General features: G+C 70.7%; 45 protein-coding genes, 1 pseudogene and 1 riboswitch. Of the genes and pseudogenes, 21 read left to right on the top strand and 25 right to left on the bottom strand.

The window, feature by feature from the left end:
* From AB0P24_RS36390 to AB0P24_RS36415, 6 genes are all read right to left on the bottom strand, one after another.
* A partial coding sequence (locus tag AB0P24_RS36390; RefSeq protein WP_365801635.1) for an aminotransferase class V-fold PLP-dependent enzyme occupies nt 1-1,215 on the bottom strand: 1,215 nt, incomplete at its 3' end.
* Nucleotides 1,216-1,473: 258 nt separating this feature from the next.
* Nucleotides 1,474-1,590: riboswitch (SAM riboswitch) on the bottom strand.
* Between the two features lie 306 nt (nt 1,591-1,896).
* The gene (gene trpD, locus AB0P24_RS36395) at nt 1,897-2,961 is read right to left on the bottom strand and encodes an anthranilate phosphoribosyltransferase (RefSeq protein WP_365801637.1); all 1,065 of its coding nucleotides are present in this window, start codon (nt 2,959-2,961) and stop codon (nt 1,897-1,899) included.
* 133 nt (nt 2,962-3,094) lie between these two features.
* Nucleotides 3,095-4,732 (bottom strand): cytochrome bc complex cytochrome b subunit, encoded by a 1,638-nt coding sequence (locus AB0P24_RS36400; protein ID WP_365801639.1) that lies wholly within the window; start codon nt 4,730-4,732, stop codon nt 3,095-3,097.
* Nucleotides 4,729-5,793, bottom strand: coding sequence for a Rieske 2Fe-2S domain-containing protein (locus tag AB0P24_RS36405; protein WP_234542625.1), 1,065 nt, complete (start codon nt 5,791-5,793; stop codon nt 4,729-4,731). The genes AB0P24_RS36400 and AB0P24_RS36405 overlap by 4 nt, the downstream gene beginning before the upstream one ends.
* Entirely contained in the window at nt 5,790-6,602 is an 813-nt protein-coding gene (locus AB0P24_RS36410) for a c-type cytochrome (protein WP_365801641.1), read from the bottom strand. The genes AB0P24_RS36405 and AB0P24_RS36410 overlap by 4 nt, the downstream gene beginning before the upstream one ends.
* A 77-nt stretch (nt 6,603-6,679) precedes the next feature.
* Nucleotides 6,680-7,300, bottom strand: coding sequence for a heme-copper oxidase subunit III (locus AB0P24_RS36415; RefSeq protein WP_365801643.1), 621 nt, complete (start codon nt 7,298-7,300; stop codon nt 6,680-6,682).
* 178 nt (nt 7,301-7,478) lie between these two features.
* On the opposite strand from AB0P24_RS36415, the gene AB0P24_RS36420 reads away from it, so the two are divergent.
* Nucleotides 7,479-7,880, top strand: coding sequence for a hypothetical protein (locus AB0P24_RS36420; RefSeq protein ID WP_365801645.1), 402 nt, complete (start codon nt 7,479-7,481; stop codon nt 7,878-7,880).
* 125 nt (nt 7,881-8,005) lie between these two features.
* Here the strand turns inward: AB0P24_RS36420 and AB0P24_RS36425 are convergent, their stop codons facing one another.
* The 4 genes from AB0P24_RS36425 to coxB all read right to left on the bottom strand — a co-directional run bounded on the left by AB0P24_RS36425 (nt 8,006) and on the right by coxB (nt 12,523).
* A complete protein-coding gene (locus tag AB0P24_RS36425) occupies nt 8,006-9,268 on the bottom strand; it encodes an Ig-like domain-containing protein (RefSeq protein ID WP_365801647.1) in 1,263 nt (420 codons plus the stop codon).
* 167 nt (nt 9,269-9,435) lie between these two features.
* A complete protein-coding gene (locus AB0P24_RS36430; protein WP_365801649.1) occupies nt 9,436-9,834 on the bottom strand; it encodes a cytochrome c oxidase subunit 4 in 399 nt (132 codons plus the stop codon).
* On the bottom strand, nt 9,831-11,564 hold the full coding sequence (ctaD, locus tag AB0P24_RS36435) for a cytochrome c oxidase subunit I (protein WP_365801651.1): 1,734 nt from the start codon (nt 11,562-11,564) through the stop codon (nt 9,831-9,833). Before ctaD ends, AB0P24_RS36430 begins: the two co-directional genes overlap by 4 nt.
* On the bottom strand, nt 11,561-12,523 hold the full coding sequence (gene coxB, locus AB0P24_RS36440) for a cytochrome c oxidase subunit II (RefSeq protein ID WP_365801653.1): 963 nt from the start codon (nt 12,521-12,523) through the stop codon (nt 11,561-11,563). Before coxB ends, ctaD begins: the two co-directional genes overlap by 4 nt.
* A gap of 329 nt (nt 12,524-12,852) precedes the next feature.
* On the opposite strand from coxB, the gene AB0P24_RS36445 reads away from it, so the two are divergent.
* Nucleotides 12,853-14,232: an aminotransferase class V-fold PLP-dependent enzyme gene (locus AB0P24_RS36445; RefSeq protein ID WP_365801655.1), complete on the top strand. Its 1,380-nt coding sequence runs from the start codon at nt 12,853-12,855 to the stop codon at nt 14,230-14,232.
* Between the two features lie 88 nt (nt 14,233-14,320).
* Here the strand turns inward: AB0P24_RS36445 and AB0P24_RS36450 are convergent, their stop codons facing one another.
* The gene (locus AB0P24_RS36450; protein WP_365801657.1) at nt 14,321-15,295 is read right to left on the bottom strand and encodes a carbohydrate kinase family protein; all 975 of its coding nucleotides are present in this window, start codon (nt 15,293-15,295) and stop codon (nt 14,321-14,323) included.
* 184 nt (nt 15,296-15,479) lie between these two features.
* On the opposite strand from AB0P24_RS36450, the gene AB0P24_RS36455 reads away from it, so the two are divergent.
* Together AB0P24_RS36455 and AB0P24_RS36460 are read left to right on the top strand one after the other, a co-directional pair.
* The gene (locus AB0P24_RS36455; protein WP_365801659.1) at nt 15,480-15,689 is read left to right on the top strand and encodes a hypothetical protein; all 210 of its coding nucleotides are present in this window, start codon (nt 15,480-15,482) and stop codon (nt 15,687-15,689) included.
* A gap of 105 nt (nt 15,690-15,794) precedes the next feature.
* Nucleotides 15,795-17,564 carry a hypothetical protein gene (locus tag AB0P24_RS36460; protein WP_365801661.1) on the top strand — a complete coding sequence of 590 codons (1,770 nt, stop codon included), beginning with the start codon at nt 15,795-15,797 and terminating at the stop codon, nt 17,562-17,564.
* Between the two features lie 69 nt (nt 17,565-17,633).
* Here AB0P24_RS36460 and AB0P24_RS36465 read toward each other — a convergent pair whose 3' ends face one another.
* Nucleotides 17,634-17,990 (bottom strand): iron-sulfur cluster assembly accessory protein, encoded by a 357-nt coding sequence (locus AB0P24_RS36465; RefSeq protein WP_030951236.1) that lies wholly within the window; start codon nt 17,988-17,990, stop codon nt 17,634-17,636.
* 319 nt (nt 17,991-18,309) lie between these two features.
* Here AB0P24_RS36465 and nadA point away from each other — a divergent pair, with 319 nt between their 5' ends.
* A complete protein-coding gene (nadA, locus tag AB0P24_RS36470; RefSeq protein WP_365801663.1) occupies nt 18,310-19,506 on the top strand; it encodes a quinolinate synthase NadA in 1,197 nt (398 codons plus the stop codon).
* 16 nt (nt 19,507-19,522) lie between these two features.
* Here nadA and AB0P24_RS36475 read toward each other — a convergent pair whose 3' ends face one another.
* From AB0P24_RS36475 to AB0P24_RS36515, 9 genes are all read right to left on the bottom strand, one after another.
* The gene (locus AB0P24_RS36475; RefSeq protein WP_365801665.1) at nt 19,523-21,775 is read right to left on the bottom strand and encodes a serine/threonine-protein kinase; all 2,253 of its coding nucleotides are present in this window, start codon (nt 21,773-21,775) and stop codon (nt 19,523-19,525) included.
* A 111-nt stretch (nt 21,776-21,886) separates the two neighbouring features.
* Nucleotides 21,887-24,994: an efflux RND transporter permease subunit gene (locus AB0P24_RS36480; RefSeq protein WP_365801667.1), complete on the bottom strand. Its 3,108-nt coding sequence runs from the start codon at nt 24,992-24,994 to the stop codon at nt 21,887-21,889.
* Nucleotides 24,995-25,165: 171 nt separating this feature from the next.
* On the bottom strand, nt 25,166-25,849 hold the full coding sequence (locus AB0P24_RS36485) for a response regulator transcription factor (protein ID WP_365801669.1): 684 nt from the start codon (nt 25,847-25,849) through the stop codon (nt 25,166-25,168).
* Nucleotides 25,846-27,102, bottom strand: a complete 1,257-nt coding sequence (locus tag AB0P24_RS36490) for a sensor histidine kinase (protein ID WP_365801671.1) — start codon at nt 27,100-27,102, stop codon at nt 25,846-25,848. The genes AB0P24_RS36485 and AB0P24_RS36490 overlap by 4 nt, the downstream gene beginning before the upstream one ends.
* A gap of 319 nt (nt 27,103-27,421) precedes the next feature.
* A complete protein-coding gene (locus AB0P24_RS36495) occupies nt 27,422-28,528 on the bottom strand; it encodes a winged helix DNA-binding domain-containing protein (protein ID WP_365801673.1) in 1,107 nt (368 codons plus the stop codon).
* A gap of 98 nt (nt 28,529-28,626) precedes the next feature.
* Nucleotides 28,627-29,649: an NADP-dependent oxidoreductase gene (locus tag AB0P24_RS36500; RefSeq protein WP_365801675.1), complete on the bottom strand. Its 1,023-nt coding sequence runs from the start codon at nt 29,647-29,649 to the stop codon at nt 28,627-28,629.
* Nucleotides 29,646-30,890 (bottom strand): cytochrome P450, encoded by a 1,245-nt coding sequence (locus AB0P24_RS36505; RefSeq protein WP_365801677.1) that lies wholly within the window; start codon nt 30,888-30,890, stop codon nt 29,646-29,648. The genes AB0P24_RS36500 and AB0P24_RS36505 overlap by 4 nt, the downstream gene beginning before the upstream one ends.
* 16 nt (nt 30,891-30,906) lie before the next feature.
* Complete coding sequence (locus AB0P24_RS36510) at nt 30,907-32,028, bottom strand: epoxide hydrolase family protein (protein WP_365801679.1); 1,122 nt, start codon at nt 32,026-32,028, stop codon at nt 30,907-30,909.
* 73 nt (nt 32,029-32,101) lie between these two features.
* The gene (locus tag AB0P24_RS36515; RefSeq protein ID WP_365801681.1) at nt 32,102-33,328 is read right to left on the bottom strand and encodes a cytochrome P450; all 1,227 of its coding nucleotides are present in this window, start codon (nt 33,326-33,328) and stop codon (nt 32,102-32,104) included.
* A 174-nt stretch (nt 33,329-33,502) separates the two neighbouring features.
* On the opposite strand from AB0P24_RS36515, the gene AB0P24_RS36520 reads away from it, so the two are divergent.
* From AB0P24_RS36520 to AB0P24_RS36570, 11 genes and pseudogenes are all read left to right on the top strand, one after another.
* Nucleotides 33,503-34,549, top strand: coding sequence for a CaiB/BaiF CoA-transferase family protein (locus AB0P24_RS36520; RefSeq protein ID WP_365801683.1), 1,047 nt, complete (start codon nt 33,503-33,505; stop codon nt 34,547-34,549).
* Nucleotides 34,550-34,649: 100 nt separating this feature from the next.
* A complete protein-coding gene (locus AB0P24_RS36525) occupies nt 34,650-36,422 on the top strand; it encodes an MFS transporter (protein WP_365801685.1) in 1,773 nt (590 codons plus the stop codon).
* A gap of 176 nt (nt 36,423-36,598) precedes the next feature.
* Nucleotides 36,599-38,230 carry a citramalate synthase gene (gene cimA, locus AB0P24_RS36530; RefSeq protein WP_365801687.1) on the top strand — a complete coding sequence of 544 codons (1,632 nt, stop codon included), beginning with the start codon at nt 36,599-36,601 and terminating at the stop codon, nt 38,228-38,230.
* A 32-nt stretch (nt 38,231-38,262) separates the two neighbouring features.
* Nucleotides 38,263-39,297 (top strand): ketoacyl-ACP synthase III family protein, encoded by a 1,035-nt coding sequence (locus tag AB0P24_RS36535; RefSeq protein WP_365801689.1) that lies wholly within the window; start codon nt 38,263-38,265, stop codon nt 39,295-39,297.
* 93 nt (nt 39,298-39,390) lie between these two features.
* Complete coding sequence (locus tag AB0P24_RS36540; protein ID WP_365801691.1) at nt 39,391-40,377, top strand: aromatase/cyclase; 987 nt, start codon at nt 39,391-39,393, stop codon at nt 40,375-40,377.
* 13 nt (nt 40,378-40,390) lie between these two features.
* Complete coding sequence (locus tag AB0P24_RS36545; protein ID WP_365801693.1) at nt 40,391-40,993, top strand: hypothetical protein; 603 nt, start codon at nt 40,391-40,393, stop codon at nt 40,991-40,993.
* Nucleotides 40,994-41,066: 73 nt separating this feature from the next.
* The gene (locus tag AB0P24_RS36550) at nt 41,067-41,267 is read left to right on the top strand and encodes an acyl-CoA carboxylase subunit epsilon (protein ID WP_365801695.1); all 201 of its coding nucleotides are present in this window, start codon (nt 41,067-41,069) and stop codon (nt 41,265-41,267) included.
* Nucleotides 41,268-41,394: 127 nt separating this feature from the next.
* Complete coding sequence (locus tag AB0P24_RS36555) at nt 41,395-43,152, top strand: fatty acyl-AMP ligase (protein ID WP_365801697.1); 1,758 nt, start codon at nt 41,395-41,397, stop codon at nt 43,150-43,152.
* Nucleotides 43,149-44,882: an acyl-CoA dehydrogenase gene (locus tag AB0P24_RS36560; RefSeq protein ID WP_365801699.1), complete on the top strand. Its 1,734-nt coding sequence runs from the start codon at nt 43,149-43,151 to the stop codon at nt 44,880-44,882. The genes AB0P24_RS36555 and AB0P24_RS36560 overlap by 4 nt, the downstream gene beginning before the upstream one ends.
* 102 nt (nt 44,883-44,984) lie before the next feature.
* Nucleotides 44,985-46,235, top strand: a complete 1,251-nt coding sequence (locus AB0P24_RS36565) for an acyltransferase domain-containing protein (RefSeq protein WP_365801701.1) — start codon at nt 44,985-44,987, stop codon at nt 46,233-46,235.
* A 370-nt stretch (nt 46,236-46,605) separates the two neighbouring features.
* Nucleotides 46,606-46,857 (top strand): annotated as a pseudogene (locus AB0P24_RS36570) (4'-phosphopantetheinyl transferase superfamily protein); the annotation flags it as partial.
* Nucleotides 46,858-47,082: 225 nt separating this feature from the next.
* Here AB0P24_RS36570 and AB0P24_RS36575 read toward each other — a convergent pair.
* From AB0P24_RS36575 to AB0P24_RS36590, 4 genes are all read right to left on the bottom strand, one after another.
* Nucleotides 47,083-47,697, bottom strand: coding sequence for a response regulator transcription factor (locus AB0P24_RS36575; RefSeq protein ID WP_365801703.1), 615 nt, complete (start codon nt 47,695-47,697; stop codon nt 47,083-47,085).
* 61 nt (nt 47,698-47,758) lie between these two features.
* Entirely contained in the window at nt 47,759-48,865 is a 1,107-nt protein-coding gene (locus AB0P24_RS36580) for a histidine kinase (protein ID WP_365801705.1), read from the bottom strand.
* A gap of 290 nt (nt 48,866-49,155) precedes the next feature.
* On the bottom strand, nt 49,156-51,429 hold the full coding sequence (locus AB0P24_RS36585; protein WP_365801707.1) for a TOMM precursor leader peptide-binding protein: 2,274 nt from the start codon (nt 51,427-51,429) through the stop codon (nt 49,156-49,158).
* Nucleotides 51,426-51,761: a hypothetical protein gene (locus AB0P24_RS36590; protein WP_365801709.1), complete on the bottom strand. Its 336-nt coding sequence runs from the start codon at nt 51,759-51,761 to the stop codon at nt 51,426-51,428. Before AB0P24_RS36590 ends, AB0P24_RS36585 begins: the two co-directional genes overlap by 4 nt.
* Before the next feature lie 252 nt (nt 51,762-52,013).
* On the opposite strand from AB0P24_RS36590, the gene AB0P24_RS36595 reads away from it, so the two are divergent.
* The 5 genes from AB0P24_RS36595 to AB0P24_RS36615 all read left to right on the top strand — a co-directional run bounded on the left by AB0P24_RS36595 (nt 52,014) and on the right by AB0P24_RS36615 (nt 57,607).
* Entirely contained in the window at nt 52,014-52,805 is a 792-nt protein-coding gene (locus AB0P24_RS36595) for an AfsR/SARP family transcriptional regulator (protein ID WP_365801711.1), read from the top strand.
* A gap of 53 nt (nt 52,806-52,858) precedes the next feature.
* Nucleotides 52,859-54,448, top strand: coding sequence for an acyl-CoA carboxylase subunit beta (locus AB0P24_RS36600; protein ID WP_365801714.1), 1,590 nt, complete (start codon nt 52,859-52,861; stop codon nt 54,446-54,448).
* 265 nt (nt 54,449-54,713) lie between these two features.
* Nucleotides 54,714-55,979 carry a beta-ketoacyl-[acyl-carrier-protein] synthase family protein gene (locus AB0P24_RS36605; RefSeq protein WP_365801716.1) on the top strand — a complete coding sequence of 422 codons (1,266 nt, stop codon included), beginning with the start codon at nt 54,714-54,716 and terminating at the stop codon, nt 55,977-55,979.
* Nucleotides 55,976-57,190: a ketosynthase chain-length factor gene (locus AB0P24_RS36610; protein ID WP_365801718.1), complete on the top strand. Its 1,215-nt coding sequence runs from the start codon at nt 55,976-55,978 to the stop codon at nt 57,188-57,190. Before AB0P24_RS36605 ends, AB0P24_RS36610 begins: the two co-directional genes overlap by 4 nt.
* Nucleotides 57,191-57,334: 144 nt before the next feature.
* Entirely contained in the window at nt 57,335-57,607 is a 273-nt protein-coding gene (locus tag AB0P24_RS36615; protein WP_181809550.1) for an acyl carrier protein, read from the top strand.
* The last annotated feature ends 64 nt before the right edge of the window (nt 57,608-57,671 follow it).

Here is a 57,671-nt window from a genome sequence, read left to right on the forward strand (position 1 = left end):
TCGAGCAACCCGACACCGACGCCGTGAAGGCTCAGATGCAGCACGTCCCGGACGCGGTGGAGGCCAAGCTCCCCAAGGCCGCAGCCCACTTGGACCGATGCCGTACTCGGCGGAGAGGGCGGCGGCGAAGTGGGAGCTGTTCCAGCCCTCCACCACGAAGCTGATCACGCCGACGCGCGGGGCGTCGTCGCCGAAGAGGGAGAGGACCCGGACCTCGGGGACCTCGGCAAGGCCCGCGCGGACCTTCGCGATCAGGCGTTCCTCACGGGCGACCAGGGTGTCCCAGCCCGTCTCGGCCAGCGCCTTGCAGGCGGAGGCGATGGCGTAGGCGCCGATGACGTTGGGCGACCCCGCCTCGTGGCGCGCGGCGCTCTCGTGCCACTCCACGGCCACTCCCCCGTCCTCGCGCCGGGTGACCTTGCGGCTGGCGCCGCCGCCCGCGAGGTAGGGCTCGGCGGCCCGCAGCCAGTCGGCGCGGCCGGCCAGGACGCCGGAGCCGAAGGGGGCGTACAGCTTGTGGCCGGAGAAGGCGACCCAGTCGACGTCCAGGTCCCGGACGGAGACGGGGTGGTGCGGGGCCAGCTGGGCCGCGTCCAGGACGATCCGGGCGCCGTGCGCGTGCGCGACGGCCGCGAGCTCCCGTACCGGCCACAGCTCGCCGGTGACGTTGGACGCTCCGGTGACGCAGACCAGGGCCGGGCCGTGCCCCTCTGGAACAGACGCGGCGCGGTCGGCGAGGGCGCGCTCCAGGGTCTCGACGGCCTGCCGCGGGGTGCGGGGCGCGTCGAGGCAGGTGACCCGGGCGTCCGGCCAGGGCAGCAGGCTCGCGTGGTGCTCGGTCTCGAAGACGAAGACCTGGCAGTCGGCGGGGAGGGTGCGGGCCAGCAGGTTGAGGGAGTCCGTCGTCGAGCGGGTGAAGATCAGCTGGTCGTCGGGGCGGCAGTCGAGGAACCCGGCGACGGTCCGACGGGCGTTCTCGAAGAGGTCCGTGGAGAGCTGGGAGAGGTAGCCGGCGCCGCGGTGGACGCTGCCGTAGTAGGGGGCGTACGCCGCCACGTCGTCCCAGACCCGCTGCAAGGCCGGGGCGCTGGCCGCGTAGTCGAGGGCGGCATAGGTGACCTCGCCGCCGGTGACGAGCGGGACGGTGACATCTCGCCCCAGGACGGACAGAGGGGCACAAACGGACGGGGCGGAGGCAGCGGTCGAGACGGACATGGCGGAACTCCCGTGAGAGGCAAGGCGGAATCACCGTGCGAGCACGCGGACGACCGCGGCGCCGGCCCGGCGAAACCGAAGGAACCCGAAGAAACCCGAAGAAACCGAAGGAACCCGAAGGAAAACGGAGAACCTCGGAGAATCTCGGAGAATCTCGGAGGAAAGGAAAAGGGGATGCGGAGGCGGGGCTCTGCGGCCCTATCGCATTCGCTTGCTCACGGAAGGCTCCTCGACGACCAGGACCCCTGGTGTACGAGGGGTCCGCGCTTGCCGTGGACCTCGCTGCCCACGACCTGGTCTTCACCCGGGGCACCCCGCCACGGACGGAGGGTTGCCGGACAGTCGGCCGGGGCCTCATGACTGTCACTCATGACCTTGGAAGAAACGTAGGCGAAGTGATCGCGGACGCGCAACTCCTGTCCGGATGACGGGACACCGCCAGGGGCCGACGCCGGTTCGGCACCGCCGGAGAGGCCGTGTGCGGTTGCGCGCCGTCGCGGCGGAAGAACGTGACCGACCAGCGGAACGGCCGCGTCGTGCGCGGCGGCGGTGCCCAGGGCGGATCAGGCACCGCCGCCTCAGGTTCTTCCCCGCCGCGACGGCGATCAGCCGTGACGGCGGATTCCGGCGGTGCCGAACAGCGCCTCAGCCCCGCCACCCAGCGTCCCCCTACGTGTCCGTCTACTTGTTCGTCGCCATCGCCCAGCGCTCCAGGACCTGCTTGGCCGAGCCCGAGTCGATCGACTCGGCCGCCCTGTCCATGCCTGCCCGGAGCTGTTCGGCCAGCGTCCCCGTGCCGGGGTCGAGGGCCACCAGGGCCGCAGCCGAGTTCAGCAGCACCGCGTCCCGTACCGGCCCTTGCTCGCCGTCCAGCAGCCTGCGGGCCACCTCCGCGTTGTACGACGGGTCGCCGCCCCGCAGGGCCGCCACGGGGACCAGGTCGATGCCGACGTCGCGGGGGTCGAAAACCTCCTCGGTGACCTTGCCGTCGCGGACGATCCAGACGTGGGACGTGGCGGTCGTCGTCAGTTCGTCGAGGCCGTCGTCGCCGCGGAAGACCAGGGAGGAGTTGCCGCGCTCCGCGAAGACGCCCGCGACGATCGGTGCCATGCGCGGGTCCGCGACGCCGACCGCCTGGGCCCGGACCTGCGCGGGGTTGGTCAGCGGGCCGAGGATGTTGAACACCGTGCGGATGCCCAGCTGGCCGCGCGCGGCGCCCGCGTGACGCAGCGCCGGGTGGAACTTGATGGCGAAGCAGAAGGTGATGCCGGCCTCCTCGGCGACCTCGGCGACCCGCTGCGGGGTCAGGTCGAGGTTGACGCCGAGCCTCTCCAGGACGTCCGACGCACCGGACGCGGAGGAGGCCGCGCGGTTGCCGTGCTTGACGACCTTCGCGCCCGTGCCGGCCACCACCAGCGCCGACATCGTGGAGATGTTCACCGTCTTCGCGCCGTCGCCGCCGGTCCCGACGATGTCGACCGTGCGGCCCGGCACCTCGATGACGTTGGCGTGCTCGTACATCGTGCGGACGAGCCCGTTGATCTCCTCGACGGTCTCGCCCTTGGCCCGCAGGGCGACGACGAAGCCCGCGATCTGGGCGTCGGTGGCCTGGCCGCGCATGATCTGGTCCATCGCCCAGGCCGTCGCGTCGGCGCTCTGGTCCTGGCCGTACAGGAGCGCGTTCAGCACCTCGGGCCAGGAACGGCCCGCCGCGATGTCGCCTCCAGCGGGGGTCACAGCGCTCATGAGGCCGCTCCTGATCGTCGTACGGGAAAGAGAGCTTTTTCAGGCCTACCCTATCCAGCTCCGGGCATCGCGAAGGGCCCCCGTCCGGTGTGCGGACGGGGGCCCTTCGGCTGCGGCGTGGCGACGCCGTCGATCAGTGGTGGCCGTGGCCGCTCGTGATCTCCTTGTACTCCTCGACGGTCGGCTTCGGGATCTGGTTGTCCTCGCCGTAGTAGGCGTTGCTCAGCTTGGCGCGGAGCTTCTCGGAGCCCTTGATCTTGCGCTCGACACCGTTCTCGTCGACCGCCGGGCCGACCTGGGCCGGCTCGTACTGGTGGTGCGCCGTGAGGGTGTGCAGCTGCTCCTGCGAGAGCGGCTCGTGGACCTCGATGAACTCACCGTGCGGCAGCCGCTTGATGATGCCGGTCTCGCGGCCGTGCAGCACCTTGTCGCGGTCCCGGCGCTGCAGGCCGAGGCAGATGCGCTTGGTGACGACGAACGCGATCACCGGTCCGGCGAAGAAGAAGATCCGGACGAACCAGGTCACGTCGTTGATCGACAGGTGGAAGTGGGTGGCGATGAGGTCGTTGCCACCACCGACCAGACCCACCATGTACACGGTCACCCAGGCGACACCGAACCCGGTACGGGTCGGAGCGTTGCGCGGGCGGTCCAGGATGTGGTGCTCGCTCTTGTCGCCGGTGACCCAGGACTCGATGAACGGGTAGACCGCGATCGCCCCGAGGACCAGACCGAACAGGACCAGCGGGATGAAGACGCCGAGGACCAGGGTGTGGCCCCAGAAGTTGACCTCCCAGCCCGGCATGTACCGGATCAGACCCTCGGCGAAGCCCATGTACCAGTCGGGCTGGGCGCCGGTGGACACCTGGTCCGGACGGTAGGGGCCCATGGCCCAGATCGGGTTGATCTGGGTGGTCGCCGCGATGGCCGCGATGACACCGAAGACCAGGAAGAAGAAGCCTCCGGCCTTGGCCATGTAGACCGGCAGCAGCGGCATGCCGACGACGTTCTTCTCGCTCTTTCCGGGACCCGCGAACTGCGTGTGCTTGTGGTAGAAGACCAGGATCAGGTGGCCCACCATCAGGCCGAGCATGATGCCCGGCAGCAGCAGGATGTGGATCGAGTAGAACCGGGCGACGAAGTCGTGGCCGGGGAACTCGCCGCCGAAGAGGAAGTACGAGATGTACGTGCCGACGATCGGCATCGACAGGATGGCGCCCTCGGTGAAGCGGACACCGGTGCCGGAGAGCAGGTCGTCCGGGAGCGAGTAGCCGGTGAAACCGGTGAACATGCCGAGGACGAACAGCAGGAAGCCGAACAGCCAGTTGATCTCACGCGGCTTGCGGAACGCGCCGGTGAAGAACACGCGCATCATGTGCACGAACATGCCGGCGAGGAAGATCAGCGCGGCCCAGTGGTGGATCTGCCGGATGAGCAGACCACCGCGCACGTCGAAGGAGATGTGCAGGGTCGAGTTGAACGCCTCGGACATCAGCTGTCCCTGGAGCGGGACGTAGCTGCCGTGGTACTCCACCTCGTTCATCGACGGGTGGAAGAACAGCGTCAGGTACACACCCGTCAGGATGATGATGATGAAGCTGTACATGCACACTTCGCCCAACATGAACGACCAGTGGTCGGGGAAGATCTTGCGCATGTTGGACTTGGCGAGGGAGTAGATCCCGAGCCGTCCGTCGGCCCAGTCGGCGACACGCTCGCCGGCCGGGGCCTTCCCGCGTTCGCGGGACTCTGAGTTTTCTGAAGTGCTCATCCGCGCTCCCAGAATGCAGGACCGACGGGCTCCTCGAAGTCGCCGAGCGCCTGGAGGTAGCCCTCCTCGCTCACACCGATGCGCAGCTGCGGCAGGGCGTGACCGGCCGGGCCGAAGATCACTCGGGCACCGTCGGAGAGGTCGAAGGTGGACTGGTGGCACGGGCAGAGCACGTGGTGGGTCTGCTGCTCGTACAGCGAGATCGGGCAGCCCACGTGGGTGCAGATCTTCGAGTAGGCGACGATGCCCTCGTGCGACCACTCGAGCTCGCGCTTGTCCTTGATGTTGTCCGGCTGGAGCCGGATGATCATCAGGGCCGCCTTCGCCATCACGTTCTGGAAGTCCTCCTGGGACTCCTCGACGCCCTCGGGCTTGGCGAAGGTCAGCGAGCCGACGGCGACGTCGGAGGGACGCAGCGGCTCGTTGGTGTTCATGTTGACGAGCAGCTTGCCCTTCGACCACGCCGTGTGCCGCAGCGAGGTGCCGGGCAGCGGGCCGAGGTCGCGCAGCAGCACGACGCCGGAGAGCGGGACCAGGGTCAGCGCGCCGAACATGGTGTTGCGGATCAGCTTGCGCCGGCCGAGCGCCGATTCCTTGGCGCCCTGCTTGAAGTCGGCCAGGACCTTGGCCTTGACCTCCGGCGGCGCCGAGATGGCGTGCCGCTCGTCGGCGACCTCCACGTCGGACATCAGGGTGCGGGCCCAGTGGACCGCGCCCGCGCCGATGCAGAACAGCGCCGCACCGAGGGTCAGGCCCAGCGCGAAGTTCAGCGCGCTGATGTGACCGATCGGGAAGACGAAGATCGACTTGTCTTTCGGGATGGTCACATAGGAGGCGATGAAGCCGACGGTGGCCAGCATCGACACCGTGAACAGCATGGCCACGACGCGCTCGGACCGCTTGGCGGCCCGCTCGTCGATGTCCTGGATGCGGTGCTCGTGCGGCGGCAGACCCGGGTCCGAGAACGGGTCCTTCTCGTCCGCCACACTCACGGCGGTGTGCGCGTGCGCGTGGTCCTGCTCAGCGGGCAGGTTCTCTTCTGGAATGTCTTGGCTACTCATGACTTCTTGGCCTTTGCGGTCCGAGCGGCGACCCAGACGGCGACCGCGATCAGTGCACCGAGACCGAAGATCCACGCGAACAGACCCTCGCTGACCGGCCCGAGGCCGCCCAGGTTGAGACCGCCGGGGTTCTCCGTGTTGCTGCTGTTGACCGCGTTCAGGTACCCGATGATGTCCTTCTTGTTCTTCTCCGTCAGCGTCGTGTCGGGGAAGGACGGCATGTTCTGCGGGCCCGTCTGCATGGCCTCGTACATGTGCTTCGGGTCGACGCCCTCAAGGCTCGGTGCGAACTTGCCCTTGGTCAGCGCACCACCCGCACCCACGAAGTTGTGGCACTGCGCGCAGTTGGTGCGGAAGAGCTCGCCGCCCTTGGCGATGTCGGCACCGTCCGGGCCGTACTGCTCCTTGGTCGGAACCTCGGGACCGGCGCCCAGCGAGGCGACGTACGCCGCGAGCTGGTCGATCTGGGCCTGGGTGTAGATGTTCTTCTTCTTGACGACCTGCGGGCCCTGCGAGGTGGCGGCCGGCATACGGCCGGTGCCGACCTGGAAGTCGACGGCCGCGGCGCCCACGCCCACCAGGCTGGGGCCGTCGGACGAGCCCTGACCCCCGGTGCCGTGGCAGCTGGCGCAGCCGACCGAGTAGAGCTTCTTGCCCTCTTCGATCGTCAGGGACTGAGAGGTCTCATCGGCCTGCGCCTTGCTCGCGGGTGCGAGCGCGGCGTAGGCCCCCCCAGTGCCCACCAGCGCGAGGAGTAGGACGACGACCGCCGCCAGCGGATGGCGTCGTCGTGCGGAGAGCTTTTTCACGGATTACCCCGGTGTCAGGATCTTCTGCGTCGATGCTTCTGGAAAGTGCGCTTCTGCGGCGCGTGGAGCCGGCCCGGCTACTTGATCAGGTAGATCGTGGCGAAGAGGCCGATCCAGACGACGTCGACGAAGTGCCAGTAGTAGGACACGACGATGGCCGCGGTCGCCTGCTCGTGTGTGAACCTCTTCGCCGCGTAGGTGCGCCCCAGGACGAACAGGAAGGCGATGAGGCCGCCCGTCACGTGCATGCCGTGGAAGCCGGTGGTCAGGTAGAACACCGAACCGTACGGGTCGGAGGAGAGGGAGATCCCGTCCTCCTTGACCAGGTTCGTGTACTCGTAGATCTGACCGCCGATGAAGATCGCACCCATCACGAAGGTGAGGATGAACCAGCCCCGGAGCTTCTTCACGTCCCCGCGCTCGGCGGCGAACACGCCGAGCTGGCAGGTGAGGGAGGAGAGGACCAGGATCGTGGTGTTGGTCGCCGAGAAGGGGATGTTGAGATGACTCGCCATCTCCTTCCAGTGCGCCTCGCCGGTCACCGATCGCAGGGTGAAGTACATCGCGAAGAGGGCCGCGAAGAACATCAGCTCGGAACTCAGCCAGATGATGGTTCCGACGCTGGTGAGGTTCGGCCTGTTGACCGACGGGTGCGCGTGCCCGGTTTCTACTGTCGTTGCTGTCGCCACGACCGACATTATGTCGGTCGCTTATCTCGCGCTCACTCCGGGGGGTGCCGTTCGGAGTGTCCGCCCCCTGTGTAGTGCCCGGATGGCCCATCGAAGCGGTGTTCCAACAGGTGTTGACGCGGTGTTCAGGGGAGTAGCATCCGGCGCATCGGTCCTGTCCGTACGACGCCGACGTCTCGGAGGAACAATGCAGCCGACCGCCACGGTGCTGGTCTACAGCGACGACTCCAACACCCGCGAGCAGGTACGGCTGGCCGCCGGCCGGCGACCGGCTCCCGATGTGCCGTTCGTCGAGTTCGTGGAGTGCGCCACGCCTGCCGCGGTGCTGCACGAGCTGGACCGAGGGGGCGTCGATGTGTGCGTCCTCGACGGGGAGGCCGTGCCCATGGGGGGCATGGGGATGTGCCGGCAGATCAAGGACGAGGTGTTCAACTGCCCGCCGGTGCTGCTGCTCATCGGCCGGCCCCAGGACGCGTGGCTGGCCACGTGGAGCCGGGCGGACGCCGCTGTGACGCTGCCGGTGGAGCCGGTGGAGTTCGCGTCGGCGCTGGCGTCCTTGCTGCGGCAGGGGAGGCTGCAGAGCGCCTAGGAGGGGGCGGGGCGCGGTGCGTGCGCGGGTACCGGTGGTGTGTGGCTGGGCGCGCCCGCGCGGCGGTAGCCGCATGTCGGCTACCGCCCCGCGCCCCGTACGCGGCGGTTGCCGCCGGGGGCGTCTCACAGTGCGGCCGGCTGTACCCTCACCGCGTCCTGCGGCCTTTGGGCGTCCGGGGCGCCGGCGTTGAGGGCACTGCCCTTGCGCCAGTCCTTCCAGACGAGGTTCCAGTCGCCGAAGCCGTTGCCGAAGTTCTCCATCTCCTTGCCGTTGGAGTTGACGACCTTCACCAGGTCGCCCGGGTGGAAGGTGTCGAAGAACCACTCGGCGTTCGAGGTGCTCATGCCGGTGCAGCCGTGGCTGACGTTCTCGTAGCCCTGGGAGCCCACCGACCAGGGCGCGGCATGCACGTACTCGCCTGACCAGGTCACCCGGGTGGCGTAGTAGACCGGCAGGTCGTACGAGTCCGAGGTGCCCGCGGCGATGCCGACCGTGGTGCTGCGCATACGTACGAAGGACTGCTTCTCCAGGACGACCTTGACACCGTTGCGAGTCTCGTAGCCCGGTTTGCCGGTCGTGACGGGGATCTGCTTGATCTCCTTGTCGTTCCTGTAGATCGTCATCTGGTGGTCGCCGGCGTCCGTGACGGCCAGCAACTTGTCGCCGGTGGTGAGCGTGAGCGGCTTGGCCGCGCCGCCCCACAGGCGGTCGCTGATCTTCACGCCGTCCAGGTTGCTGTGCACCTGGACGGTGGCGTGGGCGGGCCAGTAGTCCTTGGGCCGGTAGTGGAGTTCCTTGTCGCTCACCCAGTACCAGGAGCCCTCCACGGCCGGGACGGAGTCGACCCGCAGGGCGCGCTCGACGACGGCGCGCTGGGCCTTGTCCTTGATCGCGCGGTCGAGTTCGGCGGTGACCGGCTGGCCCACGCCGTACTCGCCCGCCTGGGGGCCGAAGGTGACCTTCAGCCGCTGCCGGGTGGTGGGCGTGCTGGTGTCGAAGGTGAGGACCTTGCGGCCGGGCGTGCCGTCCTCGTCCTCGGTACTCACCTGGACCGTGTAGTGGGCGTTGGCGGCCAGCGGGGAGGTGCTGTGCCAGCGGTGGCCGTCGGCGTCGAGTTCGCCCGCCACGAAGCGACCGGTGGCGTCCTGGGCCGTGACGTCCGTGATGCGGTCCTCGTCGCTCTTGGCGACGACTTCCAGGGGCTTGTCGGGGTCGGCCCGCTTCCCCGTCCCGGTGGGGGTGTTGAAGGAGATCTGGTCCGCCGCGTCGTACGGCTTGTCCGCGAGGGGGTTGCCGTCCGAACCGCAGGCGGTGACGCCCGCGCCGAGGGCGATCACCAGCAGGGCGCAGCTGACGACGGTACGGGCGCACGGAGAGTGACTCATATTGTCACGCTATGAGATGTTTTCCGGACCAGCACGACAGGTAGTCCGGACGGGGGACCCGCACTGGGCCGAAGAGCGGATCGGGCCGGGGCGGGGCGGGCCGGGAACGGCGGGAGCCCGGACCCTCCTGACGGAGGGTCCGGGCTCCCGGTGCGCTCGGCGCGTGCCTACTGGGTGCGGTTCTCACCGTGGTAGTACTCGAACACCCAGCCGAAGAGACCGATCAGGATGATGGGCGCCGCGAAGTACAGCAGCCACCAGCCGACGGCGACACCGAGGAAGGCCAGCGCGCCACCGACACCGAGGGCGAGCGGCTGCCAGCTGTGCGGGCTGAAGAAGCCGATCTCGCCCGCGTCGTCCGCGACGTCGGCCTCCTTGTTGTCCTGGGCACCGGCGTCCACCCGCGAGGCCGTGAAGCCCAGGTAGAAGCCGATCATGATGCACAGGGCGAAGGACATGAAGAGTGCCGTGGTGCCGGCCGCCTCCTTCGACCACACGCCATAGACGATCGCCATGGCGAGGACGAAGACGCTCAGCCACACGAACAAGCGGCCCTGGATCTTCACTTGCCGGCCTCCTTGCTGCCCGCGACAGCGACGGCGGCCTGGCCGTGCTCCAGCTGCTCCAGGGCGGCGATCTCAGGGTGGTGCAGGTCGAACGCCGGGGATTCGCTGCGGATCCGCGGCAGGGTGACGAAGTTGTGCCGCGGCGGCGGGCAGGAGGTCGCCCACTCCAGCGAACGGCCGTAGCCCCACGGGTCGTCGACGCCGACCGGCTTGCCGTACTTGGCCGTCTTCCACACGTTGTAGAGGAACGGCAGGATCGACAGGCCGAGCAGGAAGGAGCTGATCGTCGAGATCGTGTTCAGCGTGGTGAAGCCGTCGGCCGCCAGGTAGTCGGCGTACCGGCGCGGCATGCCCTCCGCGCCCAGCCAGTGCTGGACCAGGAAGGTGCCGTGGAAGCCGATGAACAGCGTCCAGAAGGTGACCTTGCCGAGGCGCTCGTCGAGCATCTTGCCCGTCATCTTCGGCCACCAGAAGTGGAAGCCGGAGAACATCGCGAAGACGACCGTGCCGAAGACCACGTAGTGGAAGTGGGCCACCACGAAGTACGAGTCGGAGACGTGGAAGTCCATCGGCGGCGAGGCCAGGATGACACCGGTCAGACCACCGAAGGTGAAGGTGATCAGGAAGCCGGTGGCCCAGAGCATCGGTGTCTCGAAGGACAGCGATCCCTTCCACATGGTGCCGATCCAGTTGAAGAACTTCACACCGGTCGGGACCGCGATCAGGAAGGTCATGAAGGAGAAGAACGGCAGCAGCACACCGCCGGTGACGTACATGTGGTGGGCCCACACGGTGATGGACAGACCGGCGATCGCGATGGTGGCCGCGATCAGACCCATGTAGCCGAACATCGGCTTGCGGGAGAAGACCGGGATGACCTCGGAGATGATGCCGAAGAACGGCAGCGCGATGATGTACACCTCTGGGTGTCCGAAGAACCAGAAGAGGTGTTGCCAGAGCAGTGCTCCGCCGTTGGTGGCATCGAACACGTGGGCGCCGAATTTTCGGTCCGCCTCCAGGGCGAACAGCGCGGCGGCGAGGACGGGGAAGGCGAGCAGGACCAGGACGGCGGTCAGCAGCACGTTCCACACGAAGATCGGCATGCGGAACATCGTCATGCCGGGGGCACGCATGCAGATGATCGTGGTGATGAAGTTGACCGCGCCGAGGATGGTGCCGAAGCCGGACATGGCCAGACCCATGATCCACATGTCGGCGCCGAGGCCCGGCGAGCGGACCGCGTCCGACAGCGGGGAGTAGGCGAACCAGCCGAAGTCGGCCGCACCCTGCGGGGTGAGGAAACCGCCGACCGCGATGGTCGAACCGAACAGGTAGAGCCAGTAGGCGAACATGTTCAGCCGCGGGAACGCGACGTCCGGCGCGCCGATCTGGAGCGGCATGATCCAGTTCGTGAAGCCGGCGAACAGCGGCGTCGCGAACATCAGCAGCATGATCGTGCCGTGCATCGTGAACGCCTGGTTGAACTGCTCGTTCGACATGATCTGCAGACCGGGGCGGGCGAGCTCGGCGCGCATCAGCAGCGCCATCACACCGCCGATCAGGAAGAACGCGAACGACGTGACCAGATACAGCGTTCCGATGGTCTTGTGGTCGGTGGTGGTGAGCCACTTGACGACCACGTTGCCGGGCTGCTTGCGCCTGACCGGCAGCTCGTTCTCGTACGAGTCCTCAGCTGCCGCGGCACCCTGGGGTTCGTTGAGGATGCTCACAGGTTGTTCGTCTCCCGGTTCTTCTCGTGGCTCGTCTGCGCGATGCCGGCGGGAATGTAACCGGTCTGCCCCTTCTTGGCGAGGTCCTTGAGGTGCTGCTGGTAACGCTCGGGCGAGACGACCTTCACGTTGAACAGCATCCGGGAGTGGTCGACGCCGCAGAGTTCGGCACACTTGCCGAGGAAGGTGCCCTCCTGGTTGGGAGTCACCTGGAATGCGTTGGTGTGGCCCGGGATGACGTCCATCTTCATCAGGAACGGCACCACCCAGAAGGAGTGGATGACGTCACGCGAGGTGAGGACGAAGCGGACGGTCTCGCCCTTGGGCAGCCAGAGCGTCGGACCGGGGTTGCCGGTCTGCGGGTTCTTCGTGCCGGGCGTGCCGACGTCGTAGACACCGCCGGCGGCCGCCGGGAATTCCTTCTTGAACCGGTCCGGAATGGCGTCCAGGTTCTTGTCGGTCTTCGCGTCACCGGTGACACCGTCGACGGGCGTGATGTAGTTGAAGCCCCAGCTCCACTGGAAGCCCACCACGTTCACCGTGACGTCGGGCTTCTTGTCGGTGAGGCTGAGCAGCTTCGTCTCGTCGCGGGCCGTGAAGTAGAACAGCACCGAGACGATGATGAGCGGCACCACCGTGTACAGGGCCTCGATCGGCATGTTGTACCGGGTCTGTGCCGGGACCTCGATCTTGGTGCGGCTGCGCCGGTGGAAGATGGCGCTCCAGATGATCAGACCCCACACCAGCACGCCGACGGCGAGCGCGGCGGCCCAGGAGCCCTGCCACAGGGAGAGGATCCGCGGAGCCTCTTCCGTGGTCGGGGTGGGCATACCAAGGCGGGGGAAGTCCTTGTATGTGCAACCGGTAGCGGTCGCCAGGACCAGGCCCGCGGTCATTGCCTGCAGCAGCTTCCGCCGCATCGGGCGCCGCGGCGAGCGGTCGGAGCCGTTGGGACTCACGTAGCGCCTTCCCGAGAGTCTCGCCCGCGCGGTCGGCTGCGGCCTTCTCGCTGGTCGGTCGCCGCCCTGCGTCGGGCAGGGGTTTGGATGTTTATGCGGACCAAACCCTAGCCGACGCCCTCCGGGGGTTCGCGGGGAGGGGGGCATACGCGCCGCGGGTCACTCCGTAGGGGTGGGAATGGGCGCCCAATAGCTCGGGTTGTCGCGGTTTGCGGTGCGGGTGCGGGCGCGTCGTGGCTTGTCGCGCCCGCCGCGGAGCCGCATACGGACATGGCCACGGCCCCGCGCCCCGGAGGTCAAGTACTCCACCGGAGTCTTACCGTTGCCGTGTGCCCTACTTTGACGCTGCGTCCGCTGCCCCCCTCCATCCCGTGGCCCGGCAGGCGTTGTCGGCCGCTCTGGACGACGGGTGGGCCGACCCCTCCCGGCTGTATCGCGAGGGGCGCAAGGCGCGCATGCTGCTGGACGCCGCCCGGGAGGCGGCCGCCGAGGCCGTCGGCTGCCGGGCGGACGAGCTGACGTTCACGCCGTCCGGGACACGGGCCGTCCATACCGGCATGGCAGGCGCGTTGGCCGGTCGGCGCCGTACCGGACGTCACCTGATCGTGTCAGCCGTCGAACACTCCTCGGTACTCCATTCGGCCGAGGTGTTCGAGGCGGAGGGCGGCCAGGTGACCCAGGTGCCGGTGTCGCGGACGGGAGCGGTGGACGTCGGCTCCTACCAGGCCGCTCTGCGGCCGGACACCGCGCTCGCCTGCCTCCAGTCGGCCAACCACGAGGTGGGGACCGTGCAGCCGGTGGCGGCGGTGGCCGAGGTGTGCCGGGCGGCCGGGGTGCCGTTGCTGGTGGACGCGGCGCAGTCGCTGGGGTGGGGACCGGTGGAGGGCGACTGGTCGTTGCTGACGGCGAGTGCGCACAAATGGGGTGGGCCGAGTGGGGTAGGGCTGCTGGCCGTACGCAAGGGGGTGCGGTTCGCGGTTCAAGGAGCGGTCGACGAGCGGGAGTCGGGGCGGGCACCCGGCTTCGAGAACCTGCCGGCGATCGTCGCGGCCGCCGCGTCGCTGCGGGCCGTACGGGCGGAGGCCGCGCAGGAGGCCGTACGGCTGCGGGGGCTGACGGCGCGGATCCGGGCGCGGGTGCCGGAGTTGGTGCCGGACGTGGAGGTGGTGGGCGACGCGGAGCGCCGGCTGCCCGGGATCGTCACCTTCTCCTGTCTCTATGTCGACGGAGAGACATTGCTGCACGAGCTGGACCGGGAGGGTTTCTCCGTCTCGTCCGGATCGTCCTGCACGAGCAGCACCCTGACGCCGAGCCATGTGCTCAAGGCGATGGGGGTGCTGAGTGAGGGGAACGTGCGGGTGTCGCTGCCGACGGGAGCGGTCGAGGCCGACGTCGACCGCTTCCTGGAGGTGCTGCCGGGGGTGGTGGCGGGGGTGCGGGAGAAGCTGGGCGCCCCGATGCCGGCGGCGACGGCGGTCCGCTCCGAGGAGACGGTCGTCGACTCCCTGGGCAAGCGGTGCCCGATCCCGGTCATCGAACTGGCGAAGGTCATCGGCACCGTGCCGGTGGGCGGCAGAGTGCGGGTCCTGTCCGACGACGAGGCGGCACGGCTGGACATCCCGGCCTGGTGCGAGATGCGGGGTCAGGAGTACGAGGGTGAGGAACCGGCGGACGGCGGAACGGCGTACCTGGTGCGCCGGGTGAGCTGAGCGCCCCCTTCAGGGGCGCGGGGCCGTGTCGGTCCGCGGCTGCCGCCGCGTGGGCACGACCAGCCCCACGCACCATCACCCGGCGACGTCAGACCAGATACCCCCGGACCTCCTCCGCGGCCTCGTCCCCGTACGCCTTGGTGAACCGCTCCATGAAGTGCCCCCGGAGCAGCTGGTACTCCTGCGTCCCCACGGTCTCGATGACCAGAGTCGCGAGCATGCACCCCACCTGAGCCGCCCGCTCCAGCGAGACCCCCCACGCGAGGCCCGAAAGGAACCCCGCGCGGAACGCGTCGCCGACACCCGTCGGGTCGGCCTTGCGCTCCTCGTCGGGGCAGCCGACCTCGATGGCCTCCTCGCCGACCCGCTCGATCCGCACCCCGCGCGCGCCGAGCGTCGTCACCCGGTGGCCGACCTTCGCGAGGATCTCCTCGTCGCTCCAGCCGGTCTTCGTCTCGATGAGCCCCTTCTCGTACTCGTTGGAGAAGAGGTACGTCGCGCCCTCCAGCAGTATCCGGACCTCGTCGCCGTTCATCCGGGCGATCTGCTGGGAGAAGTCGGCGGCGAAGGGGATGGCCCGGGTCCGGCACTCCTCCGTGTGACGGAGCATGCCCTCCGGGTCGTCCGCGCCGATCAGGACCAGGTCGAGTCCGCCCACCCGGTCGGCCACCGTCTTGAGCTCGATCAGCCGGGCCTCGCTCATCGCACCCGTGTAGAAGGAGCCGATCTGGTTGTGGTCGGCGTCGGTCGTGCACACGAAACGCGCGGTGTGCAGGGTCTCCGAGATGCGGACGGAGTCCGTGTCGACGCCGTGCCGGTCGAGCCACGCCCGGTACTCGTCGAAGTCGAAGCCGGCCGCGCCGACCAGGATCGGCCGGGTGCCGAGCTGTCCCATGCCGAACGCGATGTTCGCGCCGACGCCGCCCCGGCGGACGTCCAGGTTGTCGACCAGGAAGGAGAGCGAGACCGTGTGCAGCTGGTCCGCGACGAACTGGTCGGCGAAGCGGCCGGGGAAAGTCATGAGGTGGTCGGTGGCGATGGAGCCGGTGACTGCGATGCGCACGGCTGGGACTCTCCTGGGGGATTGAGAAGGCCGCGCGGCAGCGCCCGTTGGGAGGGCGGTGCCGGGCGACGGGCGGGAGTGCTCGACAGTTAACGCTACCGGGTCGGGTGGGCGCCCTGAAGGTGCCAAAACTACCCGATAGTAGCCCTTTCTTCGCGGCCCCTGGCGTGCATACGGTTCCGTCATGACGAACCTCAAGGTCCACGCCCCCGCTCCGGCCGACCTCGACGGCGACCTGGCGTCGCTGCGCGGGGACTGCGCCCGGATGGCCCGGCACTGGGCGGTTCCTGATCGCGGCGATGCCCGTCCGGTGTCCCCGTCACTCATCCACGGGGTGACCGTGCCGAAGAAGTCCGCCAGGCTTCTGGACGCGATGTCCGACTACGGCGACTGAGTCCCGCTCCGGCGCGTTTCCAGGGAACCGCGCGCTCCCCTCCCGCGTCCCATCGCCGTCCCCCGTGAAGGGGAGGCGGGATACGACACGGCAAGGAGCGATGCGGTGAAGAGCGAGCGACCCGAGAACGACGACGGCGCGGCCGCGGGCGGCACCGGGGAGCCCCCTGAGGACCGGCAGGCCGCGAAGTCGCCGAAGGCTGCCGGGGCCGACGCGCGGGCCGTAGCGGGGCCCGCCGAGGGCGCCGCGGCAGAGGTTCCGGAGCCGGAGGAGGCAGCCGAGCCGGGAGTGACCCCCGAGCCCGGGCCCGATGAGGCTCCCGAGCCCGACTCGGCCCCTGCCGCCGAGGCGGCCCCGGAGCCCTCGGACTCCCCCGCCGAGTCCTCGGACACCCCCGCCGAGCCGGAAGCGGCTCCCGATGTTCCCGAGACGGCGCCCGAGGCCGTGGCCGAGGGGGACACCGATGACCTTGCCGCCCCCCGCCGCCGCTCTCCCGCCCTCGTCATCGCCTCCGTGGCCGCCGCCGTCCTCCTGATCGGCGGTGGCGGTGCCTACCTCGCCGCGCACACCGGCTCCGGCTCCGGCGGCGGTACCGCCGCGGGCGCGTCCGGCGCTGCCACTCCCCCGCCCCTCGCCCTGGACGGCTACTCCTCCGGCGGCAACGGCATCGCCCCGGGGGAGCCCAACCCCTACGGGGTCACCTACAGGGCGAGCGGGACGCTCCCGGCCGGCCCCGGGTCGGCCGCCGTCTACCAGGCCTCCGGTGACGTCTCCAAGGACCGGGTCGCCGCGCTCGCGAAGGCGTTCGGGGTCGAGGGGGCCCCGGTGGCCGAGGGCCAGGTCTGGAAGGTCGGCACCGACAACGACGGCACCGGCGGGAGTCTCCAGGTGAACCGGACCGCGCCGGGCCTGTGGACGTACAGCCGCTACGCCCCGGGCACCGACAACTGCAAGAACGGCCCGGTGTGCACGCGGGACCCGGTGGTGCCGGCCGGTGACCCGGTGAGCGTCGCCGACGCCGAGCAGGCGGCGGCGCCGGTGCTGAAGGCGCTCGGCCAGGACGACGCGAAGCTCGACGCGAGCCAGGTGATGGGCGCCCAGCGGGTGGTGAACGCCGAACCGGTGGTCGGCGGCCTGCCGACGTACGGCTGGTCGACCGGGCTGACCGTCGGCAAGCAGGGCGAGGTGGTCAGCGGCAACGGGATGCTCGCGACGCCGGCGAAGGGCGACACGTATCCGGTGCTGAGCGCCGCGAAGACGCTGGCCCTGCTGAACGCGGCGCCGGGCTCCGGGCACCGGATGGGCATCGGCGGCTGCGCCGGTTCCGTACCGCCGAAGGACCGGCTGGAGCAGCCGTGCGCCGCGTCGTCGCCGTCGGCGCCCTCGGCCGTGATCGAGAAGGCGGTGTTCGGGCTGGCGTCGCAGTCGGTCGGCGGCCGGCAGGCGCTGGTGCCGTCCTGGCTGTTCCAGGTGCGCGGGGCGGCGGACCGGTACACCGTCACCTATCCGGCGGTGGACCCGGAGTACCTGGTCTCCGCCTCGGCGGCGGCCCCCTCGCCGAGTGCGAGCGCCTCGGCGGGGACCACGAAGGACGTGAAGGTGGACGGGTACACGGCCGACGGCCGCGATCTGACCGTCGCCTTCACCGGCGGGGTGTGCGCCGACTACAAGGCGACGGCGGACGAGGGTTCGGAGCAGGTGGTGGTGAAGGTGACCGCGACGCCCTGGCCGGACAAGATCTGCGTCATGATCGCCAAGCAGTACCACCAGACGATCCGCCTGGACGCGCCGCTGGACGGCCGGAAGGTGGTCGGCACGGACGGCAGGGCCGTGCCGACGGAGAAGGCGACGCCGCTGAACCCACAGGTGGGCTGAGCCGGCACACGCGAAGGCGGCGGCCCCTCACCACGAGGGGCCGCCGCCTTGCCGCCGTTGCCGCTCGGCTCAGCTGAAGGAGTCGCCGCAGGCGCAGGAGCCGGTCGCGTTCGGGTTGTCGATCGTGAAGCCCTGCTTCTCGATGGTGTCGACGAAGTCGATCGACGCGCCGCCCAGGTACGGAGCGCTCATGCGGTCGGTGACGACCTTGACCCCGCCGAAGTCCTTGACGACGTCGCCGTCGAGGGAACGCTCGTCGAAGAAGAGCTGGTAGCGCAGGCCGGAGCAGCCACCGGGCTGGACGGCGACGCGCAGGGCGAGGTCGTCACGGCCTTCCTGGTCGAGCAGGGCCTTGACCTTGGCCGCGGCGGCGTCACTCAGGATGATGCCGTCGGTGGCGGTGCTGGTCTCGTCCGATACGGACATCTACATCTCTCCCGGGTTGTACGGAGACTGCTTGCCGACGAGTGCAACCGGCGGGTCCGCTGATTCATTCCGGGCCGGCATGCGCGTTCTCTCGTTTTCCTACCTCTTCATGCTCGCACATGCCCGAAGTGACGCCCAGCAGTCGCCGCCCGCCCCCTCGCGACCTGCGTACCAGGCGACCGCCGTGTCCACCCGACGGCCCCCCTCCCGTTCGGCGCCGGGATTGATGTCACATCGACGCTATGGCCGTCGTCAAAGTGACATGAAGCGGTTATGATAGATAACGTCAGAACGACGAAAAGTAGAAAGGGTGCGTGCCGTGACCACCGCCCAGACCACGGAGCTCGACGTACAGCCGACTCCGCTCGCCCTGCTGCTGCTCGGCCGCGAGGCCGACCCGAAGAGCGAGCGGGGCGTCGAGTGCCCCGGCGATCTGCCCTCCCCGTCCGACCCCGACCTGGTCGCGCGGGCCCGTGCCGCCAAGGAGAAGCTCGGCGACAAGGTCTTCGTGCTCGGCCACCACTACCAGCGCGACGAGGTCATCCAGTTCGCCGACGTCACGGGCGACTCCTTCAAGCTGGCCCGGGACGCGGCCGGCCGCCCGGAGGCCGAGTACATCGTGTTCTGCGGTGTGCACTTCATGGCCGAGTCCGCCGACATCCTGACCTCGGACGACCAGAAGGTGGTCCTCCCCGACCTGGCGGCCGGCTGCTCCATGGCCGACATGGCGACGGCCGAGCAGGTCGCCGAGTGCTGGGACGTGCTGACCGAGGCCGGGATAGCCGAGCAGGTGGTCCCCGTCTCGTACATGAACTCGTCCGCGGACATCAAGGCGTTCACGGGCAAGCACGGCGGCACCATCTGCACCTCGTCGAACGCGCGGCGCGCCCTGGAGTGGGCCTTCGGCCAGGGCGAGCCCTCGGCGACGAAGGTGCTGTTCCTGCCCGACCAGCACCTGGGCCGCAACACCGCCGTCCGCGACATGGGCATGTCCCTGGACGACTGCGTGGTCTACAACCCGCACAAGCCGAACGGCGGCCTCACCGCCGACCAGCTGCGCGACGCGAAGATGATCCTGTGGCGCGGCCACTGCTCGGTGCACGGCCGTTTCTCGCTGGACTCGGTCAACGACGTGCGCGAGCGCATCCCGGGCGTCAACGTCCTCGTCCACCCGGAGTGCCGGCACGAGGTGGTGGCCGCGGCCGACCACGTCGGGTCGACGGAGTACATCATCAAGGCCCTGGAGGCCGCGCCCGCCGGCTCCAAGTGGGCCATCGGCACCGAGCTGAACCTGGTCCGCCGCCTGGCGAACCGTTTCGCCCCCGAGGGCAAGGAGATCGTCTTCCTCGACAGGACGGTCTGCTTCTGCTCCACCATGAACCGCATCGACCTCCCCCACCTGGTCTGGACCCTGGAGTCGCTGGCCGAGGGCAACCTGGTCAACCGCATCGAGGTCGACAAGGAGACCGAGGCGTTCGCCAAGCTGGCCCTGGAGCGGATGCTCGCGCTGCCGTAGCCGTACGGTCCGTGTGTCACCCCGAGCCGGACTTCCGCTCGGGGTGCGCGGGGTCGAGGCTGAAGAGGGTGCCGTCGGGGGTCATGACGGTCACCGCGCCTGCGTACAGCAGCGCCTTGGGGTCGGACGCGTCGCCCGTCGAGGCCGTGCCGACGCGGGGGGCCGTCTCCCACAGGAGGGCGCCCTTGCGGGTGTCCAGGGCTGCCACCCGGCCGCTGGGACTGGCCAGGTAGAGGGTGTGGGTGCGGGAGTCGTACGTCGGGGAGCCGGAGTTCTCCACGCTGGTGCGGGTGTGCCAGAGTTCCCGGCCGGTCAGCGGGGACACCGCCGCCACCTCGCCGTTCGCGCCGGTGATCCACAGGGTGTCCGAGGCCAGCGTCACCGAGCCCTCGTACGTCCTGGCGAGTTTCGTCGTGGTCTGACCGCCGGTCGTCGGGTCCGTCAGGAGGATCCTGGCGAACGTGGAGTCCTGGAGGGAGGTCGAGCCGCTCTCCTGGTCGGCCAGGACCAGGGCCGGATGACCGTCGACGACGCCGAGGAAGCCGCTCTCGAAGGGGATCTGCCGACGCGCGAGGATCGATCCGTCGGCGCGGTCCACCTGCAGCAGCAAGGAGTGCTCGGCGTTGGCCTCCGTGGGGTAGCACTGCGCGTACAGGCCGGTTCCGGCCGACAGGAACGTGCAGTAGGTGCGGGCCGGCAGCGTCATGGTCCAGCGGGCCTCGCCGGTGCGCGGGGAGCGGGCCGTCACCGTCCGGCCGTCACTGCCGGCGGTCAGCACGACGTCGCCGGACATGATCAGGTCGACGTTCTCGTCGTTGACCTTGCGGATCCACCGTTGGTCGCCGTTCGCCGCGTCGAGGGCGACGACGTAGGTCGGGTTGTTCGCGGCGCCCTCCTCGGTGAGGGTCTCCCGGACGAGCACGGTGCCGTCGTGCACACCGAGGACCCAGGAGTCGTACCGGGAGGGTTCGGTGCCGGTCGACGCGAGCGAGGCGCGCCAGACCGTCCTGCCGGTCCGGCCGTCCAGCCGTACCGGCAGGACGCCGTGGCCTCCGCAGTAGACGCTGCCGCCCTGGCTCAGGCAGTCCGACTGGCCGTCCGCCGCCGTGCCCAGCGCGTTGACCTCGCCCAGGTCCGCCGGCTTGTACACCGTGGTCTGCCAGGGCCGCCAGCCGGAGGGCGCCGCGGTCCAGCGCGAGGCCGTCGCGGTGCTCGTCTCCTGTGGGCCGTCCGGGAATCCCGGGCCGTACCGCACGTACCACAGCAGTCCCAGCACCAACGCGCCGGCCACACCGGTGGCGATCAGCAGCGGACGTCCGCGGCGTCGGCGCGCGGGGAACCGGCCCTTACCGCGGCCCCGGCGGCCGAGGCCGCCCGCGGTCGTCGTGCCGGGGTGGGGCCGGTCCGCGAGCGGCACGTCGGACGCGCGCAGCGTCACGGTGCGCGGGTCGTCCTCCTCCGGTTCGGGCAGTGCGGCGAAGTCCCGGGCCAGATCGTCGAGTTCCGGGCGGTCCACGGCCTTCTTCGACAGACAGCGCTCCAGGATGCCGAGCAGCGGCTGCGGTACGCCGTCGAGCGCGGGCGGGTTGTGGATCACCCAGTACGCCGTGAGGTACGGGCTCTCGGCGTCGAAGGGGCCCTTCCCGGTCACCGCGTACGCCAGCAGCGCCCCCAGCGAGAAGACGTCCGAGGCCGGGCCGACCGCGCGCGGGTCGGTGAACTGCTCCGGGGACATGAAGGGCGGGGTGCCGATCATCTGGCCGGTCTCGGTCAGGGTGTGGCCGCTCTCCACCGCCCTGGAGATGCCGAAGTCGATGACGCGGGGGCCGTCGTCGGCCATCAGGACGTTCGCCGGTTTCAGGTCGCGGTGCACGACCCCCGCCCGGTGGATGTCCCGCAGCGCCTCGACCAGTCCCAGCGCCACCCGCCGCAGTTCGGTGCCGCGGAGCGGGCCGCCGTCGCGGATCCGGTCGGCCAGGGAGCGGCCGGCCACGTACTGGGTCGCCATCCAGGGCCGTACCGCCTCCGGGTCGGCGTCCACCACCGGTGCGGTGAAGGCGCCGCTCACCCGCCGGACGGCCTCGATCTCCTGCCGGAACCGGGCCCGGAAGACGGTGTCCTCGGCGTACTGGGCGTGCACGATCTTGACGGCGACCTCACGTCCCGACCGGGACCTGCCCCGGTACACGATTCCCATGCCCCCGGCCCCGAGCCGGTCGACCAGCTTGTACCCGCCGACCGACCTCGGGTCCTCACCGCGCAGTGGCACTGCCCGAACTTCCTTCCCCAGCAGATCAGTTCGCGCCACAGAATACGGAACCGCGATGTCCGGCGGCCGGGTACCGACGGGTTCGGTACCCGGCCGCCGTGGATCAGCCGGTCACACGCCCGCGGGCGCCGGTTCCTCGGCGGCCGGCCGCAGCGCCTCGCCGCCCCTCCTCGCCGCCCGCTTCCCGGCCCGGCGCTCCTTGCGGAGTTCGAGCATCGCGTACAGCGTCGGGACGAGCAGCAGGGTGAGCAGCGTCGACGTGATCAGACCGCCGATCACCACCACCGCGAGCGGCTGGGCGATGAAGCCGCCCTCGCCGGTGACGCCGAGCGCCATCGGGAGCAGGGCGAAGATGGTCGCCAGAGCCGTCATGAGGATCGGGCGCAGCCGGTGCCGGCCGCCCTCGATCACGGCCTCGACGACGCCGTGGCCCTGCTTCCGGTACTGGTTGATGAGGTCGATCAGCACGATCGCGTTGGTCACCACGATGCCGATCAGCATCAGCATGCCGATCATCGCGGGGACGCCCATCGAGGTGCCGGTGACGACCAGCAGGCCGATCGCGCCGGTCGCCGCGAACGGGATGGAGACCAGCAGGATCAGCGGCTGGACCAGGGACCGGAAGGTCGCGACCAGCAGCATGAAGACGATCGCGATCGCCGCCAGCATCGCCAGGCCCAGGTTCTTGAACGCGCTGTCCTGGTCCGAGGTGACCCCGCCGATCGAGGCGGTCGCGCCCGCCGGCAGCTTCAGCGCCTTGATCTTCGCCTGGAGCTGGGTGCTGACCGCGCCGGTGTTGTCACCGGTCGGCTTGGCGGTGACGGTGGCGGCGCGCTGACCGTCGATCCGGGTCAGCGACACGGGGCCGGCCACCAGCTTCACGGTGGCGATGTCGCCGAGCTTCACCGAGCCCAGCCTGAGGGCGCGCAGCTGCGCCAGGGTCTCGGCCGGCTGGGCCGACTTCACCACGATGTCCCGCTCGGTGTCGTCGAGGGTCGCCTTCCCGGCCGTGGTGCCCTTGACGGCCTGGGTGACGGCGGCGCCCAGCGTCTGGTCGTCGAATCCGGCCGCCGCGGCCCTGGAGTCGGCCTTCACCGAGATGCGCGGCACGCTCTGGGAGAGGTCGCTGGTGACGTCGGTGACATCGTCCAGCCCGGCGACCGCGGCCCGGACCTGTTCGGAGGCCTTGCGCAGCACGTCCCCGTCGGCCGCCTTCACGACGACGCTCAGGTCCTGGCTGCCGAATGCGTCACCGGCCGACACCGTGGTCGTACCGACGCCCGGCAGTTTGTGCAGGCCGTCCTCGATGGCGTTCTGCACCGTGTCGTACGACGCCGAGTCGTCCAGCATCACCGAGTACGACGCCTGGTTGGTGTCGGTGCCGCCGCCGAAGGCCGCCATGAAGCCGGACGAGCCGACCGTCACCTGGTAGTCCTTCACCCCGTCGACGGAGGCGAGCAGCTTCTCGACCTTCTTCGCCTGGGCGTCGGTCGCCGCCAGGCCGGTGCCGGGCTTCAGCTCCTGCTTGACGGTGAGGACCTCCTGGTCGCCCTGGTCGAAGAAGTTGGTCTTCAGCAGTCCGGCCATGCCGAACGTGAGGACCAGGACCACGACCGCGATCAGGACACTGGTGAGGCGGCGCCGGGTCGCGAAGCGCAGCACGGGAACGTAGGCGCGCTGCAGGCGGCTGCCGGCCTCCTTCTCCTCCGCCGTGCGGCGGGCTTCCGCGGCGTCCTCGGGGGTGCCCTTCGGGGCGCGCAGGAACCAGTAGGACAGGACGGGGACGACCGTCAGGGAGACCAGCAGGGACGCCAGCAGCGCGGCGGTGACCGTGATGCTGAACGAGCCGAACAGGGCGCCGACCATGCCGCCGACCAGGCCGATCGGGAGGAACACGGCGACCGTGGTGAGGGTGGAGGAGGTGACCGCGCCGGCCACCTCGCGGACCGCGCCGAGGATGGCGGCCCGGCGCTCCTCGCCGTAGCCGAGGTGGCGCTTGATGTTCTCCAGGACCACGATCGAGTCGTCGACGACCCGGCCGATGGCGATGGTGAGCGCGCCGAGCGTGAGCATGTTGAGGGACAGGCCGCGGGTCCACAGCACGATCAGCGCGAGGACCACCGACAGCGGGATGGACACCGCCGTCACCAGCGTGGAGCGGACCGAGGCCAGGAAGACCAGGATGACCAGGACCGCGAAGAGCAGGCCGAGGGCGCCCTCGGTGGTCAGGCCCTTGATGGACTTGGAGACCGCCGGGCCCTGGTCGCTGACGACGGTGAGGGTGGCGCCGGAGCCGAGGTCCTGACGCAGCTTCGGCAGCTTGTCCTTGACCGCGTCGGAGATGGAGACCGCGCTGCCGTCGTGGTCCATGGTGACGTTCACGGCGAGGCTGGGGCGGCCGTCGGTGCGGGTGATGGAGTCGGCCGGGGCCTCCTGCTCCCGCACCGCGGCCACGTCGCCGAGGCGCACCGGCTTCTTCACCCCCTGCCCGGTGACCATCAGGTCCCTGATCTGCGTCAGCGAGGTGAGACCGCCGCCGACCTGGACGGTGCGGTTGGCGCCGTCCTCGGTGAAGGAACCGGCCGCGACGGTCGCGCCGGCCGCCTGGAGCGACTGGGCGAGCGCGGCGGGGGTGAGCCCGGCGCGGCCCAGCTTCGCGTCGTCGGGGGTGACGGTGACCTGGAGGTCCCGGACACCGGTGACCTGGACCCGGCCGACGCCGTCGATGTCCTTCAGGGCCGGGACGACCGTCTTGTCGAGCTGGTCGGCGAGGGCCTGCTGGTCCTTGCCGGAGGTGACGGCGAGGACCACGGTCGGCATGTCGTCCGTGGAGCCCGTGATGACCTGCGGGTCGACGGCGTCCGGGAGCCGGGCGCGGTTGACGGCCAGCTGGACGTCGGCCACCAGCTGCTTGGTGTCGCTGCCGTAGTCGAAGGACGCCATGATCACGGCGTTGCCCTCGCTCGCGGTGGAGGTGACACCGGTGACGCCGTCGACGCCTTCGAGGTTGTTCTCGATCGGCTCGACGATCTGCTTCTCGACGACGTCCGGTGCGGCGCCCTGGTAGGGGACGAGGACGGAGACGACCGGGAGTTCGATGGTGGGCAGCAGCTGCTGCTTGATCTGGGGGATGGCGATCGCCCCGAAGACGAGCGCGATCAGGGATATGAGGCCTGTCAGGGCCCGCTGCGCGAGGCTGAATCTGGACAGCCAGGACATGGGTCGGGGTCTCTTTTCGGTGAGCTGCCGTGAGCTGCTGTGCGAAGCAGATGGGGCACCTGTGAGTGCCCGCCGCACCACCCTCGCCCATCGAAGGCCCTGCTCACGTAGGCCCTGGGTGCCGTTCCCCGGTCCGGCTCCTACTCCCGCCGCAGTACGCCCGGGTGGAGGTCAGTCCATCCTCGGGCGGACCAGTCCGGACTCGTACGCGATCACCACGAGCTGCGCCCGGTCCCGTGCGCCCAGCTTGGCCATGGCCCGGTTGACGTGCGTCTTCACGGTCAGCGGGCTGACTTCGAGGCGTTCGGCGATCTCGTCGTTGGAGTGCCCGCCGGCGACCTGGACCAGGACCTCGCGCTCCCGGGAGGTGAGCGCGTCGAGCCGCTCGGAGCGGGCCGGGTCGCGGCCGGCGTCGCCGATGTCGCCCTGGGCGAGGAAGCGGGCGATCAGGCCCTTGGTGGCCGCCGGGGAGAGCAGCGCCTCGCCGTCGGCGGCCAGGCGGATGGCGCTGAGGAGTTCCTCTGGTTCGCTGCCCTTGCCGAGGAAGCCGGAGGCGCCCGCGCGCAACGCCTGGACGACGTAGTCGTCGACCTCGAAGGTCGTCAGGATCACGACCCGGACGTGGGTGAGGGAGGGGTCGGCGCTGATGAGCCGGGTGGCGGCCAGTCCGTCCGTGCCCGGCATCCGGATGTCCATCAGGACGACGTCGGCCTCGCGCTCCTTGGTCAGCCGCACCGCCTCCGCGCCGTCGGAGGCCTCGCCGACCACCTCCATGTCGGACTCGGAGTCGACGAGCACCCGGAAGGCGCTGCGCAGCAGTGCCTGGTCGTCGGCGAGCAGGACACGGATCGTCATGCGGAATCCCCCAGCGCGGCCGTACGGTCCCTCGTACGACCGCTCGTACGGTCGTCGGTGTCGGTCTTGACCGGCAGGATCGCATGGACGCGGAAGCCGCCGCCGTAGCGGGGGCCGGTGGTGAGGGTGCCGCGCAGGGCGGTGACGCGCTCGCGCATGCCGAGCAGGCCGTGGCCGCCGCCGGCCTCGGGGGCGGTGTCCTCGCCGGGGCCGTCGTCGAGGACGGTGACCTCGATGCGCGGTCCGACGCGTACGACGCTGACCTCGGCCCTGGCAGCGGGGCCGGCGTGTTTCTGCACGTTGGTCAGTGCCTCCTGGATGATCCGGTAGGCGGCCAGGTCGACGGCTGCGGGCGGGGCGGCGCCCTGGTCGGCGCGGGCGACCTCGACCTGGAGGCCGGCGTTGCGGAAGGTGTCGGCGAGTTCCTCCAGGAGGTGCAGGCCGGGGGCGGGTTCGGTCGGCGCCTCGGGGTCGCCTGACTGGCGGAGCAGGCCGACGGTGGCCCGCAGCTCGTTCAGCGCGGAGCGGCTGGCCTCGCGGACGTGCCCGAGGGCCTCCTTGGCCTGGTCGGGCCGCTTGTCCATGACGTGCGCGGCGACTCCCGCCTGCACGTTGACCAGGGCGATGTGGTGGGCGACGACGTCGTGCAGGTCCCGGGCGATCCGCAGCCGTTCCTCGGCGACCCGGCGGCGGGCCTCCTCCTCGCGGGTCCGCTCGGCGCGCTCGGCGCGCTCGCGGATGGCCTGGACGACGGCGCGCCGGCTGCGGACGGCGTCCCCGGCGGTGGCGCCGATGCCGGTCCAGGCGAAGATCGCGAGGTTCTCCTGGGCGTACCACGGCAGGGGCCCCGCGACCATCGCCGCGGTGGTCAGCACGGTCATGGTGAGCAGCCCGGCCCGCAGGGTGGTGCGGCGGTCGGTGGTGGCGGCGACGGTGAACAGGGCGATCACGGCCGCCATCGCGACGGGGGCGCGGGGGTCGCCGAGGACGCACTCCAGCACGGAGGCGGCGCCGGTGACGGCCAGGACCGTCTTCGCGGCGCGGCGGCGGAAGACGAGGGCCGCGGCGGCCAGCGTCATCAGGACGAGGCTGAGGGGGGCGGGGGTGCGGATGCCCCAGGCGACGCCCCGGGCGCCGTGCGGAGCGGCGAAAGAGCTCACGGCCATGCAGACGAGGGCGCCCGCGGCGATGACCGCGTCCACGGCGAGTGGATGAGCGCCGGCTCTGCAGCGGGCTCTTTCGAGAGTGCTCACGACGTGAACAGTACGGCCGGTGCGGGCGGGCCGGAACCGCCGGTTCGGCCCGCTGCGGGCACCGTCCCGGGGGGGGGGGGGGGGGGGCGCCCCCCCCCCCCCCCCCGCCCCCCCCCGCCCCCCCCCCCCCCCCCCGGGGGGGGGGGGGGGGGCGCCGGGGGGGGGGGGGGGGCGCCGGTTTTGTGGCCACCAGGGCGGTGGTGTTTTTACTGCCGGACCGGCTTGGGTACAATTGCCCCCCCGGGGCAGGGCGTGGGGGCGCGGCCGGAACCGGCCGCTCCCCCTCTCCGTGTGTGCGCAGGCCCGGAGGTGCGCTCCCTCACCCGAAGCGGATGTCGCGGGTGGTGGCGGAGGCCGCGGCGAAGGCGAGCAGTTCGACGCCCTCGGCCGCGAGGGCGTCCCGGTCCTGTCTGCGCAGCGGTCGGAAGGGTTCCAGGACGAGGGTCGCCGCCTTCCGCTGCTGCTCGATCCGCCACAGCCCGCTGACGAAGCCGTCGACGAGGAACGTCGACTTGATCAGGCCGTTGCGGGTGAAGACCAGCTTGCGCTGTTCCTCCGCGAGGATGCGGGCGCGATCGGCGTGGGACAGCAGGATGTTGTCGAACTCGGGCAGGAACCGCACCGGAACAGGGGTGTCCGCGTCGGGCAGCGGAGCGTCGAGGAGATCGACCAGTTCCAGCCCGTTCTCGTCGCGGAAGCTGCGCAGCCGGGGCCTGAGCCGCTGTACGGCGTCGGCGAGCCTGGTCATGCCGGACCAGGCCTGGATGTCCTTGACGGTGGCCGGACCGAAGGCGGCCAGATAGCGCTCGACCATGGTGTCCGGTGCGACGGCGGTCGCGAGCGGCCGGCCGAGCCAGGACTCGGCGGTCGTGTGTACGGCCTGCCCGCTCTCGCCCCACAGACCCCGCGGCGGCACCTGCACGAGCGGCACCAGGTTGCGTACCACGTTGGCCAGGGCGAAGGGGTCCCGGTCCGGCCAGCGCTCGGCGAGCACAGAGCCGAGTCCGCCCAGGGTCAGGGGCTCCTTCTCGACCGACTCGCGCCCCAGCGCGGCCACTTCCGCGGGGTCGATCCCTTCGAGCTTGCGGCCGAAGGTGCCCTTGAGCCCCTGCTCCAGGGCGCCCCGGAGCACGGGCCGCAGGGCCAGGCAGTCCTGAGCCGTCACCAGGTGGATCGTGCCGCGCATCAGGACCAGCCTGACCACCTCACGGCTCTTGACCAGGCCGGCCAGGTCGTCGACACGGAAACCCGCGAGCCGGGTCCACAGCCCGATGTAGGGCGGGTTGGGCGCCTGGGCCTGCATGCCGACCAGATGCCCGATCGCCTGCGCCGCGGACATCGCCGAGCGTTCGACGAGCAGTTGACGGGCCAGCAGGCTTCGGTTGAGCGTCCGCCGGTCCAGCACGTCCGGGTCTCCTGTCGCCATGCGGTGTTCCTTTCTCGCGCCAATTCCCCGTACCGACAACAAAGACGGTGGTGCCCCGGGCCGCAACCCGGGGCACCACCGCGGCTCCGAGCCGGTCCTCAGCTCATCCTGACCAGCACGGTGCCGCTGTACTTCCGGGCGAGCAGGTCCAGGAACGCCTGCGGCAGTTCCGCGACCCCGCCCTCGACGACCGTGTGCGGGAAGACGATGCTCCCCTCTTTCAGCCAGGTGCTGAACCGGGCGTTCCACTCCTCGATCTGGTCCGGGGTGTGCAGGGTGGCGAAGCCGCGCAGCGTGAGGTCCTTGGTGATGGCGGACATCAGCGGCAGCCGAGGACTGCCCCCGTCACCCCCGCCGTGCTGGCCGGACAGCGCACCGCACAGCGCGAAGCGGGCACCCCGCGCCGCGAGCTGGACGGCGGCCTCGAACTGCTCCCCGCCGACATTGTCGAAGACGACGTCGAGACCGTCCGGGGCCAGCTCGGCCAACCGCTGTGCCACGGGGCCCTCGTGGTAGTCGAAGGCGGCGTCGAAGCCGAGCTCCTCGACCAGGAAGTCGATCTTCGACTTGGAGCCCGTGCTGCCGATGACCCGCTTGGCACCGCACAGCCTGGCGATCTGCCCGGCCAGCGCGCCGACGCCGTTGGTCGCCCCGGACACGAACACCGTGTCGCCCTCGCGCACGCCCGCCGTGCCGACCATGCCGTGCCAGGCGGTGGGCCCCTGGGACAGGAAGTACTCGGCACCGGGCAGCAGGGCGCGGTCACGCCGGTAGAACTCGTGGGCGGGGCCGACGGCGTACTCGCGCCAGCCGGAGAAGTGCTCCACGAGATCGCCGACGGCGAGCGCCTCGCTGTTCGAGCGGACCACCGTGCCGACGGTACGGCCCCACATGGCGACGCCCGGCTGGAAGACCGGTATCGGCAGCTTCGTGTCGGGATTCATCTGGTCGCGGGCGACCGAGCCCAGGGTCATCCAGTCGTTGCGTACGACGACCTGGCCCTCGGCCGGCTCGGACAGCGCCGACTCGCCGTACTCGAAGTGCTCGAGGGTGACCTCGGCGCCGGGATAGGCCGCCAGGCGGATCTCCCTGCTGACGGACGGAAGCCGGACGCTGCTCATGTGGTGCTCCTTTGCAGATGAACGGGGAGGCTGACCAGGTTGTGGTTCACGTCGCCGACCCTCCACAGCAGCTCGCTCTCCGGTACGGCCACCCGGGCGTCGGGATAGCGGGCGGTCAGCTCCTCGAGCGCCACGGCGAGCTCGACCCGTGCCAGCGGAGCACCCAGGCAGTGGTGGATGCCGTGGCCGAAGGCCAGATGGGGGTTGTCGGTGCGGCCGAAGTCCGTCGTCTCGGGGTCGGTGAAGACAGCACCGTCGCGGTTGGCGGAGGCGAAGGCGAGGAACACGGCGTCCCCGGCGGGGATGGTCACGCCGGCGACCGTCACGTCCTCGGTGGCGATGCGCGGCAGGCCGGAGGTGTCGTTCGCCGTCAGGTTCACGGTACGGAGCAGCTCTTCGAGGGCCCCGGGGATGTCCTCGGGATGTTCGCCGAGCCGCCGCCAGAAGTCGGGATGGTGCTCGAGCAGGGTCAACGTGAAGTTGGAGATCTGGCCCGCGGACGAGTCGTATCCGCCGCCCAGCAAGGTGTAGCCGAGCCCGACCAGTTCCTCGAAGCTGAGCCGGTCCTCGCCGTCGCGGGCGGCGATCAGCGCGGAGAGCACGTCGTCGGCCGGTTCGGCCTGCTTGCCCGCGACCAGCCCGGCGATGTAGGCGCCGAGATTCTCCCGGCCCTCGACGGCCAGCTCCTCAGGGCCCGACACGTCGGCGAACTGCCGCACCCAGGTGAGGAACTGGTCCCGGTCCCGCTCCGGCACACCCAGCAGCTCACAGATGACCGCCATGGCCAGCGGAGCGGCGAAGCCCTCCACGAGATCCACCGGGCCGCCGTCCGACTCCTTGTCCAGCGTGTCCAGCAGCCGTCCCGCCAGCTCGCGCACCCGGGGCCGCATGCCCTCGATCCGAGCCGCGGAGAAGGCCTGCTCGGCCAGGACCCGCAGCCTGGTGTGGTCCGGCGGATCGAGCGAGATGATCATTCCGGGCGGGGCCTGGAACAGCCCGCTGAACTTCGGGGCGTCCGGTGCGTACGAGGCCGCTCTGCTGAAACGGGTGTCGTCCAGCACCTGTTTGACATCCTCATGGCGCGTCACCAGCCAGGCATGACCGCCTCCGGTCCACCGCACACGCACGACGGGCCGTTCCGTGCGCAGCCGGGTGAAGACCGGATCGGGCCCCCGGTAACTCGTACCCGGGAAAGGGAATTCGGGCAGCTCTGAGCTCTCCCCGGACGTTCGGGCGGTCATGGCCAAGCCTCCAGACTCAGGTCAGCGGGCGGAAGAAGGAACGGAGCTCGTCGACGAGCAGCTCCGGCTGTTCCAGCGCCGGGAAGTGTCCGCCGCGCTCGTGATCGGTCCAGCGGCGCAGATCGGTGAAGCGGTGTTCGCACCAGGCGCGCGGCATCCGGGCGTCCTTGGGGAACACTGAGCAGGCGGTCGGCACATCGACGCGCCCGAGTGCCATCTTGTTGTGGCTCTCCCAGTAGATCCGGGCGGAGGAGGCGCCGGTGCCGGCCAGCCAGGCGAGGGTCACCGCGTCCAGCAGCCGGTCACGGTCGATCACCTTCTCCACGTCGCCGTCGTGGTCGCTCCACGCCCAGTACTTCTCGATCATCCAGGCCAGCTGGCCCGCGGGGGAGTCGGCCAGGCCGTACCCGAGGGTCTGCGGACGGGTCGCCTGGAGTACGGAGTAGGCGCCCTCGTTGGTCTGGAAGTCCTTGAGCGCGGCGAGGCCGGCCAGATCGCGGGCGTCCAGCTCCACCTGCTCCTGCGGCGGCCTGGCGAAGGGCATCGCCAGGTGGATGCCCAGAAGGTGGTCCGCCTCCGTCTCGCCCAGGATTCCGGTCAGGAAGGAACCCCAGTCGGTGCCGTGCGCCGCGTACCTCTCGTAGCCGAGCCGGTTCATCAGCGCGGCCCAGGCGGCGGCCGTGCGCTCCACGGTCCAGCCGGCGGTGGCCGGCTTGTCGCTGAAGGCGAAGCCCGGCAGCGACGGGCAGACCACGTGGAAGGCGTCGGCCGGATCCTCGGGGTCGGTCAGCGGGCCGATGATGTCGAGGAACTCGACGACCGATCCCGGCCAGCCGTGACTGAGCAGCAGCGGTTTGGCGTTCGCGTGCCTCGACCGTACGTGCAGGAAGTGGATCCCCAGCCCGTCGATCTCGGTACGGAACTGGGGCAGCGTGTTCAGCCGCGCTTCGGCCGCCCGCCAGTCGTACGTGTCGCGCCAGTACGCGGCGAGCTCCTGGAGGTAGCCGAGCGGTACGCCCTGCGACCAGTCGCCGACGGTCTCCCGGTCGGGCCAGCGGGTCCGGGCCAGCCGGTCGCGGAGATCGGCGAGGTCCGCTTCGGGGAACTCGACCCGGAAGGGTGTGAGTGCCGTGCTCATACGTCTTCCTCCTGGACTGCCGCGGCTCTGTGCCACGGAACGCTACGGACGCCGGCTCGAGCACGGGTCGAACTCACCACTTGACCGGCAGCTCCCACAGCCCGTAGATGACCGCGCCCTCCTTGCGGGGTATCTCGAGGAAGGGCTTGGCGAGTCGGAGGGTCGGGATGCGCTGGAACAGCTTGCTCCACACGATCTCCAGCTCCAGCCGGGCGAGGTCCGCGCCGATGCAGTGGTGCACGCCGTGCCCGAAGCCGAGGTGCTTGCGGCTGCCGCGGGTGATGTCGAGCTTCTCCGGGTCCGGGAAGACCTCCGGGTCCCGGTTCGCGGCGAGACCGAGGCAGAGGATGCCGTCGCCCTTGCGGATGACCTGACCGCCGATCTCGATGTCCTCCAGGGCGACCCGGGGGACCGCGGTGTCACCGATGGTCGCGAAGCGCACCAGTTCCTCGACGGCGGGCTTGACCAGTGACGGGTCGGCGAGGAGCAGGGCGAGCTGGTCCGGGTTCTCCAGCAGACACGCGGTGCCCAGCGAGATCTGGCTGGCCGTGGTCTCGTGCCCGCCGTTCATCAGCAGTCGGACCATGTTGAACAGGTCGCGGTCGGTGTACTCCTCGCCGGACGCCTCGTAGTCGGCCATCGCCCGGCTGAGCAGATCCTCGCCCGGCTCCGCCTTCTTCAGCTGGATGAGGTCGTTGACGTACGCGTTCACCTCGACGATGGCGGCCTGCCGCTCCTCGGTGGAACTGTGGCCGCCGAGCAGCGCCGTGCCGTGCCTGATGAAGAACTCGTGCCGGTCCTGCGGGATGCCGAGCAGCTCGCAGATCACGGTCATCGGCACGGGCAGCGAGAACGCGTGGTGGAAGTCGACGACGGGCGTCATCGCCAGCAGCCTGTCGAGGTGGTCGTCGACGATCTCCTCGATCCGCGGCCGCAACCGCCGTACCTGGCGGCTGGTGAAGGTCAGCGCGGCCTTGCGGCGGGTGTCGCTGTGCGCCTTCCCGTCGTAGCCGATGAAGGAGGTCTCGGTCCGGTACTCCGGCGGGGCGACGAAGTAGAAGGGGAAGTTCGCGTGCCTGCGCGACGCGCTGACCCGTGGGTCGGTGAGCAGTTGCCGGATGGTCTCGTAGCCGGCGACCGTCCAGATCCGCAGACCCGACCCGGTGAGCGTGACCTGGGAGACGTCCTTCTCGACGATCTCCGTGTACTCCTTCGGCGGAGTGAACGGGCACTGCCGCCGGTAGGGGAACGTGCTGGTCCCCGCCTCGGCGGTGCCCGGCTCCGTAGCGCTGGTTGTCACAGTGATTCCTTCCTCATGGGGAATCGGACAGCACGAACTTCCCGTCGCACGGTGCCAGCGCGTGCTCGCACACCGCTGGAGCCGGGCCCCGGACACCGGCGGCCTCTTCGGGCCCCGAGCGGGGCTCGAGCGTGGTCCCAGCACAACTCCGGCGCGGCTTCCTAACCTCCCGCAATGGGCATCGCACCGACTGAGGGACGGACAACCGGGACCGGGCCGCTGAACGGGCTGAAGGTGGTCGAACTGGCGGCGATCGGGCCCGGCCCCTTCGCCTGCATGATGCTCGCCGACCTCGGGGCCGAGGTGATCCGGGTCGACCGGGCCGACGGCCGCCGCTCGTTCGCGCAGTGGCACCGGATCCTGGACCGCGGGCGGCACAGCAGGGCACTGGACCTGAAGAGACCGGAAGGCGTCGCCGAGGTCCTGGACCTCGTGGCGGACGCCGACATCCTGGTCGAGGGCTTCCGCCCGGGAGTGGCGGAGCGCCTCGGCGTCGGCCCCGACGTGTGCCTGGAACGCAACCCCGCCCTCGTCTACGCCCGGATGACGGGCTGGGGGCAGGACGGGCCGCTGGCCTCGACCCCCGGGCACGACATCAACTACCTGGCGCTCACGGGCGCGTTGTACGCCATCGGCGAGGCCGGCGGTCCCCCCGTCGTCCCGGTGAACTTCCTGGGCGACTTCGCCGGCGGCTCGATGTTCCTGGTCGCCGGCGTCCTCGCGGCCCTGTACGAAAGGCAGCGGACCGGTCGCGGACAGGTCGTCGACGCCGCCGTCGTGGACGGCGTGGGCGCGATGCTCGGCATGCTCGTCGGCATGTCCGCGGCCGGCCAGTGGCAGCACGAGCGGGGCGCGAACCTGCTGGACGGCGGGGCGCCGTTCTACACCTGCTACGCGTGCGCCGACGGCGGACATGTGGCCGTCGGAGCGCTGGAAGAACGTTTCTACGCGGCGCTGCTTCAGGGGCTCGGGATCGACGGGGAATCACTGCCCGACCGGAACGACCCGCTCAACTGGCCTGCCCTGAGGCGAAAGTTCGCGAACCACTTCGTCCGGCGGAACCGGGAGCACTGGGCTCAGCTGTTCGAGGGCACCGAAGCGTGCGTGACACCGGTGCTGAGCGTCGCGGAAGCCGCCTTTCACCCGCACCACCAGGCACGCGGAAGCGGACCCGCCGCCGTGGCCCCGCGCTTCCTGCGCGCTCCAGCGAGACTCCACTGACCACGGGCACTGTGTGAAGCCCATGGTCCAAGGCTGTCCGGGCGCGTGCGGAATCCCCGACGACTACCCCGGTCCCCCCCCAAGATCTGAGAGGTACACCATGGCCATTTCCTCCGAGCAGGTTCCGTCCACCGAGACGGAGGTGACAAGGGACGACACGGCGGACACGCCGACCGGCGCGGCGCCGCCCGACCCGAAGCGATGGCTGGCCCTGCTGGTGCTGCTGGTCGCCGCCTTCATGGACATGCTGGACGGGACCATCGCGAACGTGGCCGCACCGGTCATCCAGCACGGGCTCGGCGGCGGCTACTCCGTCATCCAGTGGGTTCTGGTGGGCTACCAGCTCAGCTTCGCCCTCATGCTGATCCTCGGCGGGCGACTCGGTGACATCTACGGCCGCAAACGCATGTTCCTGGTCGGGGTCGCCGGCTTCACACTGGCCTCCCTGGGCGCCGGACTCGCCCAGGAGCCATGGCAGTTGGTGGCCTGCCGGATGATCCAGGGTGCCTTCGCCGGCATCATGGTGCCGCAGATCCTGGCCATCATCCACGTCACCTTCTCGGCCAAGGAACGGGCCGGCGCCTTCGCGATGTACGGCGGGGTGGCGGGGCTGGCCGCGGCCGTCGGCATGGGCGCGGGCGGCCCGCTGGCCGAGTGGGACCTGTTCGGCCTCGACTGGCGGCTCATCTTCCTGATCAACATTCCGGTCGGCGTCGCCGGCCTGATCTACGCCCCTCGCGTGATCCGCGAGTCCAAGGCGCCGCACGCCCTCAAGCTCGACGTCCGGGGCGTCGCCCTGGCCACCGTCGGTCTGCTGCTGCTGATCTTCCCGCTCCTCCAGGGCCGCGAACTGGGCTGGCCACTGTGGGGCTTCGTGTCGATGGCGGCGTCGGTGCCGGTACTGACGGCCTTCATCCTGTGGCAGAAGCACAAGACCCGCCTGGACGGCTCCCCGCTGATCGAACTGGCGCTGTTCCGGATCCGCAGCTTCTCGTCGGGCCTCGGCGTCAACCTCGCCTTCTACATCGGCATCGGCATGTTCAACATCGGCTGGACCGTCTACATGCAGGTCGGCCTCGGCTGGTCGCCGATGCGGGCGGGCCTCACCAGCCTTCCGTTCTGCATCGGTGCCTTCCTCACCTCGTCGGCCGCGATGGTGGCCCTGGTCCCCAAGTTCGGCAGGAAGGTCCTGCAGGTCGGCGCGGTCGTCACCGTCCTCGGTGCGCTGAGCTTCCTGTGGGCCGCGGGCCACTACGGCAGCGGTATCGGGTCCTGGCAGCTCGTGGTCCCGATGCTCCTGGTCGGTCTGGGCTTCGGCCTGATCGCGGCGCCGCTGCCGCAGATCGTCATCTCCGAGGTGCCGCTGAAGGACGCGGGCTCCGCCTCCGGCGTCGTCCACACCAACGCCCAGCTCGGGTTCGCCATCGGCGGCGCCCTGGTCAGCGTGGTCTTCTTCGGCGGGCTCGCCGGCAACACCGGCACGGCGATCGACGACCAGTCCGCACAGCTCCGCAAGGAGTTGGTGGCCACCGCCCAGCTGACCCCGGGTGAGGCGGACGCGACCGTCGCGGCCTACCGGGAGTGCGCCGTCGACCGGGTGCGGGAGAAGGACCCGGGCATCGTTCCGCAGAGCTGCTCCGCTCCCGCGCTCCAGGACGAGCAGGCGGCCCCGGTCCTCGCCGAGTACGCCAAGGACGCGAACGGCACCTCCTTCGCGCACAGCCTGAAAACCACCCTGTGGGTGTTCGGCGGAGTCGTCGCCGTGGCCTTCCTGCTGATGCTCGCCATCCCGCGGCAGATGCGCCTGGAGGCCCCCGAGGAGGAAGCGGGGGAAGCGGACGACAGCACGGGCACGGCCGCCCAGGTGGCCTGACCCGGCCGGCCCCCGTACACGGCGGGACCGGACGGCAGCGGCCGTCCGGTCCCGCCTCGCCGTTGCGGGCACGGTCCATCGCCGCTCCAGCCGTTCTCCGGGTCCGCGCCGGACCGTGGGACAAGCAACCGCGAGTCGCCGGTCACCGTCGGCGCACACAGGACCAGGGAGGGGCGATGGCCGAGCAGAGCTTCCAACTCTACGACACGACCTTGCGAGACGGCACCCAGCAGGAGGGCATGGTGCTGACGGTCGAGGACAAGCTCGCGGTCGCACACCGGCTCGACGCACTCGGCGTCGGATTCATCGAGGGGGGCTGGCCCGGGGCCGTACCGAAGGACACCGAGTTCTTCCGCCGGGCCGGCACCGAACTCGACCTGAAACACGCCGTGCTGGCCGCGTTCGGTGCCACCCGCAGGCCCGGCGTCCCCGCCTCGCTCGACCCGCAGGTGCGTGCCCTGCTGGAGGCGGAGACCCCGGTGGTGACCCTGGTGGCCAAGAGCCACACCGGCCATGTGCGGCACGCGCTGCGCACCACGCTCGCCGAGAACATCGCCATGATCGGCGGCACGGTACGCCACCTGGTGCGCGCGGGCCGGCGTGTCTTCGTCGACGCGGAGCACTACTTCGACGGCTATCAGCTCAACCGCGAGTACGCCCTCGCCGTCGTCCGCACCGCGGCTGAGGCGGGCGCCGAGACGGTCGTGCTGTGCGACACCAACGGGGGGTCACTGCCCGACGAGGTGGCGTCCGTCGTCGCCGAGACCCTCGCCCTGACCGGCGTACAACTGGGCATCCACTGCCACGACGACACCGGCTGCGCCGTCGCCAGCACCATGGCCGCGGTGGACGCCGGCGCCGTCCACGCCCAGGGCACCGCGCACGGCTACGGCGAGCGGTGCGGCAACGCCGACCTGTTCACGGTCATCGCGAACCTCGTGCTCAAGCGGGGCCGGGAAGTCGTACCGCTGGAAAGGCTGCGCGAACTCGCCCGGACCGGCCGCGCCGTCACCGAGGTGACCCAGGTCCCCGGCCGCACCGCGGCTCCCTACGTCGGCACCTCGGCCTTCACCCACAAGGCGGGCCTGCACGCGTCCGCGCTGCGGGTCGACCCCAACCTCTACCAGCACACCGACCCCGCCCTGGTCGGCAGCACCATGCGCACCCTCGTCTCCGACATGGGCGGACGCTCCTCGATCGAGCTCAAAGCCCGCGAACTGGGCTACGAGGTGGAAGCGGGCTCCGACGAAGTGGCCCGCGCCGCGGCCCGGGTGAAGCAGCTGGAGAACGACGGCTACAGCTTCGAGTCCGCCGACGCCTCCTTCGAGCTGCTGCTGCGCGAGGAGCTGGCCGGCGGCCCACCGCCCCCGCCGTTCGAGGTCGAGGCGTGGTCCGTACGGGTGCTCGGGCTGCACGACGGCGAGGTCCGCACCGAGGCCACCGTGCAGCTGGTCGTCGAAGGGCGCCGGCTCACCGCGACCGGGCACGGCAACGGCCCCGTCAACGCCCTGGACACCGCGCTGCACAGCGCACTCGACCCCTGCTTCCCGGCCCTGGCCCGGCTGCAACTCACCGACTACCGGGTACGGGTGCTCAGCGGCGAGACCGGCAGCGGGGCGTCGGCCCGGGTGCTCATCTCCTACCGGGACGGCGAGCGCAGCTGGGGCACGGTGGGCGTGGACGGCAACACGGTCGCGGCGAGCTGGCGCGCGCTGCTCGACGCCGTCCACTACGTCCTGCTCGACCGGCGGCCGGGACCCGGGCCGGTCCAGGACGCCTCGTCGCTGGCTGCCGCCGGTACGGGATGAGACCCCGCCCTTCCTCGTTGCTTGGAGTGACAGTGCGTCTGGAAGACGTCTACATACGGGGAACCTCCACGCGGCTTCCCTCCCGCATCACCGTCGCCGATGCCGTGGCCTCCGGAGCCTGCCCGCCCCGGGTGGCGGCGGCCACCGGCATGGAGTCGGTGGCGTACTCGCCCGAGGAGTCGGCGGCCGAAATGGCCGCGACCGCCGCCCGGACCGTCCTGCGGCGGGCAGGCGTCCGCGGCGGCGACATCGACCTGCTGCTGCACGCGGACACCTACCACCAGGGCCAGGACCTGTGGCCGGTGGCCTCGTACATCCAGCGCGAGGCGCTGGGCAACACCTGCCAGGCCGTCGAGATCCGGCAGATGTCCAACGGCGGACTCACCGCACTCGACCTCGCCACCGCCTACCTGACCGCGGGCCACGGGCACGGGGACGCCCTGCTCACCACCGCCGACCGGTTCTGCCCCCCGGGCATCGACCGCTGGAACACCGACCCCGGCACCCCCTACGCCGACGGCGCCACCTCGCTGCTGCTCTCCCGGCGCGCTGGATTCGCCCGGCTGGTCTCGCTCGCCCTGCACGCGGACCCGGAACTGGAGCCGTTGCACCGCGGTGACGACCCGTTCACCCGCGCCCCGTTCGGCCACCGCGTCCCCGTCGACTTCGAGGAGGCCAAGCGTGCCTTCGTCGGCCGCACCGGGATCTCGTACGCGATCAGCCGGGCCCACAACGGCCAGCAGACGGTGATCAAACAGGCGTTGGCCGACGCCGGTTCGGAACTCCTGGAGGCGGACTGGGTGGTGCTGCCGCACTTCGGGCAGCGGCGCCTGCAGTCCATCTACCACAAGCCGTTCGGCATCGATCCCGCCCGCACCACCTGGGACTTCGCCCGGACGGTCGGCCACCTGGGAGCGGGCGACCAGTTCGCCGGCCTCGACCACCTGCTGGTCTCGGGGCGTGCCGCGCCCGGCGACCGGTGCGTCCTGGTCAGCGTCGGCGCCGGCTACAGCTGGGGCTGTGCCGTCCTGGACATCCTCGAACGACCGGACTGGGCCGCCCGATAGCGGCCGCTCCACCGGCACTCCAGTTTCGCTTGAGCAAATCATGCCAGCCTTGAGATCCGCCCCGTTGCGGACAGCCCGAAGGGAAGGTTTGCCGTGGCGCCGACCGCTACGTCCGAGACCGAAGCACCCCATGTCACGGAGCACTCCATCACGGTGTCGGCGCCGCCCGCCACCGTCTACGCGCTGGTGGCCGACGTCACCACGTGGCCCCAGGTGTTCGGTCCCACCGTGCACGTGGAAGTGCTGGAAGAGGCCGCGCCGGGCGGGGGCGAGCAGCTCCTGCGCATCTGGGCCGTCGCCGGCGAACGCGTCCGCACCTGGACCTCGCGCCGCACCCTGGACCCGGTCGCCCGTACGATCACCTTCCGCCAGGTCGTCACGGCCGCTCCCGTCGCCTCGATGGGCGGCGAGTGGCGCGTCCAGGAGCTGGAGAACGGCGGCACCCGGGTCACGCTGCTGCACGACTACCTTGCCGTGAACGGCGATCCGGCCGCCGAGGAGCTGATCGCGCAGGCCGTCGACCGCAACAGCCGCGCCGAGCTGCTGGCCCTGAAGAACACCGCGGAGCAGGGTGACATCCGCGAGGAACTCCACTTCACCTTCAGCGACTCCGAGATCGTCTTCGGCGCCGCAGGCGACGTCTTCGCCTTCCTGGACCGCGCCGACCTGTGGCCGCAGCGGCTGCCGCACGTGGCCCGTCTCGAGCTCAACGAGGACGAACCCGGCATCCAGCGCATGGACATGGACACCCGCAGCCCGGACGGCTCCACCCACAACACCACCTCGGTCCGGGTCTGCTTCGAGGACCGGAACGTCATCGTCTACAAGCAGCTGCGGGTTCCGGTGGCCATGAGCGGCCACACCGGGCGCTGGGTGATCGAGCCGCTCGAGGACGGCACCACCAGGGCCACCTCGTGGCACACCGTGACCCTGGACCCGGACGGGGTGCGGACCGCGCTGGGCCCCGAGGCGACCCTTTCCGAGGCCCGTACTCTGGTCCGTGAGGCCCTCGGTGCCAACAGTTCCACCACCCTGCGTCATGCCAAGCAGTTCGCGGAGGAAGCGCGTGCCGAATCGTAGTCAGGACACACCCATGACGGTGATCAACCGTTTTCAGGTCAAGGGGGACAGCGAGCGGTTCGTGCGGAAGTTCCGGGCGCATTCGCAGTACCTGCGTACACGACCGGACTTCGACTTCCTGGTGACGGTACAACTCGTCGAATCGCCGCAGGTGTTCGTGAACCTCGGGCACTGGCGCACCGTCCGGGGTTTCCTCCGGACCGTCCACGACGACACCTTCCAGGCCCACGTCAGACAGCTCGGCCCGATGATCGACACCGAGGCCGACCAGGCGCTGAGCGTGGCGCGGGTGCTCAAGGAGAACGCGATCGTCGGGGCGGAGAACGTTGTCCTGACCCGCGCCAGGCCGCACCGCGACCCGCATGGGTTCGAGAGGCGGTTCGCCGAGCTGAACGAACACTTCGCGCGACTGGGCGGCTTCGGCGGAAGCGATCTGCTGCGCTCCACGCTCCACCCCGACACCTACATCGGGATCCAGTGGTGGCACGACACCGAGGTGTGCGACCGGGCGTTGGACAACGGCCCTCGCCGCGCCCTGGCCGACCTGATGGCGCGGAACGCGGACGTCTTCGTGGAACGCGGCCGGCACCTGGCGTACGAACGCGTCCTCAGCTGACCCGCACCCGGGGGCGCGCGGGCCTCCACCCGCGCATGAGCCCGCTTCGAGCACTGCGGCGCACGCTGGTCCCATGGCGAATCCGATGAGTATCACCGTGGTCCGTGGACGGCCCGACGAGACCGAACTGGCGGCTGTGACCGCCGTGCTGCTGGCCCTGGCCGGGCGTGCCGGTCACCCGTACGCGGCCGGCGCAGCGACCGCGACGGCCTACGCCGGCTGGACCATCAAGAACGACGGCCACCGGACCGCGGCGGCCTGGCCGGGTCGATGAACCGGCCTCGCCGCACGTGTTCGGGCGAGGCCGAGGCTCCCTCGACGGCGCGCTCCCGCCTTCCCGACAGCACACACCGCCGTGGCCGGTCACGCGCGAGCGGCCGCACGACACGCGAGGGGGAGGCATGAGGGGACATCAGACCTTTACCGAACACTTTCAGGCGCAGGTCGCCGCGACGCCGGACCGAGAGGCGCTGATCCTCCTCACCGAGCGGGACGGCGGCCTGACGCCCGAGACGATCTCCTACGCGCGGCTCGACCGGGCGGTGCGCGACCTTGCCGGACACCTGCGGCGACACGTGCAGCCGGGGGACCGGGTACTGATCGCGCCAAGCGCACGGGACCTCTTCGTCACCGGCCTCCTCGCCTGCTTGTACGCGGGCGCCGTCGCGGTGCCGGTGGCCCCGCCCTCCGGCCGCGGCCACCACGACGAACGCATCGCCGGAATCGTCGGGGAGGCCGCCGCGGCCTGCGTCCTCACCTCCGTCTCCGAGGCGGCCGAGGTCTCCCAGCTGCTCGCCCGCACCGGCCACGGCGACGTCCTCTGCCTGCTTGCCGACGGCTCGGCCGTGACCGGCGCGGACGCCGCGACACAGGAGCCCCTGCGGCCCTTCGTGCCCGACCCGGACATGCCCGTCTACCTCCAGTACACCTCGGGCTCCACCCGCGACCCGCGTGGTGTGGTGGTCACCCACCGCAGTCTGCTCGCCAACCAGCGGGCCATCAGCGAGGCGCTCGGCACCCGCCCCGGGACCCGTCTGGGCGGCTGGCTGCCGCTCCACCACGACATGGGCCTGGTCGGCCAAGTGCTGCACGCCCTGTGGCTGGGCGGCACCGCCGTGCTGCTCTCCCCGGCCGCGTTCGTCAAGCGGCCGGCCCACTGGCTGGAGACCATCTCGCGCTACGGACTGACCGTCAGCGGCGCACCGGACTTCGCCTACGAGCTGTGCGTGCGCCGCATCAACGACGCGCAGCTCGCGGGCCTGGACCTGTCCGGCTGGGAAGTGGCCGTCAGCGGCGGCGAACCCGTCCACGCCGCCACCCTGGAGGCCTTCGCCGAGCGGTTCGCCCCCGCCGGGCTGCGTCCTGGCGCGCTGGCCCCCTGCTACGGCCTGGCCGAGGCGACCCTCCTGGTCTCCGGGACCCGCACCGCCCCGGCCGCCGCCTGGCGCACCGTCGATGCCGCCGCCCTGGAGTCGGGCAGGCTGGCCGCCCCCACCGGCCCCGGCCGGGTCATCACCCACTGCGGTCCGGCCGCCTCGGTCGACCTCCGCATCGTGGACGCCGAGACCTGCCGGGAGCTCCCGGACGGCAGGGTCGGCGAGATATGGGTGCGCGGCGACAGCGTCGGCCCCGGGTACTGGGGCCGCCCGGCCGAGACGGCGGCGGTCTTCGACTGCCGTATCGAAGGCGGTGGCCGCGGCTATCTGCGGACCGGGGATCTCGGAGCACTGGAGGACGGCCTGCTGTATGTGACCGGCCGGCTGAAGGACATGATCGTCTTCGCCGGGCGCAACCTCTACCCGCAGGACCTGGAGCGCACTGCCCAGCAGGTCAGCAGCCTGTTCGGGGCCGCCAGCGCCTTCCTGGTGCCCGACTCCCGCGAACGCTTCGTCATCGTCCAGGAGTTGCGCGCCCGCAGCCGCTACGACGTCGACCTCGCCGGGCTCGCCGCCGCCGTCCAGCAGCGGCTCAACGAGGAGTACCAGGTGGAGGCCGGAGGCGTGGTGTTCGTACGGGCCGGGACGGTGCGCCGGACGACCAGCGGCAAGGTGGAGCGAGCGGCCATGCGCAGGCTCTTCCTGCGTGGCGAACTCACCCCTCTGCACCAGCGGCTGCACGCCGACGTCGAGCGGCTGCTCACGGCCGGGAGCCGGCGATGACCCCGGCCGAGGAGCGCATCAACGCCCTGGAGCAGGCGTTCGGCGCCCTCGACGACCCCGCCAACCCGCTCGGCGCCGACGCCCTGCTCGCCGCCGACGCGGCCGGCGAGGTGCTGCCCGAGGCCGAGAAACTGCTCGACGAGCACGCGTTCAACGCGGAGTTCGTGCCCGCCGACCTCGGCGGAAGGCTGGAACGGATGGACATGCTCGGGCGGATCCTGCGCCCGGTCTTCCGCCGTGACGCCTCCCTCGGCTTCGGCTACGGGCTCAACTGCTTCTTCGCCGCCACCCCCGTGTGGACGGCCGGCAACAGCGACCAGCGCAGTCACGCCGCCCGACTGCTGCTCGGCGGACGCCGGATCGCCGTCGCCCGGCACGAGGTCGCGCACGGAAACGACTTCGTCCGTGACGAGTTCACCCTGACCACCGTCCCCGGCGGCCTGCGCCTCGACGGCAGCAAGTCCGCCATCGCCAACGCCTCCCGCGCCACCGGCCTGGTCGTCTTCGCCCGCACCCCGGGGGCGGCACGAGGACGCAGCCACTCGGTGCTGTTGCTCGACCGCGACGAACTGCCCGCCGACCGCGTCGAGGACCTGGCCCGCCGCACCACGACCGGGATGCGCAGTGCCGAGTTCGGCGGACTGCGGATCAACGAATGCCTCGTGCCCCGAAGCGCGGTGCTCGGCGAGCAGGGCGACGGCTACGAACTGTCGCTGCGCTCCTCGCTGCTCATCCGCGGGCTCATCCCGTCGATCGTGCTGGCCGGTGCCGACACCGCGCTGCGCACCGTGGCCCGGTTCGCGGTCCGCACCCGGTCCGACGGCCGTTCCTCGCTGGATGTCCAGCATGTACGGGACGTGCTGACCGGCGGCTTCCTCGACCTCCTGCTCATCGACTGCCTGGCCCTGGTCGCCACCCGTGCGCTGCATCTGCTGCCACGGCAGATGAGCGCCTACGCGGCGGCCGCCGCGTATCTGGCGCCCAAGCTCGTGGCGGAGAGCATGGACGAGATGGCGGCGGTCCTCGGCGAGAAGAGCTTCACCGAGGACGGGGCGTACGGAATGTTCCAGAAGCAGCGGCGGGACCTGCCGGTCACCTCGCTGGGACACGCGGGCAGTGCGGGCCGTCAGGTCAGCATCCTGCCGCAGCTTCCCTACTTCGCCCGGCACGCGTGGTTCGCGGACCCGCAGCCACCGGCCGGGCTGTTCCGGCCGCACGAGGCCCTGCCCGCGCTGGACCTGTCCCAGCCCGTTCTGCTGGGCGACGGCGATCCCCTGGCCGCGACCCTGGTGGCCGCCAGCGATCAGCTGGAGTCGGCCGGACCGCCGGGCCCGGACGGATCGGCCGGCCATGCGCTGCGCTTCCTGGCCCGCTCCCTCACCGGTGAACTCGCCGACCTGAAAAAGGCGTTCGAGGTGCTGCCGCTGGGCGATCGGGAGGCTCTGGCAAGCCCGCACAGCTTCGGCCTCGCCGACCGCTACACCCTGGTGCTCGCCGCGGCCGCCTGTCTCGGGGTGTGGCGCGAGCAGCAGTCGGCCCCCGCGGACCGGGTCGACTCGTTCCTGGCCGACTCGGCCTGGACCACGGCGGTTCTCTACCGGCTGGTGAGACGGCTCGGCCTGCCCCTGCCGGACCGCCCCGGCGCCTGCGAACGGCGCGTCCTGGACGAGATCGTCGCCCGCCTGCACAACCGCCGCAGCTACGACCTCTACGGCTCCCCACTGCCCTAGGGCCTGTTGCGAAACCGTATCGACCGCCCCGGGGGTGCCCCACCACCCCGTCGCCGGGCAGCCGCCCCCGGACTGCCCCCAGAGCCCGAGAGGAAGCACACCATGCAGGAACGACACCCCCGTGCCGAGGACGACTTCGCCGTCGCCCACCGGGAATGGCTGCGCGAACGGATCGCCCACTACATCGGACGCCCGGTGGGGGACGACGTGCCGCTGGACAGGGAGGGGTTCGACTCGGTGGCCGCCCTCAGCCTCTACGGCGACATCGAGGAGGAGTTCGGCGCCCTGGTGGAGCCCGGCGACATCTGGGCGTACCCCACGGTCCGTGAGCTCGCCGACTTCCTGGCGATGCGTGACGCCCGCCGGGGCAGCGGCCAGGTCCGGGCCGCTTTCGTCTTCACCGGCCAGGGGTCCCAGCACCCCGGCATGACGTCGGGCCTCTACCTGCACTCCATCAGCTACCGGACCTTCCTGGAGGAGGCCGACGCGGCACTGCTGCCGTACACCAGGCAGTCCATGGTGGAGCTGATCGTCTCCAACGACGCGCGCGTCCACCGTACGGCGCTCACGCAGCCGGCGCTGTTCGCCGTCGGGTACGCCCTGGCGCGGACCATGGAGGAGGCGGGTGTGCACCCGGTGGCCGTACTGGGCCACGGCATCGGGGAGTTCGCGGCGGCCACCGTCGCGGGCGCGCTCACCCTCACCGACGCCGCCAGGCTGGTGTCGATGCGCGGCGCCTTCATGCAGCGCCTGCCGCCGGGCGGCGCCATGATGGCCGTCTGCATCACCTCCTACGAGGCCGCCGAACTGATCTCCGCCGAACCGGCCGTGGGCATCAGCGCCATCAACGCCGCCCGGTCGATCGTGCTCTCCGGCGACCGCGCCGCACTGGAGCGCGTCGAGGCCCGGCTCGCCGCACGCGGCGTGCGCTGCCGGTATCTGGCGGTGTCGCACGCCTTCCACTCCCCGCTGATGCAGCCCGTGGTGTCCAAGTTCGACGTGGTGCTGCGCCGGCTGCCCGGCGCGGCCGCGCGGCTGCCGTTCTACTCGACCGTGTACGGCAGGCTCGCCACCGAGCCGCTCTACGCCCCGTACTGGACCGAGCAGATCACCGCGCCGGTCCGGTTCGCCGACGCCGCCCGCAGCCTGCTCACCCAGCAGGCCCCCACACACGTGGTGGAGATCGGGCCGAGGGCCGTGCTCACCCCCTATCTGTGGCGGATGGGCGGCGGCCCGCGCGGCCCGGTGTGCCTGCCGGTCTGCCGGGGGCCGGCCAGTGACGCGGTGGACCTGGCAGGGGTGATATCGGCACTGGACGCCGGCCCGCTGACGGCCGCCCTCTCCGGAGCCTGAGGTGAGGGAACGGATCGGGCGGCCGTTGCACGTCGACGGCCCCGATGGCCCCTGGGACCAGATCCGCGCACAACTGCTGCGCTCCGGCAGCACCCTGATGTACGCGGCGATGCCCGCCTGGCTGCCCCGCGGCGACACCGACACGGAGCTGCGCCGTCAGCTCGGTCGGGACTGGCGGCGTTACGAGAAGCTGCCGCAGGCCCGGATGCGGCAGCGCTTCGTCGCCTCCCGGCTGCTGCTGCGGCACGCGGCCGCCGCGGTGCTGCGCACGGCGCCGGACCTGGTGGATCTCGCCTACCAGCCGGGTGGACGGCCCTATGTGCGCGGCTGCGACCAGATCGACATCAGCCTCAGTCACACCGAGGAGATGATGGTCGTCGGGATCACCCGGCAGGGGCGGATCGGGGTCGACGTGGAGCGGGCCGACCGGCAGCTGGCACGCACCGGTTCCGAGGCCCAGGCCTGCACGCCGTACGAGCGGGCGGTGCTGGACGCGGGGGGCGAGGAGAGGCGCAACGATCTCATGGTGCGGCTGTGGACCCTCAAGGAGGCGTACAGCAAGGCACTCGGGCAGGGGCTGAGATTCCGGTTCACCGGGTTCGGCTTCTCGATGGACGGCGGGGACATCCGGCTGGTCAGGCCGGACGGCTCGCCGGTGCCCGGTGGCGAGTGGGAGTTCGGCACCTTCCCGGTCGGCGAGCGGTACGTCGTCAGCGCCGCGATCTGCGACACCGGTTTCGGGGAGCTCACCGATCTGTCCGTCGGCACCACCCTGGACGACGGTCTGCTCGACACCTTGCTGGGCGCGCCCGGCACCTCCGGCGCGCCGGAGCCGGGCATGCGCGGGTCAGGGGAGCCAGCCGGCTTCCTCGGCGATCCGGATCGCGTCGATCCGGTTGCGTGCGCCGAGCTTGCCGACGATGGCGGTCAGGTAGTTGCGGACCGTGCCCTTGGAGAGATAGAGGCATCCGGCGATCTCGGCCGCGTCGGCGCCGCGGGCGGCGAGCCGTAGTACCTCGAGTTCGCGGGGGGACAGCGGGTTGTCCGGTGAGTCCCAGGCGGTCAGGGCGAGTTGGGGGTCGACGACTCGGCGCCCGCCGGCCACCGCCCGGACGGCGAGGGCGAGCTGGTCCGGCGGTGAGTCCTTGAGCAGGAAGCCCGACACCTGCGCGGACAGGGCGCGCCGCAGGGTGCCGGGTCGCCCGAGACTCGTGAGGATGAGCGTGCGGCAACTGGGCAGTTGCCTGTGGAGCTCGGCAGCCGCGGTGAGACCGTCGATGCCCGGCAGATCGATGTCGATGATCGCCACGTCCGGCTTGGTGGTCAGGGCGGCCGTCACGATCGCGTCCCCGCGGTCCACCGTGGTCACCACGTGCAGATCGGGCTCGAGTTGGAGCAGTGCCACCAGCGCGCCACGGATCATATGGACGTCCTCGGCGAGGAGAATCCTCACGGACAGCATCTTTACCCCCCGATTCGGTGTTCAGCCAGGCCAGTTGCGAACGGCACTTTCGCAACAGGCCCTAGGCCACGGCGGTTCTCTCCGAGCCCGAGGGCTCGAACCCCAGTGACTCCCCGTCGTCGCTCGGCGGCCTGACCGGCGCCCAGACCTCCAGGTGGAACTGGCCGTCCACCTGAAGCCCCGCACTGACCCCCCCTCCTATCGAGGTGAAGCGGCTCCGCAGGTTCTCCAGGCCGCTTCCACCGGTCCGAGCCGAGAGGACATCCCTCTTTTCGTGCGGCTGATCGTTGGTCAGACAGAGACGGACCGTTTCTCCGTCGGTCTCCGCCTTGATGGAGCAGACTCGCACACCGCTGTGCCGGAGGATGTTGGTGACTCCTTCCCGCAGCGCGGTGGCGAGAACGGTGTCGACGACCGGGTGCAGACGGCCGCACATCACGTTCACCTCGGCGCGGACATCGGCGGCGGTCAGGACCGACTCCGCCGATTCCGCCTCCGCGGAGAGCGACATGTCACGGTACCCGCTGGACACCAGCCGTACGTCGGCCAGCGCCTGCCGTGCCACCTGGAGCAGTGAGGCCGTCTCTTCGCAGGCCTTGTCCGGCCGGGTGCCGATCAGCCGCTGGACCAGTTCGCCCTTGAGGGTGACCGCGGAGAGGCTGTAGCCGAGCAGGTCGTGCAGATCGCGGGCGAAGCGCAGCCGCTCCTGCGTCACGGCCATTCTCGCCAGTTCCTCACGGGTCGCGTGCACCTCGTGCACCAGGTCGGTGAGGCGGGTGAGGCCGTAGATGACCAGGCCGGTCAGGGTGCCCGCGATGGTGAAGTAGAGGACCAGGTCGATCGACGCGCCGGCGAGCACGTTGTACACCGGGATGAAGGCGATCAGCAGCCCGTAGCTCGGCCAGGCGTACCGCGCGGGCAGCGTCAGCAGCAGCGAGGCGGCCAGCGGACCCTCCATGCTGCCCCAGTTGGTGCCGAACCATACGATCGGCGCGAAGGTGAGCACCGCCTGAAGGAGGAGTGCGGTCGCCTTTCTCCGGGCCGACCAGCGGCGGGCCCCGCCCGAGGATATGGCCACCTGCACGCCGAACACCGCGACGACGAGGATGACGCAGATGGTGAGCTGCTTGGTGTCGGGTTCGGTCCTGACCACGTTCAGGACGGTCATGGTGCCGTAGCAGAGCAGTGCGACGAGTATGACCGCCCGGGCGAGTAACGGGGCCGGCGGCTGGGAACGCGGTGACCGCGCACCGCCGGACGAACCGGTCCCCGCCGACCCGCTGTCTTCTGCGGACTTGTCCGAGACGCCCCCCGGTGTCACAGAGCCCTCACCCACCGGCTCTTTCGTGCCATCACGCCTCGTCGGCATCGCCTCTCCTTGGCAGGGACAGTAGTGGCGGAGCGCATTCTAGGCCGTTCGGCATGTCTCAGCCACTGATTGTCCTTGTCGGCCGGATCTCAGACGAAGAGCGGTATCGGGTTGATTTTCTCGAAGCGCACAGGGTTCGTGCGCCGTCCGAGCTGCACCGGTATGTCGAAAAGCCGACCCGGCGCGAATCGGGCCCAGAAGTGCCGCATACCTGGAACGATCACTTTCACCACGGGAAGTCCCACGTCGGGGCGGGTCTGGTCAAGAACCAGCAACTCCATCCCGTGCGCGCGCACCAGCGCGTGCGCCGCTTCGATGTCGTCCCGCAGATCATCTCGGGGTGCATACGAATAGCACCCCGGAGTGCGCGGTGTTTCCGCTGGATCCGGACACAGGTATGGCTGGTTTTCCACCGTTCCTTTCAGCCACCAGTCGACGAGATCGCGGTCCGTCGAGCGCAATGCGGACGACTCGTTCTCCGGGGGTAGCAATTGCGCCAACTCCGTCACCGCCCTGCGCAGGGCCAGCCACGGATCGAAGTGCGCGCCGAAGCCGAACGAGACGGCCTGGGCCTCCCCGTCGGTACGGCGGGAGAGCGCGGCCATGACAGGGATGCCGAAGTCCGCGGTCAGGTCGAGCACCCACAGTTCACGGTCCAGCTCCGCGTACGCCTGCCGGGCCCGCGCGAGCCACGGCTCGTCGAACGCGTCGAGGTCCACGGCGGGTTGACGGGTGCGGTTGTACCACCACAGGGCCACCGCGTCCCGTTCCACCAGTTCCAGGAAGCCCTGCAGGACGGCGTCCTCCGGACTGCTGCCCGCCGCGTTTCCGTTGGAGTCCGCCCAGGGCGCGGCGGGAACACCCCCCGGACCCGCGCCGAAGTACAGCATGGAGGAGGGCAGGAGGCGGTGGGTGCCCTGAGTGAGGGACCACACCGGAGTCCAGTCGGTGGGCGCCCCCGGGTCGAACGGCGGCGGTACCTGCTGGAAGTGCGAGTGTCTGGGGTTCCAGGCGTCCCGCTCCCGGAACTGCCGGTCGGCGAACAGCTGACAGAGATTGGGGTGCAGCGCGGACGGGCCGAGACCGGTGAGAGTGTCGCGAATGACCGGCTCGTCTCCCTGCCGGGTTCCGCAATAGCGTTCCAGTGCCTCGCAGAGGGCGCCCACCTCGGCCTCCTGCGGTGTGGTCCCCTTCCCCCCGCTCTGGCTGCGCAGTCCTCCGCGCAGCCCGGCCAGCGAACGGCTGTCACCGAAGGCCAGGTTGCGCCCGGCGACGTACCGGTTCAGTCCCTTGGGACAACCGGAAGCGGGGCGCAGTTCCGAAACGATCCCGGTCACCGGATCGGTCAGGTGCCGGTAGCGTTCCAGTACCGACTCGGCGCTGCACGCCCGGTGGTTGCCGCCCACGACGTGCGTCTTGGGACTGGACCGGGCGACGAAGGGGCGCCACACCTGTTCCGCGACGAGCCCGGGGTTCCCGCAGCTCCCGCACTGCGGGCGCCGGACAACCGGATGCTGCCGGGTCCGCAGGGCACGGGTGTCCAGCGTGCAGACGGCGCGCTGTCCCTCGTAGCGCAGGCCGGCCACCCACTTCGCGGTCTCCAGCACCGCGGTGTGCAGTCCCATGGCCCGTACGGTCGCGAGCGAGACCTCGGGGACCGGCACCGTTCCCGACAGGCCGAGAGCGTGCAGGACGGGCGCCCTCGAGGCCCGGTGCCCGCGCAGCCGGTGGGCCAGGCACATCCAGCAGGCGCCTTCCGCGCCCTCGAACACCGGCCCCACCCAGGTTTCCGCACCGCACGGCTTGGCCAGCAGCCAGGCCCGGCCCGACGCCCGGTGGCGGGCGTCGATCTCCGCCAGACGCGGATCGAGATAGTCGTCGCACAGGACGAGCGAGAACGCCGCCGCGTCGCCGGCACCCGGCTCGGCCAGCCGCAGCCCCGCGGCCGCGCACTCCGCCCGGGCCGCCTGGGCGTCCACCCGGCCCAGCGCGACCACCTCCACCGGCGTCGTCTCCAGCGACGCGGTGGCGCTGCCCCCCTGCAAACCGGCGAACTCCCAGTACGCCTCCGTCGAGGCGTCCACGGTCGGATCGTGGTAGCCGATCAGATCGGCCCGGGCCAGTTCCGCGATCATGCCGGCCACGGTGGCCGACGACAGGGACCGCGCCGCCTCCTCGAGTACGCCGGTCAGCGTGCGGGTCCCGTCCAGCAGGGCCGCGAGTTCCTGAACCTCACGGCCCTGAAGGGCTGTCGTGCCCCGCTCCGACAACAGGTAGACGGCGTCTCCCGCGATCGCCTCCACCCGCAGATGCCTCTTGAATCCCACCGGCAGTTCGCCGGCCGTCCCCCCGGATCTGCTCATGCAAACGCCACCTGGGCATCTATCCCGGCCTCCGGAGCCATGCCGGTGGCGCAGCCGTAGCAGCCGTCGAAGGCGACACCCGGTCCGTCCAGCTGCTCGATCACCAGGCACCTGTCCGCGTCGCCGTACACCGGCTCGCTCGAGGCCAGGCCGAACTCGGCGAGTACGGAGACCGGGTCGCTCGTGTAGCGCTTCGCCAGTTCCGGCTCCAGCCCGGCCCGGGCCGTCAGCAGCGCGAAGCGGTGGTCGGAGGACAGCGGACGTGCGGTGCGCAGGTCCGGGGAGTCGGGGCGCGCATGGGTGATCTGCGTGGTGCGCATGGTGACGTTCATGAGAGATCCCCTCCTGGATGGCCGGCAGATTCGAGTCGAATGCGTTGCCGAGTGGCAGGATTCTGCGTCGCCCCGCGGCGGACGGCACAGTGCGGGGCTCATCACTGGGGCATGACATTTTCACGTCCACCTTCGTGACCGCCTCACTGGGACTCGAACGCCATCGGTGCGAGGTTCGACCAATACTCCGGAATCCGTGCCGAAACCCGGTGCCGGACCGGCCTCACAGCTCATGAAGTGGAGGGCGCGATCATGGAAATCAAGGTCCTGGGACCCCTGGCGGCCCGAGTGAACGGGGTGTCCGTCGTCCCCACCGCCGCCAAGCCGCGCCAGATCCTGTCCCTGCTCGCCCTGCAGGCGGACCGGGTCGTGACGGTGGCGACCCTGATGGAGGAGATCTGGGGTGAGGACATACCGCGCAGCGCGGCCACCACACTGCAGACGTACATCCTGCAACTGCGACGCAAGATCGCGGCGGCCCTCGACGGCGACCCGACCCGTCAGGCCAAGGACGTCCTGATCACCCGGCACGGCGGCTACCTGCTCCAGGTACAGCCGGGCCAGGTCGACGCCCATGAGTTCGCCCAGCTCACCGCCTCGGGGCGGGCCGCGCACGAAGCCGGCGACTACCTCGCCGCGTCAGAACTGCTGGGCCGTGCCCTGGACATGTGGACGGGCAGTGCCCTCGTCGACGTACGGATCGGCACCATCCTCGAACTCGACGTGCTCCGCATGGAGGAGGACCGGACCGCGGCCCTGGAACTCCGCGTGGACGCCGATCTGAGGCTCGGCCGGCACATGGAGCTCGTGCCCGAACTGCGGGTCCTGGTCGCCAGGCACCCCATGCACGAGAACTTCTGCGCCCAGCTGATGACCGCTCTGCACCGCTCCAGCTGCGCCTGGCGGGCACTCGAGGCGTACCAGCGGCTGCGCGAGACACTCGTCGGCGAGCTGGGCCTGGAGCCCTCCGCCCGGCTGCAGCGCCTCCACCAGGCGGTGCTCTCCGCAGACCCGGCACTCGACCTTCCGGTGACCACCGGCTGACCCTTTCCGTACTCCTCCAGCCCGTCTCTAGCCGGCGTTCCTACGTTCGGCCGATGACGATCCTCGATGACCTCACGGTCACTCAGACCGCCCCCGACCTCCGACGCGCCACCGCCGAACTCCGGCGGCTCAAGGAGGAGGTGAGCCGGGGACCCGACCCGGCGGCCACCCGGCGGCAGCACGAGAAGAACAAGCTCACCGCACACGAGCGCCTGGCACTCCTCTTCGACGAGGGGACGTTCACCGAGATCGAGCCGCTGCGCAGGCACCGGGCATCCGCCTTCGGACTGGCGGAGCGCAAACCGCACGGGGACGGTGTCGTGATCGGCTGGGGCCTCGTCCACGGCCGGACCGTCTTCGCCTACGCACACGACTTCCGGGTCTTCGCCGGAGCGCTCGGCGAGGCGCACGCCGAGAAGGTGCACAAGGTGATGGACCTCGCGGCGGACACCGGCGCCCCGCTGGTCGGCCTCAACGACGGGGCGGGAGCGCGTATCCAGGAGGGTGTCACCGCCCTCGCGGGGTACGGCGGGATCTTCCGCCGCAATGTCGCCTCCTCCGGGGTCATCCCGCAGATCAGCGTGATGCTCGGACCGTGCGCAGGCGGCGCGGCCTACTCCCCGGCCCTCACCGACTTCGTCTTCATGGTCCGCGAAACGGCGCAGATGTTCATCACGGGACCCGACGTGGTCCAGGCGGTGACCGGCGAGAAGATCACCCACAACGGCCTGGGCGGCGCCGACGTCCACGCCACCACTTCGGGCGTCTGCCATTTCGCCTACGACGACGAGGCCGACTGCCTCGAGGACGTACGGTTCCTCCTCGCGCTGCTGCCCTCCAACAACCGCGAACTGCCGCCCGTGGCGCGCGGCGACGACCCCGCGGACCGGTGCACGGGCAGGCTCACCGAACTCGTGCCGGCCGACCCGGGCCGCAGCTACGACATCCGGGCGGTGATCGAGGAGATCGTCGACGACGGCGAGACCTTCGAGGTCCACGAGTCGTGGGCGCCCAACATCGTGTGTGCGCTGGCCCGTCTGGACGGCCACCCCGTGGGCATCGTCGCCAACCAGCCCGCCTCCCTCGCCGGCGTCCTCGACATCCACGCCAGCGAGAAGGCCGCCCGCTTCGTCTCCACCTGCGACTCCTTCAACGTGCCGCTCGTCACCCTCGTCGACGTGCCCGGCTTCCTGCCCGGCATCGACCAGGAGCACAACGGCATCATCCGGCACGGCGCCAAACTGCTGCACGCCTACTGCAACGCGACCGTGCCCCGGATCTCCCTCGTGCTGCGCAAGGCGTACGGCGGCGCCTACATCGTCATGGACTCCCGCTCCGTCGGCGCCGACCTGGCCTTCGCCTGGCCCACCAACGAGATCGCCGTGATGGGTGCCGAGGGCGCCGCGGGCGTCGTCTTCCGCCGCGAGATCGCCGCCGCGGACGACCCGGAGGCCGCACGGGCCCGGCTCATCGACGAGTACCGCACAGAGCTGATGCACCCGTACTACGCGGCCGAAAGAGGCCTTGTCGACGACGTCATCGACCCTGCGGACACACGTCGGGTCCTCGTCCGTTCGCTGGCCATGCTGCGTACAAAACGTGCCGAAATCCCCTCACGCAAGCACGGAAATATCCCTACATAGCCATGGATCCGGGCAGGTCCACGCGCGCACGAGTCCCGGTCTAGGGCACAGACGTTCCATGGCTGCACCGGAAGCAGCGGTGCGTCACGAGCGAACGGCTGACCGGTCCGGCCGGCCGGGGAGGACCCACCCCGTACTTTCCCCGGCCGCCGCATTCGATTCACGGTCAGCGATGACACCGACGAAGGGATCGACAGTGACCCCCACAGCGTCAACCGGCAGGTGTGCGGCGACGCACCCGGCCCCGTCGAAGGCCAGGTAGACCATGCGCAGAGTCGCCATCACAGGCTTGGGCGTCGTGGCTCCCGGTGGGGTCGGTGTCAAGGCGTACTGGAACCTCCTCACCGAGGGCCGTACCGCGACCCGCACGATCTCCTTCTACGACCCCTCGCCCTTCCGCTCACAGGTTGCCGCCGAGGTCGACTTCGACCCCGCCGCCGCGAGTCTGTCCCAGCAGGAGACCCGCCGGCTCGACCGGGCCGCCCAGTTCGCGGTGGTCAGCACCCGTGAGGCGGTGGCCGACAGCGGCCTCGACTTCTCGGCATTCGACCCCGGCCGCGTCGGGACGTCGGTGGGCAGTGCGGTCGGCTGCACCACCAGCCTCGAACGCGAGTACGCGGTCGTCAGCGACGGCGGCCGCAAGTGGAACGTCGACCACGAGTACGCCGTACCCGAGCTGTACCGCCACTTCGTGCCGAGCTCGATCGCCGCCGAGGTCGGCAGGGCGGCCGGTGCCGAAGGGCCCGCCGCGGTCGTCTCCACCGGATGCACCTCCGGTCTCGACTCGCTCGGCCACGCCGTGGAACTCATCCGCGAGGGGAGCGCCGACATCATGGTCGCCGGTGCGACCGAGGCACCCATCTCGCCGATCACCTCGGCCTGCTTCGACGCCATCCTCGCCACCACACCCCGCAACGACACTCCGGAAAGCGCCTGCCGGCCCTTCGACCGCACCCGCAGCGGCCTCGTGCTCGGGGAAGGCGCGGCCGTCCTGGTGCTGGAGGAACTCGAGTCCGCCCGCCGGCGCGGTGCCCATGTCTACGCCGAGATCGCCGGCTTCGCCTCCCGCTGCAACGCCTACCACATGACCGGCCTCAAGCCGGAGGGCGTCGAAATGGCGGAGGCCATCGACGCCGCCCTGGCCGAGGCCCGCATCGCCCCCGACGCCGTCGACTACATCAACGCCCACGGCTCCGGCACCAAGATGAACGACCGCCACGAGACCGGCGCCTTCAAGCGCAGCCTCGGGGAGCACGCCTACCGCACACCGATCAGCTCCATCAAATCGATGATCGGCCACTCCCTCGGCGCCATCGGCTCCTTGGAGATCGCTGCCTGCGCCCTTGCGATGGAGCACGGGGTGCTGCCGCCCACCGCCAACCTCCACGAGCCCGACCCCGAGCTCGACCTCGACTACATACCGCTGACCGCCCGCGAGAAGCAGACCGACGTCGTGCTCAGCGTGGGCAGCGGATTCGGTGGATTCCAGAGCGCCATGGTGCTCGCCCGCCCGGAAAGGGGAGCCGCATGACCGCCGCAGTGGTGACCGGCCTGGGCGTCACCGCCCCCAACGGCCTGGGAACCGAGGAGTTCTGGAAGGCCACCCTGGCCGGCGAGTCCGGTCTCGGACCGGTCACCCGCTTCGACGCCGCCCAGTACCCCTCCCGGATCGCCGGCGAGGTGACCGGTTACGCCGCCGAGGAGCACATCCCCAGCCGGCTGATGCCGCAGACCGACCACATGACGCGTCTCGCGCTGACCGCCGCGGACTGGGCACTCGCCGACGCGGGGATCGACACCGGCGAACTCCCCGAGTACGGCATCGGCGTGGTCACCTCGGCATCCGGCGGCGCCGTCGAGTTCGGCCAGCGCGAACTGCAGAACCTGTGGAGCAAGGGCAAGGAGTACGTCAGCGCGTACCAGTCCTTCGCCTGGTTCTACGCCGTCAACACCGGGCAGATCTCCATCCGGCACAAGCTGCGCGGACCCAGCGGCGTGCTGCTCACCGAACAGGCCGGCGGCATCGACGCCATCGGGCACGCCCGCCGCCACATCCGCAAGGGCTTCCCCGCCGTGATCGCGGGCGGGGTCGACGCCGCCATCTGCCCCTGGGGATGGGTACCGCAGATCGCCTCCGGGCTGATGAGCACCGTCGACGACCCGGCCCGGGCCTACCTCCCGTTCGCCGCGGAGGCCTCCGGATACGTGCCCGGTGAGGGCGGCGCCATCCTGCTCCTCGAAGACGCGGAGTCCGCCGCCGGGCGGGGCGCCGAGCACATCTACGGCGAGATCGCCGGCTACGCGGCCACCCTCGACCCCGCCCCCGGCACCGGGCGCCCCGCCGGCCTGCGCCGGGCGGTCGAGAACGCACTCGCGGACGCCGCGCTCACCCCCGCGGACATCGACGTCGTCTTCGCGGACGCCGCCGGCGTACCGGACCTCGACCGTGCCGAGGCGGCCACCCTCACCGATCTCTTCGGTGCGCACGGAGTTCCCGTCAGCGCACCCAAGACGATGACGGGACGCCTGCTCGCCGGAGGGGCCGCGCTCGACGCGGCGACCGCCCTGCTCGCCCTGCGCGACGGCGTGATCCCGCCCACCGTCCACGTGACCGCCCCGGCGCCCGAGCACACCATCGACCTGGTCACCGAGGCACGTGAGGCCGAACTGCGCACCGCACTCGTACTGGCCCGCGGGCACGGCGGCTTCAACGCGGCACTCGTGGTGCGCCGCGCACCCTGAACACGGCGGCCGGGCAGACCGCGCGCGCCGCGGAGCGGCCCGCCCCGACCGGTGACCGCCGGGCACCCCGGCCCGGACCACCACCCCACACGGACCGGCAGACCCGGTCCGGTCAAGCGCACAACCGAGAGGACGGCACCGACCATGACGACCACTTCGACCGCCACAGTGACCCTGGCCGACCTGACCCGCATGCTGCGCGAGAGCGCCGGTGAGGAGGAAGGCGTCGACCTCGACGGCGACGTCATCGACACGCCGTTCATGGAACTCGGCTACGACTCCCTCGCCCTGCTCCAGGTCATCGGCGAGATACAGCGCGAGTACGGCATCGACATCCCGGACGACGCCGTGGTCGACGCCGAGACCCCGGGCGCGCTCCTCGCCCTCATCAACTCCGGCCGGACGTCCGCCGTCTGAGCCGGCCCCGCGCGGCCGTCCCGCCCCACATCCCCCGAGGGCGGGGCGGCCGTCCCTCTCTTCC

The sequence above is a fragment of the Streptomyces sp. NPDC086519 genome (assembly GCF_040686075.1).
Classification (GTDB): Bacteria; Actinomycetota; Actinomycetes; order Streptomycetales; family Streptomycetaceae; genus Streptomyces; species Streptomyces shenzhenensis.

Excerpts from the sequence above, each read along its gene's own strand:
- AB0P24_RS36500 (WP_365801675.1), bottom strand. The coding sequence starts at position 29,649 with ATGAGCAGCGTCCGGCTTCCGTCCGTCAGCAGGGAGATCCGCCTGGCG.
- AB0P24_RS36415 (WP_365801643.1), bottom strand. The coding sequence starts at position 7,300 with ATGTCGGTCGTGGCGACAGCAACGACAGTAGAAACCGGGCACGCGCAC.
- AB0P24_RS36405 (WP_234542625.1), bottom strand. The coding sequence starts at position 5,793 with ATGAGTAGCCAAGACATTCCAGAAGAGAACCTGCCCGCTGAGCAGGAC.
- AB0P24_RS36455 (WP_365801659.1), top strand. The coding sequence starts at position 15,480 with ATGACGAACCTCAAGGTCCACGCCCCCGCTCCGGCCGACCTCGACGGC.
- AB0P24_RS36495 (WP_365801673.1), bottom strand. The coding sequence starts at position 28,528 with ATGGCGACAGGAGACCCGGACGTGCTGGACCGGCGGACGCTCAACCGA.
- AB0P24_RS36425 (WP_365801647.1), bottom strand. The coding sequence starts at position 9,268 with ATGAGTCACTCTCCGTGCGCCCGTACCGTCGTCAGCTGCGCCCTGCTG.
- AB0P24_RS36605 (WP_365801716.1), top strand. The coding sequence starts at position 54,714 with ATGCGCAGAGTCGCCATCACAGGCTTGGGCGTCGTGGCTCCCGGTGGG.
- AB0P24_RS36510 (WP_365801679.1), bottom strand. The coding sequence starts at position 32,028 with ATGAGCACGGCACTCACACCCTTCCGGGTCGAGTTCCCCGAAGCGGAC.
- AB0P24_RS36420 (WP_365801645.1), top strand. The coding sequence starts at position 7,479 with ATGCAGCCGACCGCCACGGTGCTGGTCTACAGCGACGACTCCAACACC.
- AB0P24_RS36610 (WP_365801718.1), top strand. The coding sequence starts at position 55,976 with ATGACCGCCGCAGTGGTGACCGGCCTGGGCGTCACCGCCCCCAACGGC.
- AB0P24_RS36545 (WP_365801693.1), top strand. The coding sequence starts at position 40,391 with ATGACGGTGATCAACCGTTTTCAGGTCAAGGGGGACAGCGAGCGGTTC.
- AB0P24_RS36465 (WP_030951236.1), bottom strand. The coding sequence starts at position 17,990 with ATGTCCGTATCGGACGAGACCAGCACCGCCACCGACGGCATCATCCTG.
- AB0P24_RS36555 (WP_365801697.1), top strand. The coding sequence starts at position 41,395 with ATGAGGGGACATCAGACCTTTACCGAACACTTTCAGGCGCAGGTCGCC.
- AB0P24_RS36485 (WP_365801669.1), bottom strand. The coding sequence starts at position 25,849 with ATGACGATCCGTGTCCTGCTCGCCGACGACCAGGCACTGCTGCGCAGC.
- AB0P24_RS36505 (WP_365801677.1), bottom strand. The coding sequence starts at position 30,890 with ATGACCGCCCGAACGTCCGGGGAGAGCTCAGAGCTGCCCGAATTCCCT.
- cimA (WP_365801687.1), top strand. The coding sequence starts at position 36,599 with ATGGCCGAGCAGAGCTTCCAACTCTACGACACGACCTTGCGAGACGGC.
- AB0P24_RS36520 (WP_365801683.1), top strand. The coding sequence starts at position 33,503 with ATGGGCATCGCACCGACTGAGGGACGGACAACCGGGACCGGGCCGCTG.
- AB0P24_RS36580 (WP_365801705.1), bottom strand. The coding sequence starts at position 48,865 with ATGACCGTCCTGAACGTGGTCAGGACCGAACCCGACACCAAGCAGCTC.
- trpD (WP_365801637.1), bottom strand. The coding sequence starts at position 2,961 with ATGAGCGCTGTGACCCCCGCTGGAGGCGACATCGCGGCGGGCCGTTCC.
- AB0P24_RS36525 (WP_365801685.1), top strand. The coding sequence starts at position 34,650 with ATGGCCATTTCCTCCGAGCAGGTTCCGTCCACCGAGACGGAGGTGACA.
- AB0P24_RS36400 (WP_365801639.1), bottom strand. The coding sequence starts at position 4,732 with ATGAGCACTTCAGAAAACTCAGAGTCCCGCGAACGCGGGAAGGCCCCG.
- AB0P24_RS36550 (WP_365801695.1), top strand. The coding sequence starts at position 41,067 with ATGGCGAATCCGATGAGTATCACCGTGGTCCGTGGACGGCCCGACGAG.
- AB0P24_RS36590 (WP_365801709.1), bottom strand. The coding sequence starts at position 51,761 with ATGAACGTCACCATGCGCACCACGCAGATCACCCATGCGCGCCCCGAC.
- AB0P24_RS36565 (WP_365801701.1), top strand. The coding sequence starts at position 44,985 with ATGCAGGAACGACACCCCCGTGCCGAGGACGACTTCGCCGTCGCCCAC.
- AB0P24_RS36575 (WP_365801703.1), bottom strand. The coding sequence starts at position 47,697 with ATGCTGTCCGTGAGGATTCTCCTCGCCGAGGACGTCCATATGATCCGT.
- AB0P24_RS36480 (WP_365801667.1), bottom strand. The coding sequence starts at position 24,994 with ATGTCCTGGCTGTCCAGATTCAGCCTCGCGCAGCGGGCCCTGACAGGC.
- AB0P24_RS36595 (WP_365801711.1), top strand. The coding sequence starts at position 52,014 with ATGGAAATCAAGGTCCTGGGACCCCTGGCGGCCCGAGTGAACGGGGTG.
- AB0P24_RS36600 (WP_365801714.1), top strand. The coding sequence starts at position 52,859 with ATGACGATCCTCGATGACCTCACGGTCACTCAGACCGCCCCCGACCTC.
- AB0P24_RS36560 (WP_365801699.1), top strand. The coding sequence starts at position 43,149 with ATGACCCCGGCCGAGGAGCGCATCAACGCCCTGGAGCAGGCGTTCGGC.
- AB0P24_RS36585 (WP_365801707.1), bottom strand. The coding sequence starts at position 51,429 with ATGAGCAGATCCGGGGGGACGGCCGGCGAACTGCCGGTGGGATTCAAG.
- AB0P24_RS36615 (WP_181809550.1), top strand. The coding sequence starts at position 57,335 with ATGACGACCACTTCGACCGCCACAGTGACCCTGGCCGACCTGACCCGC.